At 67.4% G+C, this 57,671-nt stretch carries 48 protein-coding genes and 2 pseudogenes (2 of these 50 only partly in view); 16 read left to right on the top strand and 34 right to left on the bottom strand.

What is annotated here, in order from left to right:
- A protein-coding gene (locus tag HWX31_RS24970) for a LysR family transcriptional regulator (RefSeq protein WP_174960860.1) crosses the window boundary here: on the top strand, positions 1-225 show its end. Its footprint begins 639 nt before the window's first position; the window shows 225 of its 864 coding nt (coding positions 640-864); its start codon lies beyond the left edge, outside the window; it ends in the stop codon at positions 223-225.
- 33 nt (positions 226-258) lie between these two features.
- Here the strand turns inward: HWX31_RS24970 and HWX31_RS24965 are convergent, their stop codons facing one another.
- Together HWX31_RS24965 and HWX31_RS24960 are read right to left on the bottom strand one after the other, a co-directional pair.
- On the bottom strand, positions 259-1,443 hold the full coding sequence (locus HWX31_RS24965) for an amidohydrolase family protein (protein ID WP_174960858.1): 1,185 nt from the start codon (positions 1,441-1,443) through the stop codon (positions 259-261).
- Positions 1,444-1,489: 46 nt separating this feature from the next.
- Positions 1,490-2,689 (bottom strand): amidohydrolase family protein, encoded by a 1,200-nt coding sequence (locus tag HWX31_RS24960; RefSeq protein ID WP_174960856.1) that lies wholly within the window; start codon positions 2,687-2,689, stop codon positions 1,490-1,492.
- Positions 2,690-3,018: 329 nt separating this feature from the next.
- On the opposite strand from HWX31_RS24960, the gene HWX31_RS24955 reads away from it, so the two are divergent.
- The 3 genes from HWX31_RS24955 to HWX31_RS24945 all read left to right on the top strand — a co-directional run bounded on the left by HWX31_RS24955 (position 3,019) and on the right by HWX31_RS24945 (position 6,199).
- Positions 3,019-3,636, top strand: coding sequence for an outer membrane lipoprotein (locus HWX31_RS24955; protein ID WP_042584767.1), 618 nt, complete (start codon positions 3,019-3,021; stop codon positions 3,634-3,636).
- A 415-nt stretch (positions 3,637-4,051) separates the two neighbouring features.
- The gene (locus tag HWX31_RS24950) at positions 4,052-4,558 is read left to right on the top strand and encodes a GNAT family N-acetyltransferase (RefSeq protein WP_174960854.1); all 507 of its coding nucleotides are present in this window, start codon (positions 4,052-4,054) and stop codon (positions 4,556-4,558) included.
- Between the two features lie 282 nt (positions 4,559-4,840).
- Positions 4,841-6,199: an aspartate aminotransferase family protein gene (locus HWX31_RS24945; protein WP_174960851.1), complete on the top strand. Its 1,359-nt coding sequence runs from the start codon at positions 4,841-4,843 to the stop codon at positions 6,197-6,199.
- Between the two features lie 61 nt (positions 6,200-6,260).
- Here HWX31_RS24945 and HWX31_RS24940 read toward each other — a convergent pair whose 3' ends face one another.
- Complete coding sequence (locus HWX31_RS24940; protein ID WP_174960886.1) at positions 6,261-7,424, bottom strand: M20 aminoacylase family protein; 1,164 nt, start codon at positions 7,422-7,424, stop codon at positions 6,261-6,263.
- A 41-nt stretch (positions 7,425-7,465) separates the two neighbouring features.
- Complete coding sequence (locus tag HWX31_RS24935) at positions 7,466-8,707, bottom strand: diaminopropionate ammonia-lyase (protein WP_174960849.1); 1,242 nt, start codon at positions 8,705-8,707, stop codon at positions 7,466-7,468.
- Positions 8,708-8,889: 182 nt separating this feature from the next.
- Between HWX31_RS24935 and HWX31_RS24930 the strand changes: the two genes are divergently transcribed.
- Complete coding sequence (locus tag HWX31_RS24930; protein WP_174960848.1) at positions 8,890-9,366, top strand: Lrp/AsnC family transcriptional regulator; 477 nt, start codon at positions 8,890-8,892, stop codon at positions 9,364-9,366.
- Positions 9,367-9,526: 160 nt separating this feature from the next.
- On the opposite strand, the gene HWX31_RS24925 is transcribed toward HWX31_RS24930, so the two are convergent.
- From HWX31_RS24925 to HWX31_RS24845, 17 genes are all read right to left on the bottom strand, one after another.
- Complete coding sequence (locus tag HWX31_RS24925; RefSeq protein WP_174960846.1) at positions 9,527-9,883, bottom strand: hypothetical protein; 357 nt, start codon at positions 9,881-9,883, stop codon at positions 9,527-9,529.
- A 182-nt stretch (positions 9,884-10,065) separates the two neighbouring features.
- Positions 10,066-10,488, bottom strand: a complete 423-nt coding sequence (locus HWX31_RS24920) for a hypothetical protein (protein ID WP_174960844.1) — start codon at positions 10,486-10,488, stop codon at positions 10,066-10,068.
- Positions 10,489-10,493: 5 nt separating this feature from the next.
- The gene (locus HWX31_RS24915; protein WP_174960842.1) at positions 10,494-10,904 is read right to left on the bottom strand and encodes a hypothetical protein; all 411 of its coding nucleotides are present in this window, start codon (positions 10,902-10,904) and stop codon (positions 10,494-10,496) included.
- A complete protein-coding gene (locus HWX31_RS24910; RefSeq protein WP_174960840.1) occupies positions 10,901-13,060 on the bottom strand; it encodes a type VI secretion system Vgr family protein in 2,160 nt (719 codons plus the stop codon). The genes HWX31_RS24915 and HWX31_RS24910 overlap by 4 nt, the downstream gene beginning before the upstream one ends.
- 557 nt (positions 13,061-13,617) lie before the next feature.
- On the bottom strand, positions 13,618-15,336 hold the full coding sequence (locus HWX31_RS24905) for a tannase/feruloyl esterase family alpha/beta hydrolase (protein WP_174960838.1): 1,719 nt from the start codon (positions 15,334-15,336) through the stop codon (positions 13,618-13,620).
- 28 nt (positions 15,337-15,364) lie between these two features.
- Positions 15,365-16,504: a porin gene (locus tag HWX31_RS24900; protein ID WP_174960837.1), complete on the bottom strand. Its 1,140-nt coding sequence runs from the start codon at positions 16,502-16,504 to the stop codon at positions 15,365-15,367.
- Between the two features lie 62 nt (positions 16,505-16,566).
- Positions 16,567-17,766, bottom strand: coding sequence for a 3-(3-hydroxy-phenyl)propionate transporter MhpT (mhpT, locus tag HWX31_RS24895; protein WP_174960835.1), 1,200 nt, complete (start codon positions 17,764-17,766; stop codon positions 16,567-16,569).
- A 156-nt stretch (positions 17,767-17,922) separates the two neighbouring features.
- Positions 17,923-19,839: a feruloyl-CoA synthase gene (locus HWX31_RS24890; RefSeq protein ID WP_174960833.1), complete on the bottom strand. Its 1,917-nt coding sequence runs from the start codon at positions 19,837-19,839 to the stop codon at positions 17,923-17,925.
- A 10-nt stretch (positions 19,840-19,849) separates the two neighbouring features.
- Entirely contained in the window at positions 19,850-21,298 is a 1,449-nt protein-coding gene (locus tag HWX31_RS24885) for an aldehyde dehydrogenase (protein WP_174960831.1), read from the bottom strand.
- A 37-nt stretch (positions 21,299-21,335) separates the two neighbouring features.
- Positions 21,336-22,166, bottom strand: coding sequence for a p-hydroxycinnamoyl CoA hydratase/lyase (locus HWX31_RS24880; protein WP_174960829.1), 831 nt, complete (start codon positions 22,164-22,166; stop codon positions 21,336-21,338).
- Between the two features lie 185 nt (positions 22,167-22,351).
- The gene (locus HWX31_RS24875; RefSeq protein WP_174960827.1) at positions 22,352-22,852 is read right to left on the bottom strand and encodes a MarR family winged helix-turn-helix transcriptional regulator; all 501 of its coding nucleotides are present in this window, start codon (positions 22,850-22,852) and stop codon (positions 22,352-22,354) included.
- 59 nt (positions 22,853-22,911) lie between these two features.
- Entirely contained in the window at positions 22,912-23,823 is a 912-nt protein-coding gene (locus HWX31_RS24870; protein ID WP_174960825.1) for an SMP-30/gluconolactonase/LRE family protein, read from the bottom strand.
- Between the two features lie 63 nt (positions 23,824-23,886).
- Positions 23,887-24,906 (bottom strand): L-arabinose ABC transporter permease AraH, encoded by a 1,020-nt coding sequence (gene araH, locus HWX31_RS24865; protein WP_174960823.1) that lies wholly within the window; start codon positions 24,904-24,906, stop codon positions 23,887-23,889.
- A 35-nt stretch (positions 24,907-24,941) separates the two neighbouring features.
- Entirely contained in the window at positions 24,942-26,471 is a 1,530-nt protein-coding gene (gene araG, locus HWX31_RS24860; protein ID WP_174960822.1) for an L-arabinose ABC transporter ATP-binding protein AraG, read from the bottom strand.
- A gap of 20 nt (positions 26,472-26,491) precedes the next feature.
- Positions 26,492-27,496: an arabinose ABC transporter substrate-binding protein gene (locus HWX31_RS24855; protein ID WP_059610621.1), complete on the bottom strand. Its 1,005-nt coding sequence runs from the start codon at positions 27,494-27,496 to the stop codon at positions 26,492-26,494.
- Between the two features lie 139 nt (positions 27,497-27,635).
- Positions 27,636-28,565 (bottom strand): dihydrodipicolinate synthase family protein, encoded by a 930-nt coding sequence (locus HWX31_RS24850; protein WP_174960819.1) that lies wholly within the window; start codon positions 28,563-28,565, stop codon positions 27,636-27,638.
- Positions 28,566-28,593: 28 nt separating this feature from the next.
- Positions 28,594-30,345 (bottom strand): IlvD/Edd family dehydratase, encoded by a 1,752-nt coding sequence (locus HWX31_RS24845; RefSeq protein WP_174960817.1) that lies wholly within the window; start codon positions 30,343-30,345, stop codon positions 28,594-28,596.
- A 116-nt stretch (positions 30,346-30,461) separates the two neighbouring features.
- Between HWX31_RS24845 and HWX31_RS24840 the strand changes: the two genes are divergently transcribed.
- The gene (locus tag HWX31_RS24840) at positions 30,462-31,412 is read left to right on the top strand and encodes a LysR substrate-binding domain-containing protein (RefSeq protein WP_059618577.1); all 951 of its coding nucleotides are present in this window, start codon (positions 30,462-30,464) and stop codon (positions 31,410-31,412) included.
- On the opposite strand, the pseudogene HWX31_RS24835 reads toward HWX31_RS24840, so the two are convergent.
- A pseudogene (locus HWX31_RS24835) lies at positions 31,394-31,828 on the bottom strand (DUF6306 domain-containing protein); the annotation flags it as partial. The gene HWX31_RS24840 and the pseudogene HWX31_RS24835 overlap by 19 nt on opposite strands.
- 323 nt (positions 31,829-32,151) lie before the next feature.
- On the opposite strand from HWX31_RS24835, the gene HWX31_RS24830 reads away from it, so the two are divergent.
- The 5 genes from HWX31_RS24830 to HWX31_RS24810 all read left to right on the top strand — a co-directional run bounded on the left by HWX31_RS24830 (position 32,152) and on the right by HWX31_RS24810 (position 39,031).
- Positions 32,152-32,556 carry a GlcG/HbpS family heme-binding protein gene (locus HWX31_RS24830; protein ID WP_059610626.1) on the top strand — a complete coding sequence of 135 codons (405 nt, stop codon included), beginning with the start codon at positions 32,152-32,154 and terminating at the stop codon, positions 32,554-32,556.
- Between the two features lie 37 nt (positions 32,557-32,593).
- Positions 32,594-34,768 (top strand): malate synthase G, encoded by a 2,175-nt coding sequence (locus HWX31_RS24825; protein ID WP_174960815.1) that lies wholly within the window; start codon positions 32,594-32,596, stop codon positions 34,766-34,768.
- Between the two features lie 502 nt (positions 34,769-35,270).
- Positions 35,271-36,827: a sensor domain-containing diguanylate cyclase gene (locus tag HWX31_RS24820; protein ID WP_174960813.1), complete on the top strand. Its 1,557-nt coding sequence runs from the start codon at positions 35,271-35,273 to the stop codon at positions 36,825-36,827.
- A gap of 97 nt (positions 36,828-36,924) precedes the next feature.
- Entirely contained in the window at positions 36,925-38,307 is a 1,383-nt protein-coding gene (locus HWX31_RS24815) for a cache domain-containing protein (protein ID WP_174960812.1), read from the top strand.
- Between the two features lie 40 nt (positions 38,308-38,347).
- Positions 38,348-39,031 (top strand): response regulator, encoded by a 684-nt coding sequence (locus HWX31_RS24810; protein WP_059610629.1) that lies wholly within the window; start codon positions 38,348-38,350, stop codon positions 39,029-39,031.
- Positions 39,032-39,700: 669 nt separating this feature from the next.
- On the opposite strand, the gene HWX31_RS24805 is transcribed toward HWX31_RS24810, so the two are convergent.
- The 3 genes and pseudogenes from HWX31_RS24805 to HWX31_RS24795 form a co-directional block, all read right to left on the bottom strand.
- On the bottom strand, positions 39,701-40,213 hold the full coding sequence (locus HWX31_RS24805) for a peptidoglycan recognition protein family protein (protein ID WP_244143841.1): 513 nt from the start codon (positions 40,211-40,213) through the stop codon (positions 39,701-39,703).
- 96 nt (positions 40,214-40,309) lie between these two features.
- The gene (locus HWX31_RS24800; RefSeq protein ID WP_174960807.1) at positions 40,310-40,792 is read right to left on the bottom strand and encodes an Hcp family type VI secretion system effector; all 483 of its coding nucleotides are present in this window, start codon (positions 40,790-40,792) and stop codon (positions 40,310-40,312) included.
- Positions 40,793-40,922: 130 nt separating this feature from the next.
- Positions 40,923-41,291 (bottom strand): annotated as a pseudogene (locus tag HWX31_RS24795) (ISAs1 family transposase); the annotation flags it as partial.
- Between the two features lie 323 nt (positions 41,292-41,614).
- On the opposite strand from HWX31_RS24795, the gene HWX31_RS24790 reads away from it, so the two are divergent.
- A complete protein-coding gene (locus tag HWX31_RS24790; protein ID WP_174960805.1) occupies positions 41,615-41,833 on the top strand; it encodes a hypothetical protein in 219 nt (72 codons plus the stop codon).
- A gap of 301 nt (positions 41,834-42,134) precedes the next feature.
- Here HWX31_RS24790 and HWX31_RS24785 read toward each other — a convergent pair whose 3' ends face one another.
- On the bottom strand, positions 42,135-42,731 hold the full coding sequence (locus HWX31_RS24785) for an MlaC/ttg2D family ABC transporter substrate-binding protein (RefSeq protein WP_010090215.1): 597 nt from the start codon (positions 42,729-42,731) through the stop codon (positions 42,135-42,137).
- Between the two features lie 320 nt (positions 42,732-43,051).
- On the opposite strand from HWX31_RS24785, the gene hpnN reads away from it, so the two are divergent.
- Positions 43,052-45,685: a hopanoid transporter HpnN gene (hpnN, locus tag HWX31_RS24780; RefSeq protein WP_174960803.1), complete on the top strand. Its 2,634-nt coding sequence runs from the start codon at positions 43,052-43,054 to the stop codon at positions 45,683-45,685.
- Positions 45,678-46,616, top strand: coding sequence for an MlaA family lipoprotein (locus HWX31_RS24775; RefSeq protein ID WP_174960801.1), 939 nt, complete (start codon positions 45,678-45,680; stop codon positions 46,614-46,616). Before hpnN ends, HWX31_RS24775 begins: the two co-directional genes overlap by 8 nt.
- Positions 46,617-47,347: 731 nt before the next feature.
- On the opposite strand, the gene HWX31_RS24770 is transcribed toward HWX31_RS24775, so the two are convergent.
- The 5 genes from HWX31_RS24770 to HWX31_RS24750 form a co-directional block, all read right to left on the bottom strand.
- A complete protein-coding gene (locus tag HWX31_RS24770; RefSeq protein WP_059610691.1) occupies positions 47,348-48,004 on the bottom strand; it encodes a phosphorylase in 657 nt (218 codons plus the stop codon).
- A 54-nt stretch (positions 48,005-48,058) separates the two neighbouring features.
- On the bottom strand, positions 48,059-50,032 hold the full coding sequence (shc, locus tag HWX31_RS24765; RefSeq protein WP_174960799.1) for a squalene--hopene cyclase: 1,974 nt from the start codon (positions 50,030-50,032) through the stop codon (positions 48,059-48,061).
- An 11-nt stretch (positions 50,033-50,043) separates the two neighbouring features.
- Complete coding sequence (hpnE, locus tag HWX31_RS24760) at positions 50,044-51,303, bottom strand: hydroxysqualene dehydroxylase HpnE (RefSeq protein WP_174960796.1); 1,260 nt, start codon at positions 51,301-51,303, stop codon at positions 50,044-50,046.
- A gap of 4 nt (positions 51,304-51,307) precedes the next feature.
- On the bottom strand, positions 51,308-52,156 hold the full coding sequence (gene hpnD / locus HWX31_RS24755; protein WP_174960794.1) for a presqualene diphosphate synthase HpnD: 849 nt from the start codon (positions 52,154-52,156) through the stop codon (positions 51,308-51,310).
- 289 nt (positions 52,157-52,445) lie between these two features.
- Positions 52,446-52,778: a hypothetical protein gene (locus HWX31_RS24750; protein WP_059618556.1), complete on the bottom strand. Its 333-nt coding sequence runs from the start codon at positions 52,776-52,778 to the stop codon at positions 52,446-52,448.
- A 196-nt stretch (positions 52,779-52,974) separates the two neighbouring features.
- On the opposite strand from HWX31_RS24750, the gene HWX31_RS24745 reads away from it, so the two are divergent.
- Positions 52,975-53,871 carry an alpha/beta fold hydrolase gene (locus HWX31_RS24745; RefSeq protein ID WP_174960792.1) on the top strand — a complete coding sequence of 299 codons (897 nt, stop codon included), beginning with the start codon at positions 52,975-52,977 and terminating at the stop codon, positions 53,869-53,871.
- A 13-nt stretch (positions 53,872-53,884) separates the two neighbouring features.
- Here HWX31_RS24745 and HWX31_RS24740 read toward each other — a convergent pair whose 3' ends face one another.
- The 3 genes from HWX31_RS24740 to HWX31_RS24730 are packed head-to-tail and all read right to left on the bottom strand — an operon-like array spanning position 53,885 to position 55,900.
- Positions 53,885-54,850, bottom strand: a complete 966-nt coding sequence (locus tag HWX31_RS24740; RefSeq protein ID WP_174960790.1) for a sensor domain-containing diguanylate cyclase — start codon at positions 54,848-54,850, stop codon at positions 53,885-53,887.
- Positions 54,847-55,539 (bottom strand): chemotaxis protein CheC, encoded by a 693-nt coding sequence (locus HWX31_RS24735; protein ID WP_174960788.1) that lies wholly within the window; start codon positions 55,537-55,539, stop codon positions 54,847-54,849. Before HWX31_RS24735 ends, HWX31_RS24740 begins: the two co-directional genes overlap by 4 nt.
- On the bottom strand, positions 55,532-55,900 hold the full coding sequence (locus HWX31_RS24730; RefSeq protein ID WP_010088926.1) for a response regulator: 369 nt from the start codon (positions 55,898-55,900) through the stop codon (positions 55,532-55,534). The genes HWX31_RS24735 and HWX31_RS24730 overlap by 8 nt, the downstream gene beginning before the upstream one ends.
- A 478-nt stretch (positions 55,901-56,378) precedes the next feature.
- Between HWX31_RS24730 and HWX31_RS24725 the strand changes: the two genes are divergently transcribed.
- A protein-coding gene (locus HWX31_RS24725; RefSeq protein WP_174960786.1) for a hybrid sensor histidine kinase/response regulator crosses the window boundary here: on the top strand, positions 56,379-57,671 show its 5' portion. Its footprint extends 960 nt past the window's final position; the window shows 1,293 of its 2,253 coding nt (coding positions 1-1,293); it begins with the start codon at positions 56,379-56,381; its stop codon lies beyond the right edge, outside the window.

The raw sequence follows: 57,671 nt of genomic DNA, 5'->3' as shown, positions 1-57,671 counted from the left end.
ACGTCGAGCCTGAGCGGCATCCAGGCCGCCGTCGCCGACGGGCTCGGCATCAGCGTGCTGCCCGCGCGCGCGGTCACGGCGGAGCACGTCGCGCTGAGCGCGAAGCAGGGTTTCGCGCCGATCGAGCACATGGACATCGCGATCCTGCACCGCCCCACCGCCGATCCGATGGTCAAGGAACTGACGAAGGCGCTCGCCGCGATGCTGGAGCGCGAGCGGCGCTGAGGCCGCGGCCCGGCAGCCTCGGCGCTTGTAGCTTCAGACCAGCACGCCGTCGCGCGCGACGATCTTCCCCGACGACACCACCAGCCGGCGCACGGGCCGCGCGACGACCGCCTCGGCGGGCGTCAGCGCGTCGACGAGCACGAGGTCCGCGCGGCGGCCGGCCTGCAGCCCGTAATCCGCGAAACCGCAGCCGCGCGCGCCGCCGTCGGTCACGCAATCGAGCGCGGTCTCGAGCGCGTCGTCGCGGCGGTAATCGTTGCGCATGGCGATCAGCATCGCGCGCTCGAGCATGTCGGGCGATCCGTACGGCGACCACGTATCGCGTATCCCGTCGTTGCCGCCGATGACGGTCACGCCCGCCGCGCGGCAGGCGGCCAGCGGCGGCAACGCGACCGACGCCGGCGCGGTCGTAACCAGCGCGACGCCGAGCGCGGCCATCCGCGCGAGCAGCGCGTCGCGCGCGCGTTCGTCGATCTCGCCGAGGCAGAACCCGTGGCTGATCGTCACCTTCCCCTGCATTCCGAGCGCGGCCGTGCGCTGCAGGATCAGGTCGAGCGAGAACGCGCCCATCGTCGACGGCTCGTGCAGATGGATGTCGAGCCCGCGCCCGAAACGCTCGGCGATCCCGAACAGCACGTCGACGGCCTCGGCCGGATCGCCTTCGATCGCGCACGGGTCGAGCCCGCCGAGCAGGTCGGCGCCCGCGCGCAGCGCGTCGGCGAGCAACGCGTCGGTGCCGGGGCGCTTCAGCACGCCCGATTGCGGGAACGCGACGATCTGGATGTCCATCTGCCCGCGCAGCGTATCGCGCGTCGCGAGCACGCCGTGCAGATGGCGCAGCCCGGCGTCGGTATCGATGTCGACGTGCGTGCGCAGCCGCGTCGTGCCGGCGGCGAGAAACGCGCGCGCGAGCGCCAGCGACTGCGCGCCGGCGTCGTGGCCGCTCGTCGCGCGCCAGCGCCGCTCGTTCTCGATGCGGTCGACGAGGCGCGGGCCGACTTCGTTGCGGTACCACCGCATGCCCCAGTGCGTCTTGTCGAGGTGCGTGTGGCCTTCGACGAGGCCGGGCAATACGAGCGCGCCCGCGCCGTCCTCGACCGCGCAGCCGTCCGGCGCGTCGAGCGATGGCCCGAGCCGCGCGATGCGGCCGCCGTCGATCAGGAGGTCGAGCGCGTCGCCGGCGCCCGTGCGGAGACTGCGGATCAGCAGGCTGGTCATCGGCATATCCATTCGTCTGAACGATTCGAAGCGATGCGCGACCGTCTCATCGCGCAAACCGCAGCGCCGGCGTGAGCGGCGCGCCCGCGTCGCTTTCGCCGCGCCGCACGACCCAGCGCTCCGCCGGCACGCCCGCGACGGCCGCCGCCGCATTCGGCGCACGGACCGCGACGAAGGTCGCGTCGCAGCCGGCCGCGAGCCCGTAGTCCGGCAGGCCGATCACGCGCGCACCCGCACGCGTCGCCATGTCGAGCGCGATGCCGAGCTCGTCGTCGGCGTAGAAGCCCGAGCGATAGCCGACCAGCATCGCGCGCTGCAGCATGTCGCCGTTGCCGTACGGCCACCAGGCGTCGCGGATGTTGTCGTTGCCCGCGAACACGTTCACGCCCGCCGCGCGCAGTTGCCGCACCGGCGGAAACGCGCAGTCGCCCGGCGCATTCGTCAGGATCGCGACGCCCGCGTCGGCCAGCGCCGCGGCCGTGCGCGCGACGTCGTCGGCCGGCACCTGGCCGAGCGCATACGCGTGGCTCACCGCAACGCGCCCGCCGAGCCCCGCCGCGCGCGTGCGGGCCGCGATCCGCAGCAGTTGCGCGATGCCGGTCTGCACCGGCTCGTGCAGGTGGATGTCGAGCTTTGCGCCGCGCTTCTCCGCAATCCCGAACAGGATGTCGAGCTGCCCGTCCGCGTCGCCGTCGAGCGTCGTCGGGTCGATGCCGCCGACCACGTCCGCGCCTTCGCGCACGGCCGCGTCGAGGAGGTCGGCGGTGCCGGGGCACGACACGACGCCCGCCTGCGGGAACGCGACCAGCTCGATGTCGACGATGCCGCGCCATTGCTCGCGCGCGGCCATCACCGCATGCAGGTTCGCAAGGCCGGTGGTTGCATCGACGTCGACGTGGCTGCGCATCGCGACGGTGCCGAACGCCGCCGCCTGCGCGATCAGCGCATTCGCGCGCTCGATGATCGGCGGCGCGGCCGCGAGCAGCCGCTTCTCCACGGTGAGGCGCTCGCGCAGCGTCGCAGCGGGTTCGTGCGGCACCCAGCGATCGCCGACGAAGCTCTTGTCGAGATGGATGTGGCCGTCGACGAAACCGGGCAGCACGAGCCGTCCGTCGAGATCGACGATGTCCGCGCCGGGCGGCGGCGCGCAATCGGGGCCGATCGCGACGAAACGGCCGTCGCGGACGACGAGGTTCACGGGCTGGCCGTCCGGAGCGACGGCGTTGATGAAGATGCGGTCAGTCATGACACGGTGGCGATGAGGCGATCGCGCCGCAGCGGACAGGGGAGGAATTGCAGCCGGCGCCGCGCGACCGTGAGTAGGGAATGCGGTCACCATATCGGACGCCCGTACGCAGCGCCAATTAAATGTCGCGATGCCGCGCATTTGATTTCGCGATGCGCGGCGCTCAGGCGGGCCGGCCATACAGACCGCGGGATTTACGCGGCAACAGACTTTACACGTTGTTACCCGGCCGCTCCGGACGCGCCTGCGGCCATTCCTTATACTCACGCCGAGTTCGCCACCCGTCCCTCGATCCCCTCGGCGAACACGTTGCCGATGCAGGAAACATCATGAAGCGCATGCCCTCCACGAAGACCGTTCTGTTCGCCTCGCTCGTCGCCGTGGCGGCGCTCCCGCTGACTGCCTGCGTCGCGCCGGGCTATGGCCCGTACGGCGCGCAGGGCTATCCGCAGCAGCAATACGCGACGCCCGGCTATGCGCAACCCGCGTACTCGCAGCCCGGCTACGTGCAGCAACAGCCCGCCTATCCGAACCAGGCGCCGTCTCCGTACGATTCGCAATACGGCAACCAGCAGTATGGAAACCAGTATGGCAACCAATACGGCACGCAGTACGGCACGATCACGAACATCCGCCCGGTCAGCAGCGCCGTGGCGCCGGCGGGTGTCGCCGGCACCGTGGTCGGCGCGCTGCTCGGCGGCGTGATCGGCAACCAGTTCGGCCGCGGCCACGGCCGCGATGCGGCGACCGTGATCGGCGCGCTCGGCGGCGCGGTGGCCGGCAACCAGATCGGCCAGCAGATGGGCGCGCAGCAGGCGCCGAGCAGCTACCGGGTCGACGTGCAGGTCAGCGACGGCTCGACGCGCGCGTTCGACGTACCGACGCCGGGCGACCTGCGCCCGGGCGACCGCGTGCGGATCGACGGCAGCCAGCTGTCGCGGTACTGATTTCGGCGACACGACGTCGTCGGTCGACGTCGTGCCCTTGACCGGCGCGACGTCGCTCGCCGCGCCGCCCGCTTTGCTTCGTACGCGCCGCCAATACGGCGCGGCGCAACGCTCCTCCCCCATCCTCAAGCTCACGCTCCGGAAGCACGCGACACGCGATTCCGGGCAGCCCGCTTTCCCGCCTTGCCGCACGGCCCCAGCGAATGACCGCCGCGAGATCGGCCAGCCGAACCCGCGGCGTGGATCATGTCGTTCAGGCGCACGCCAGCCGACAAGCACGACACGGTTGCGCTCATCCGCACCTCATCGCGACGGCTTCAATCAGCAAGACAGGCATTGCCGAATCCGATTAGCATGGACGCGCCCCGCGGCGTGACGCGCCGCGGATTCCGACGATCGACCAGACCAACGACACATGATCACGATTCGCCTGCTCGACGCCGCCGACGCGGCGCTGTTCCAGTCCCTGCGCCTCCGGGCGGTCGAGACTTCACCGACCTCGTTCCTGCCGACCCGCGATGAAGAAGCCGGCGTGTCGGTTGCCGAATTCGCGACGCGCATCACGCCGACGCCCGCGCGGGCCGTGTTCGGCGCATTCGAAGGCGACACGCTCGTCGGCATCACCGGCGTGCGCCGCGATGCGCGGGCGAAGGTCGCGCACAAGGCGACGATCTGGGGCGTGTTCGTCGATCCCGCGTATCGCGGGCGCGGGATCGCACAATCGTTGCTCGAAGGTGCGACCGCGCATGCGGCACAGGCATGGCAATGCCGCCAACTGCTGCTGTGCGTGAACGAGATCAACGGCGCCGCGGAACGGCTGTATGCATCGCAAGGGTTCGTCCGATTCGGAACGGAGCCCCGGTCGCTGTTCGTGGACGGCCGCTTCTACGACGAACACCACATGGTCAAGGCGCTGGCATGACGCAGCGAAGCGGCCGGCAAACGCCGCGCGATTGCGGTGCCGCCTGCATCGGCCCCGGGCGACACTTGCGAAACCGTCCGGGCGGTTGAACGCCGCGCGCCTGCAAATATGTGAGCGCACACTCACTTCAGGAACGCACCTCAAGAACATCTGTTGTCGTACGTTTATGCGCAAAAACTTCAGATCAGACAGATACGCGGTCGAGCCCTGATCGACCCCGCGCGCGGAATATGACAAGCTCGCTCAGGCATCACCCGCTCAACCTTGCCAGAGGAGCCCAACTTGCGTTCCCGCCACGGAGTCGACCTCACCCGCGCCCGCGCGCTGTTCGACCGCGAGCGCCGCGCGTTCGCCGAAGCGATGCCGAGATCCCGCGCACTGTCCGCGGAAGCCGCCGAGCACCTGCTGTTCGGCGTCCCGCTGCACTGGATGCAGGATTGGTCGACCCCGTTCTCGCTGTACGTGAAGGAAGCGCGCGGCGCGACGTTCACCGACGTCGACGGCCATCGCTATGCCGATTTCTGTCTCGGCGACACGGGCGCGATGTTCGGCCATGCGCCGGAAGCCGTCGCCCGTGCGCTCGCCGAGCAGGCGACGCGCGGCTACACGACGATGCTGCCGAGCGAGGACGCCGCATGGGTGTCGCGCGAACTTGCGCGCCGCTTCGGGCTGCCGGTCTGGCAGTTCGCGCTGAGCGCGAGCGATGCAAACCGTTTCGTGCTGCGCTGGGCGCGCGCGGCCACCGGCCGCAGCACGATCGTCGTGTTCAACGGCTGCTACCACGGCACGGTCGACGACGTGTTCGTCGATCTCGTCGATGGCCGCCCCGTGCAGCGCGACAGCCTGCTCGGGCAGGCGTACGACCTGCTCGCGAACACGCGCGTCGTCGAATTCAACGATCCGGAGGCGCTCGAAGCGGCGCTGAAGGACGGCGACGTCGCGTGCGTGCTCGCCGAGCCCGCGATGACGAACATCGGGATGGTGCTGCCCGACCCCGGCTTCTGGGATGAAGCCCGCGCGCTGACGCGCCGCTACGGCACGCTGCTCGTGATCGACGAGACGCACACGATCAGCAGCGGGCCCGGCGGCTATGCAGTGGCGCACGGGCTCGATCCCGACGTGCTGGTGGTCGGCAAGCCGATCGCCGGCGGCGTGCCGTGCGCGGTCTACGGGTTCAGTGCGGCGTTCGCGGAGCGCGCGAAACAGGCGAAGCTGAGCGCGCCGCCCGGGCATTCGGGCATCGGCACGACGCTCACCGCGAACATGCTCGCGATGCATGCGATGCGCGCGACGCTGAGCGAAGTGGCGACGGACGCGGCCTACGCACACATGTTCGACCTGGCCGCGCGGCTCGCGTCAGGGCTCGAACAGGCGATCGCGAAACACGGGATGCCGTGGTGCGTGACGCGCATCGGCGCGCGCACCGAGTTCCAGTTCGCACCGACGCCGCCGCGCAACGGCACGATCGCCGGCCGGCAGCTCGACAGCGAGCTCGAGCACATCGTGCACCTGTACCTGCTGAACCGTGGCGTGCTGATCACGCCGTTCCACAACATGATGCTCGTGTGCCCCGAGACGACCGCGCAGGATGTCGACCTGCTGGTCGCGCAGTTCGACGCTTGTCTCGGCGAGCTGGTTTGATGGTGTGATGCGGGAGGCCGGCGGCGAACGCACGCGTCGGCCCGGACGCGGCGGCCGGCTCTCACACGACCGGCAACGCAAGCCGCGCAAGCTCCGCGAAATATCGCGCGCCGATCGACAGGATCTCGTCGTTGAAGTCGTAGCTCGCGTTGTGCAGCGGCACGCCGCCGTTGCCCGGCGCGTCCCCGTTGCCGATGAAGATGAAGTTGCCGGGCACCGCATGAAGAAACGCGCCGAAGTCTTCCGAGATCATCATCGGCTGGACGTTCGCGTCCACGCCCTCCGCCCCGGCGACGTTCGTGGCGGCCCGCACCGCGACGTCGACGTATTCCGGCGAATTCACCGTCGGCGCGAACTCGTGCGTGTATTCGAACGCGCAGTCCGCGCCATGCGTGCGGCAAATGCCTTCGCAGATCTCCCGCATCCGCGTTTCAAGCAGCGCCTGCACGTCGCGCGAATAGCTGCGCGTGTCGCCCTTGATCGTGACGGTCGACGGGATCACGTTCCGCAATCCGTCGGTGATGAATTCGGTGCACGAGATCACCGCCTGCCGGCCCGGGTCGAGATTGCGCGACACGATCGTCTGCAGCGCGAGCACGACCTGCGACGCGATGACGATCGGATCGACGCCCATATGCGGCCGCGCCGCATGCGTGCCGCGTCCATTGATACGGATGACGAAATTGTCCTCGCTCGCCATGATGCCGCCCGCGCGCGTCGCGAACGTGCCGGCGCGCATGCCCGGCATGTTGTGCGCGCCGAAGATCGCGTCGACCGGAAAGCGCTCGAACAGCCCGTCGGCCATCATCGCCTTCGCGCCCCGGCCGTGCTCCTCGGCCGGCTGGAAGATGAAGCGCACGGTGCCGTCGAAGTCCTTGCGCTCGGCGAGCAGCCGCGCCGCGCCGAGGATCATCGACATGTGTCCGTCGTGACCGCACGCGTGCATCTTGCCGGGCGTCAGCGACGCGTGCGCGCGGCCGGGCGCACTTTCCGCGATGTTCAGCGCATCCATGTCGGCGCGCAGGCCGATCGCGCGCTTGCCGTTTCCCGCCGTCAGGCTCGCGACGAGCCCCGTCCCGCCGATCCCGCGATGCACGTCGAGCCCGAGCGTCGTCAGGATCGTCGCGACGAAGTCGGACGTCTTCACTTCATCGAAACCGGTCTCCGGATAGCGATGCAGGTGCTGTCGCCAGGCCTTCAGTTGTCCTTGCAGCGTGCTTTCCATGCCGAACTCCTCGTCGATGTCGATGCCCATGCCGATGCCCGTTACACGGCGACGGCGGCTGCCGTGCGATCCAGCCAGTCGCGCTGGCGCGCCAGCACGGCTTCGGCCGATTCGCCGACGCATTGCCGGTAGACCGACGGCGCCGTCGCCCCTTCGGTACTGATCGCGAGCACGCGCGACGTGTCGTCGAGCCCCGCCGCGCGCGCATGTTCGCGGTCGCGCATCAGCGCGGCGAGCCCCGCGAGACCGGCCGCGCCCGATTCGCCGATCACGAGCGGCGCGTCGCGGCCGGTGCCCGTCGCGAAGCGGCGCATCGTGCGCACCGCATCGTCGTCGTCGATCAGCAGGAAGTGATCGATGCACGGCTCGAGGAAATCCCACGCGAGCGGCGACGCTTCGCCGCACGCAAGGCCGGCCATCACCGAATCGACGGCGCCGGTCGCCTTCGTCGCGCGGCCCGCGAGCGCGCTTTGGTACAGGCAATCGGCCTGCCGCGGTTCGACGACGATGAAGTGCGGCCGCCGCGCGCCGTGACGCTCCCACAGATAGCTTGCGACCCCGGCGGCCAGTCCGCCCACGCCGCCTTGCAGGAACACGTGCGTGAACGCGGGCGCGCCGGGCGTGTCCGCCGCCTGGCCGACGAGTTCGGCCGCGATCACGCCGTAGCCCTGCATCACGTCGCGCGGAATCGCCTCGTAACCATCGTATGACGTATCCGACACCACATGCCAGCCGTTTGCATGCGCGAGCTGCGCGGCGCGCACGACCGATTCGTCGTAGTTGCCGTCGATCCGCACGATCTCCGCGCCGTGCGCGGCGATCGCGCGCTCGCGTTCGACGCCGACCTTCGCATGCAGGACGATCACGCAGCGGCAGCCGATCGAGCGCGCCGCCGCGGCCAGCGCGTTGCCGTGATTGCCGTCCGTCGCGCTGATCACGGTCAGGCCGGCGAGCAGCGACGCGTGGCGGCCTGCGATCAGGTCCTTCGGGTCGAGGTCGTGCGTGCGCCACAGGCGCTTTACCAGACGCAGCAGCGCGACCGGCGCGCCCAGCGCCTTGAAGCTGCCGAGCGGCGAGCGGAACGACTCGTCCTTGACCGCGAGCCGCGCGACGCCGAGTTGCGCGGCGGCGTCGGGCAGGTCCCACAACGGCGTCGGCGTGGCGCCGAGGAGCGGCCAGTTCGACAGCCACGCGCCGCTTTCGTCGGCGGTCGCAATGTTCAGCACGCGCCGCAGCGCGTCGGGATAAGGGGCGCGTGACGACCGGGGATTGGCGATCAGCATGGCAGGCTTGCTCCGGAGTGGCGGCCTCGGCAGAGGTCCGTCGGTTGAGTCGCAGCGGGAAAGCGCCGGTTGCGCCTGCCCTCGATGAGCAAAATAATATTGCGCAGGCTGGTTAATAAAATCCCCAACTGAGCCAGCTTTGCGCAACAATTTCTCACTTTGGCGAGGCTTCACGCGAAATCATGACCACCTCTCTCGATGCGTTCGATCGCAAGCTGCTGATGGAAGTCCAGCGGGATGCGCAGACGCCCCAGAACGAACTGGGCGCGCGCGTGAACCTGTCGACGGCCGCGGTGAACCGGCGGCTGCGCCGCCTCGCGGAAGACGGCGTGATCGAGCGCTACACGGCCGTCGTCGCGCCGGAGAAGGTCGGATATGCGCTGACGATCGTCGTCAACGTCGAGATGGAGAGCGAGCAGATCGACCAGATCGATGCGATGAAGCGGACTTTCGAGCGGTGTCCGCAGGTGCAGCAGTGCTACTACGTGACGGGTGAGTGGGATTTCGTGCTGATCCTCACCGTGCGGGATATGGATCAGTACAACGCGCTCACGCGGCAGCTGTTCTTTTCGAACAACAACGTGAAGCGGTTCAAGACGCTGGTGAGCATGGGGCGGGTGAAGGTGGGGTTGGGGGTGCCCGTTGATCTGGAGGCGTGATTCTCGATCCAGTCTCGTGCAGCTGAAGCATCTATCGCTCTGATTGCACGGCGACCTGCCCAGATTCTGGCTAGTCGGCAATGTCACCAGACTGCTGACGCCAATCTGTTGGCCGATTTTGACGATCCGAAGATACGTGCGGGGAAACGCGAATCTTGCGTCATCGTTGCGTCTCCTGGGTGCGGTCGATATCTTCGATGCACAGCGTCGCGATCTGCCATCGGTTTTCGACCATCAGCCACAATTCAAAAAAATCACATTGACTGACGATCTCTCCGTTTCTCTTGATCCATGCCGAACCTGATACGGTGACCCAGTGATCGTGTTTTTTCATCTCGGCGACTGTTTCCCCGAACTCGACAACATTTGCCCTCTTGCTCGGAAACTTTGCCCGACTTCTCTCAATGAATTCTATCTGCTCTGATTTGGATATCAGCTCGCCATTTCTCTTTACAAAGAATAGGGGAGCCTCCAGATACGCGAGCCAATCCGTCTCCCCATTGAAATAGGCGTTCAACCATACTTCCCTTATCTGCTCCAGCGTATATTTTTCATTCATACCGCAACAAGATATTCAGTAGACGTTGCATTTGCGAGGAAAATCCGATCCGATTGAGCCAGAAGGTTGCCACTCCACGACAGCATATGCCTATGAGACAGATCCGAATTTATGCAGAGCAAAACAGGCGACGTAAATATTTACCTTCCATGATTTTTAACTGCGTGTAACCGGCGCTTCATCGCACGGTCATACGCCTCAAAGCGCCGCCATGTATCGGCCCACCGAACACGGGGCCGCTTACGACGCGGGTTCAGCCACCACGGCGAACCACTTTTCACATACCAGCGCCAGATGGCTTCGTCATTGATGGTGTATTCGTGATCGGGACACACCCCATCCAAGACATCCTCAAAATGCAACATCCTCGCAACGTGCCATTGCCGCATGCAACATAGCTCGCCCGTAATCAATCCGATTGCCGCACCCAGGAAAATCAGTGATAGTTGCAGCAGCAACGGCGACCCAATCTCCTTCGAGGAAAACCATGTTATGGCGTTCATGACGCCAACATCGGCAATCAAAAATAGCCAGATCAATAATAAGCGTGCAGAAATGAACATGGCAATCACCCGAAGTCACGCCAGAATCGATCGATATGCAATTTGTGCGTTACCAGCCGCATAACAATAGAAAGCACGAAAAACAAGGCGATCATGCAAGAAAAGAGGGTATGCCCTGTCGACCATCCGCCATCGCCAGGCAAAAAAAGCAAGATCGCACCTAACAACATGCTCAACGCCGCGAATTCGTAGAACGGAAACAGGCTGTAGTTGTAACTCGCTTTCCACGGCACCTTCACGGGTGTCGATTCCTTCGCGGCCAGATTGAGCGCGATGCCATCGCCGTGAGGCAGGGCCAGCAGTTGCGCCCCCTGTCCGTAATGCGCCATCTTCGCCGCCAGCGCCTGTAGCAACCAGCGCGCCACCGGAGACTGCTGCCCTGCCGCCTTGTCCAGTGCGTGCTCAACTGTCTTCAACCCGCTCTCCTTGATCGCACCCATCGTCGCGTGTTGCGCCAAGCCTTTGAGGCGGCTGTGCCAGAAATGCTGGATGCGTTCACGCGGAACCTGCTCGGCATTGAGCAGCAGTGAGAGGGAATGATCGACGCGATCAGGCTCATACCCTTCCGCGCAAACAGTGACAACAGACCGCCCGCAGCCGCAGTGATCTGTTTGAGCCCGCTTAAGTGGATGCCTTTCTTCGCGGTCCCGATGATCGAACCATCGGCGGCGAGTTGCACGCCGTCGCCCGAGACCACGCCAACGGATCCCGGCGCGGTGATGACCGCATCGGGCCTTTTCAATCCGTCCAGCCCGTCGTTGATCGCCTTTTGCTCCTGGGTATCCGCAGGCGATGCCTTCGACGCCTCGGCCGACTTCGCCAGCGATTCGGCAAGCGCCAACATTTCCTTGAGTTGCGCGATCGTCTCGGCCATATCAAGCTGCTTGCCCTCGCCGCCCGGCCGGTCGTAGGCCGTCACCATCACACCCGCGCCGCCTCGCGCGACCGCATGCCCTGAAGTCCGCAGTTCGGCACCCGCGCCTCGCTGGTTCAGTGCGCGGTCCACCATATGGCCGAGATGGAGTTGCGAGCGACCGGAGTGCTCCGTACCGAGTTCGATGCCTTCCTGATTGTCCCAATCGTCCATCCAGAACTTGTTGCCGGATTGCGTTCGGATTTCGTTACGCGACATGCGCCGTCGCGATGAATTAATCAGGTCGGGACGCTCACTATTGTGGATAAAGGCCACAATAAAGGGCTTATTCGGATTGCCTTCGCGAAAGCCGATCAGGGCTTCGTCGCCGTCCAACGCGGGCATGTGCATGCCCGTATGGTTCTTGCCTGCGAACGGCTTGGCGAGCCTTAACGGAACGCTTTCCCCGCCCTTGGGCCAGTTGCCGAAGTCGCAGTGAAACCGCACAACGTACTCGCCTTTGTCGGTCAGGTAGGCGAATTTGTACTTGTCCGGTGACGTAACAGTCGCGCCTAGCGTGCCGGGGATTTTCGGCCACCGACGCTCGTCAATTTCCCGCCGGTATGGGCGATCAGCCGGAATCGCGGTGAAGCTGTTCACGTAGCTCGCGTTCCGCGCGCCGCGGTGCACGACCGTTGTCACAAACATGGCCGCGTCCGCATCCTCAAGCGCCCGATCAGACTGCACGATACTGCCGGGCCGGATCGCCAGCACGGTCGACTCCACCGAGTAATGAATCTGACTGGCGCGTGCCGCTTCGTGGCGCAACTGCGCCTCACGCTTGGCCCCGTTGGCATCGTCGTGATGCGTGCCCCAGACGTAGGGCTTGCCGATCACGGTCTCGTCGTCCGATACGACGCGGTCCTCGTCACGGAAGCGCTCCCACGCCTGCTCGGGGTTGTAGTCAGCAACCACATAGGATTCCGGCACGACGCGCGAGCGGACCTTGAAGGAAAAGATCGATTCCTCGAAGGTCGCCAGCCCGGCAGTGGGACGATCCAGTACGGGTATTGCGGGGCGCAGATAGCCGTCAACGTCGTCCGCGATCACCAGCACGTCGCCATGCTCACCGGCCTTTGTGTAGCAGTACAGGCCCGCTTGCTCCATCTCGAGCTTGATGTAGTCCCAGTCGCCCATGTTGTACTGGAAACGGAACGGGTGCTTGGGATGCTCACGGCGCAGATTGAATTCGATCTGCATCCAGAAGCGGAGGTCGTAACGCGCCAAAATCTCCTTGATGATTTCCCACGAGGCCATTCCCTGGTACGTGGCGCAATTGCTCGGGCCGTCCATGACGGCCAGATGCTGGCGCATCACAATACGGTACGTGTAACCATCACGGGATTCCGATACGGAGTCGAACTGCGTCACAAAGCCGGCAAATTCGCGCTTGGTGCGTCCGTCCTCGGGCTGAACCGAAAATTTCGCGAGTTGCCCGAGCACCGTCTTTCTCGGAATCGCAATCGGCGTGGTAACTACCGCCTTAACACTGTACGGCTCGCAGATCGCCTCGCGCACGACCCACGATACGACCGACACTGTGGGCACGGGAGGCAGCTCGCCCGTCGCCGGATCGCGCTTCGGCTTGCGCCGCATCAGCTTCAGATGCGCGGATTGCCGCCCCGTCAGATTTCTTGTCACACGGTCGAATTCCACCATGCTGATCCTCTCGATCTCCCGCCGTTTTCATATTGCGTACGCACTGGCCTATGCGCATCCGGTCATAGTGCATTGACCGGCTTCCACCCGGCATCCGATGCCCCCGAATCCAGACAAATGGAACTTTCCGGTGCGGATAAATTGCCCAGATTCAATCATCCCTTTATCACACGACACATTCGCATGACGAATCATCGGAAAATAACACAGGCACCCGCCATTCGCGATCGAATATTACATTTATAGTTATCGATTGTTAAATTCGATTGGCAGTCAAACGATGCAGGAATTCAGACTTGTTCTAAAAACGGAAAGCGAAAATGAGACTAAAACTCACCTCGCGATACACATCTTTTCATTATTTTTTGGGCGGGCCACCCGGAGTCCCTTGCCACGAGGCGATCCGGGTTGCGGCGTGATTTCCTGAGCGTCACGTCGCACCTTGATGTGGCCCGCGTAATTCCTTGATTTTTAAGATGGCGAAAAGTTGTCCATAAGGATATGACTCAAACCACGGATTTTTCATGAATGATTCGGCGCACTCGCCCCGCCTCACGTCACCGACAACTAAAACTCCCCGCCGAATTCACATCCCCCGCCCCGTTATATCGCGCCACTTTCGGATAAGGACACAGCGGCCGCGTCCGCCCCGCGCCCCACGCCGTCGGCACTTCCGCGTTCGGAATCGCATTCGCCGCATCGCGCGCCGTGGCGACGACCGCCTCCGGCACCTGCCCCTGCTCGACCCACGCAACCAGCGGTGTCAGCATGTCGAACTGATCCGCCGCCGGCCCGCCCGAGCAATGGTTCATCCCCGGCACCGGATAGAACCGCGCGAAATCCGACGCATCCCCGCCGTTCGCCTGCGCGAGCCGCGCATACCAGCCGCTCGTGTCGTTGAACGAAAACACCGGATCGCCGGTGCCGTGATAGACAAGCAGCTTCGCGCCGCGCGCCTTCAGCGCCGACAGATTCGTCTCGTCGGGCGGCGTCATGAACGACCAAGCGGATTCCGCATACACACCGCTCGTCGCGAAGATCGCCGGCGCGTCGTTATCCATGTCGAAGCCGAGCGCAAAACCGGGCAGGTTCGCGAGCGTCGCCGCGGGCTTCGGCGGCGTCATGAACGTGAACGCCATCGCGGCCGGGTCGAGCGTGACCGAATTCGACTGCTTCCACGCGGCCCAGCCGCCGCCGGCGATGCCCGGATCGTACGGAAAGCTCGCATACAGCGCCGCGCCCGCGCTGTTGCGCGCGCCCGCGAACACGTTGGCGAGCGCCGTCTTCTGCGCGCCCGTCAGGCACGCGCCGGTGCGCGCGCCGTTCGTGCAGATCGGGATGTCGGCGTCGACGCTGAAATGCGCCTGGCACGCGGCGACGTCCTGCACCATGCCGTCCGCGACGCCGTCGAGCGCGTCGCATTTCTCGACGATCTTCGCGCCGACGAACTGCCGCTCCGCGTCGGTGAAGCCGCTGCGAAGGTCCGGCAGCCCGTTCGCGCCGGTCGCCGACGCGATCTTCGCGAACTGCTGCGCGCCATACATCTCGCCGATCGCCGCCTTCGGCAGATGGAAGCCCGGATCGCCGGCGACGATCCCGTCGTAGTCGGCCGCGTTGCGCACCGCCGTCACCATCGCATGACGCCCGCCGTTCGAGCAGCCGCCGAAATAGCTGCGGTCCGGCCCCTTCCCGTACGCGACGCGGATCACCTGCTTCGCCATCGGCGTCAGCGCATCGACGGCCGCGTAGCCGTAGTCGCGGCGCGCCTGCGGGTCGAGCCCGAACAGCGGATTCTGCGCGGCGCTGTGCCCCGAATCCGAGCTGATCACCGCGAAGCCCAAGTTCAGCGCATTCGTCAGCGGCCCGCCGCCGCCGACCTCGCCGGTCGCCGTCAGCACGTTGCCGTCGAGGCCGCCGTTCGCCTGGTAGAAGAAGCGGCCGTTCCACGCCTTCGGCAGGCGCATCTCGAAGCCGATCGCGTAGGTCTTGCCGTCCACGGGGCTCACGCGCTCGTTCATCTTCCCGGCGATCACGCAGTGTTCGGCGATCGGCTTGCCGGCCACCGTCAGCGCGCCCGCGGCGGCGGTCGTCACCGACGTGAACGACGTGTTCGCATAAGCGAGCCGCGCGGCGAGCGCGTCGCAGGTCTGCGTCATCGCGGCCGGCGTCGCGGCGCTCAAATGCGGGGAAGCCGGCGAGATCGAATCGTCGCCGCCGCAGCCGGCGAGGATCGCGGCGGACAGCGGCGCAACGCAAAGGAGTACAGATTTATTCATGGTGTCTCCGTTTCGTCAGGAACGTGACTCAGAACAGATGCTTGACGCCGACCATCGCGCCGAGCTGGTTCATCCCGGCGCCAGGCGTCGTGCCGGGGCCGCCGCCGCTGACCGCATAGCGCGCGTGCGCGCTGTTCCACAGATACGAGGTCTGCGCGTAGACCGACGTGCGCTTCGACAGCGAGTAGGTCGCGCGCAGCGTCGCCATCGTCGCGCGGGTGTCGTGCGCGGTGTTGACGATCCGGTAGCCCTGGCCGTCGACGGTGAACAGCGGCGTGAACGCATACGACGCACCGACGAAGAACAGGTCCGAACGTGCGCCTGGAGCTGCAGGCGCCTCGGTCGTCACGCGCCGCCCGAGCCAGCCCGCGCCGATGCGCGCACGGCCGACGTTCACGTAGCCGCTGACGTGCGTGCGCGCATCCTTGTCCGCGCTGGTCGTGAAGGCGGCGGGCGCCGCGCCGTCGAAGAAGTTCGCCGCCGCGTTCGCGCCGCCGCGCTGCTCCTCGTACGACGCGGCGACGCCGAACAGCGCGCTGTCGTACTTGAGCATCACCGACCAGTCGCGGCAATCGACCGCGTGGCCCGGCACCTGCCCCGCGCACGTGCCCTGCCCCGGCGAATTGCCGGTGCCCGCGCCGTCGCGGCCGAACGAATAGCCGGCGCCGAACGTGAAGCCCCGGTAGTTCGCCGTGTACGTGACCGCGTTGTCCGCGCGGCCGTTCGGCACGTAGGCGTCGAGCGAACCGAGGCCGTAGATGTCCGGGCCGACGATGTCGGCGCCCTGCAGCGCGAGGTAGGTCATCATGTACTGGCGGCCGAACGCGAGCGTGCCGAAGCCGCTCTTCAGCCCGACGAACGCCTGCCGGCCGAACAGCCGGCCGCCCTGGCCGAGATCGCCGCCGCGCACGTTGAAGCCGCTCTCGAGCACGAACACCGCCTGGTAGCCGCCGCCGAGATCCTCGGTGCCGCGCAGGCCCCAGCGCGACGGCAGCTCGCCCGTCACGGCGGGCATGCGCACCACGTGGTCGCCGGCCGCGTTCGCGTGCGACACGTATTCGATGCCGGTGTCGATGATCCCGTACAGCGTCACGCTCGACTGCGCATGCGCGCTCGCCGCGGCCAGCGCGCATGCGCCGGCCGCCAGCAGGGCCTGGGTGTTCTTCATGATGGTGTCTCCGAACCTGTGTCGATGTCGCGCTCTGATGGCGCTCGTGGATGAAACGAAATTCAGTCGCGCGCCTGCGGCCGCCCGATCAGCAGCCATGCGGCGACAGCGGCAATGAGCGTGACGGGGATGCTCGCGCCGATCACGACCGGCGCGCTGCGGCCCATCGCGAGCAGTTGCGCGGCGGCGAGCGGCCCGACGACGGAGCCGAGCCGGCCGACCGCGACCGCGGTGCCGACACCGGTGCCGCGCATCGCGGTCGGGTAGTAGATCGCGGCGAGCGCATACAGCACCGACTGGCCGCCGATCACGAACATGCCGGCCGCGAACGCGGCCGCCGCGAGCGACGCGAAACCCGGCGCGGCCGCGAGCGCGGCGAGCGACAGCACGATGCCCGCATACATGCCGCCGACGACGCGCGTCGCGCGCATCCGGTCCATCGCCGCGCCGATGCCGAGCGCGCCGAGCCCGCCGCCGACGTTGAACGCGATCTGCACGAGGCCGACGTGCGCGCGGTCCAGCCCGCGCGCCGCCATCAGCGACGGCAGCCAGTTCAGCAGGAAGTACAGGACGATCAGCGTGCAGAAGTAGCTGACCCACAGCGCAAGCGTGGACAGCGTGCGCCCGCCGCCGAACAGCGTGTGCGCGACGCTCGTGCGCTCGGCGCCGGCGACGCCGAGATACGCGCGCGATTCGGGCAGCAGGCCGATCAGGAGCGGCACGAGCAGCAGCGGCCCCACGCCGCCGACGTAGAAGATGTGGCGCCACTCGGCGTCCCCCGCCAGCAGCACGCCGATCAGCGACGCGATCACGCCGCCGAACGGAATGCCGCAATACATCGCGGCGACCGCGCTGCTGCGCGCGCGCGGCTCGACCGCTTCGGACGACAGCGCGATCAGGTTCGGCATCGCGCCGCCGAGCCCGATTCCGGTCAGCACGCGCACGGCCACGAGCATCGCGAAGCTCGACGCCTGCGCGGTGGCGATCGACAGCAGCCCGAACAGCGCGACCGACGCAATCAGCACGCGCTTGCGGCCGAACCGGTCCGCGAGCCGGCCGCCGAGCATCGCGCCGGGCAGCAGGCCGAACGTGCCCGCGCTGAACGCGACGCCCATCTGCGACACCGTGAGCCCGAATTCGTGCGCCATGCGCGGCGCGGCGACGCCGACCGACTGCAGGTCGAGCCCTTCGAGCAATGCGATCGCGAAGCACAGCGCGAGGGTCGTCGCGATCGCCGGCTTCTCTGCAACATAGGTGTTCATTTTGTCTCCAGTCCTATGCAAATCCCATCTGCGCGTCCGCCGCCGGCCAGAGGCTGACGAACGCGCCGTCTCCTGATCGTGCGGCAGCCTTTATCAGGCTGCCTGATTCCATGGCCGAAAAAAAACCGGTCGGCAACGCACCCGACCGGCCGATGCTCAAGCGTGGATCACATCCGGGTCGCCGGCCGCCGGATCGCCGGCCGCAGGATCGCCTGCCGTCGCGTCGTAAAGCGCCTCGATCACCGCCGCGCGATGCTGCTGCACGGCCGCCTGGTTCAGCGAGCCCTTGTCGGTGACTTCGCCGAGATCGAGCGACGGCGGCGACTCCATCACGCGGATGCGCGCGACGAACGTCGAGCTGCCGGTCGCGCCGCGATTGAGCCGTTCGAGCCACGCAGCGAACGCCGCGCGCACGGCGGGCGCACGCAGCACGTCGGCCACCGCCGCATCGGCGCCGAGCCCGGCCAGCGCCCGGCACGCGTCGACGCGCGGAAACACCAGCAGGCCGATGTCGTCGCGATTGAGCCCCGTCACGACCACGTCCTGCACGTATGGCGCGCCGGTGGACACCGCCTGCGCACGCAGCGGCCCGACGCTGACGAAGGTGCCCGTGCTCAGCTTGAAATCCTCGGTCAGCCGGCCGTCGAACTGCAGGCCGAGCTCGGGTCGCGCCGGATCGGCGAACGTCGCCGCGTCGCCGCTGCGGTAATAGCCTTCGTCGTCGAACACGTCGCGCGGATCGACGTCCGCGTGCCAGTAGCCGCGCATCACGTTCGGCCCCTTGAAGCGCAGTTCGAGCTTGCCGCCGCACGGCGCAAGCTTCACGTCGCAGCCGGGCGCGGGCAGGCCGATGTAGCCCGAGCGCATCAGCGGGCCGGTCGTGAACAGGCACGACGGCGACGTCTCCGTCATCCCGAGCCCCGCCATGATCCGGATGCGTTCGCCGCAATGCGCTTCGGTCACGCGGTCGAGGCGGTCCCACACCGCTTGCGACAGCCCCGCGCCGCCGAAGAAGAACAGCTTCACGCGCGAGAAAAACGTGTCGCGCAGCACGGCGTCGCGTTCGAGCGCGGCGGTCAGCTCCTCCCAGCCCTTCGGCACGTTGAAGTAGATCGTCGGCGCGATCTCGCGCAGGTTGCGCACGGTCTCGTCGAAGCGGCCCGGCACCGGGCGGCCGTCGTCCAGGTACAGCGTGCCGCCGTTGTACAGCGCGATGCCGAGGTTGTGGCTGCCGCCGAACGTGTGGTTCCACGGCAGCCAGTCGACCAGCACCGGCGGCTCGCGCGTCAGCTCCGGCATCGTCTGGCGCAGCATCTGCTGGTTGCTGCACAGCATCCGGTGCGTGGTCGGCACGGCCTTCGGCTGCTTCGTCGAGCCGGACGTGAACAGGATCTTCGCGATGTGATCGGGGCTGACCGTCTCGTGGATCAGGTCGATCGTGCGCGGCACGGTGTCGAGCAGGCGCGCGAACGGCACGGCGTCGCGCCCGGCGTCGGCACTGCCGCCCTGCGCGACGATCAGCGTCGCGTCGGCCGGCAGCGCCGCATCGAGCGCGCGCGCGAACGCGCCGCCGTCGGCGACGAACACCGCGCCCGGCCGCAGCACGCCGAGCGTATGGCGCAGCTTGCCGTAGTCGGTCGACACGAGCGAATACGCGGGCGAGATAGGTGCATACGGCACGCCGGCCAGCATCGCCGCGAACATCAGCTGCAGGTGTTCGAGATCGTTGCCGGACAGCACCGCGAGCGGCCGCTCGGGCGACAGCCCGAGATCGGCGAGGCCCTGCCCGAGCGCACGGGCGCGCTCGAACATCTGCGCGTACGTGATCTCGATCCAGCGGCCGTCTTCGCCGCGGCGCGCGGCGAGCACGCGGTCCGGATGCGCTTGTGCGCCGTTCGCGAGGCAATCGGTCAGGCGTTCCGGATACGCGCCGAGCGGTTCGAGCGCGTGCAGCCGCCAGGTGCCGTCGCCGTCACAATGGATGTCGGCGTCGCCCTGCGCGACCGCCACCGCGCGATAGCGTGCGCCGCCGGCGTTGCGATCCGTGGCGTGCGAGGTAATCGATACGTTCATCGTTTCCCTCTCAGATCGGATAGTGGCGCGGCGCGGTCTGCACGGTGATCCAGCGCAGCTCGGTAAACTCGGCGATCGACGCGCGGCTGCCGAAGCGGCCGTGGCCGCTCGCCTTCACGCCGCCGAACGGCATCTGCGCTTCGTCGTGCACGGTCGGGCCGTTGATGTGGCAGATCCCCGATTCGATCCGCCGCGCGACCGCCAGCGCCCGCGCGACGTCGCGGCTGAACACGCTCGCCGCGAGCCCGAACTCGCTGTCGTTCGCGAGCGCGACCGCGTCGTCGTCACTGTCCGCGCGCAGGATCGCGACGACCGGCGCGAACGATTCCTCGCGATACAGGCGCATGTGCTGCGTCACGCCGTCGACGATCGCGGGCTGCATCACCGCGCCGTCGATCCGGCAGCCGAGCGGCAGGCGCGCGCCGTGCGAGCGGGCATCCTCGATGAGCGCCGCCGCGCGGGCGGCCGCGCGCGCATCGACCATCGTGCCGAGCGCATGGCCCGCGTGCGGATCGCCGGCGACGAGCGTACGCGCCTTCGCGGCGAGCCGTTCGACGAGCGCGTCCGCGATCGGCCGCGCGGCGATCACGCGCTCGGTCGACATGCAGATCTGCCCCTGGTTGAAGAATGCGCCGAACGCGATCGCGTCGACGGCGGCGTCGAGATCCGCGTCGTCGAGCACGAGCACCGGCGCCTTGCCGCCGAGTTCGAGCAGCACCGGCTTCAGGTGCGCCGCCGCGTGGCGCGCGATGATGCGCCCGACGTGCGTCGAGCCGGTGAAGTTGACGCGCTTCACGTGCGGATGCGCGATCAGCCGTTCGACGAGCTCGGGCGCGTCGTCCGCCGCGTGCGTGACCACGTTGACGACGCCCGCGCCGAGCCCCGCGTCGTGCAGCACCGCTCCGATCAGCGCGTGCACGCCGGGGCACGCCTCGGACGCCTTCAGCACGACCGTGTTGCCGCATGCGAGCGGCATCGCGAGCGCGCGGGTGCCCAGGATCACCGGCGCATTCCACGGCGCGATGCCGAGCACGACGCCGCACGGCACGCGCATCGCGAGCGCGAGATTGCCGGGCACGTCGGACGGGATGACGTCGCCGTCGATCTGCGTCGTCATCGCGGCCGCCTCGCGCAGCATGTTCGCCGCGAGCGTCACGTTGAAGCCGTACCAGCCCGGCGTCGCGCCGGTTTCCGCGACGCCGGTCGCGATGAAGGCGTCGATGCGCGCGTCCATCAGGTCCGCCGCCTTCAGCAGCCGGCGGCGGCGCTCGGTCGGCGCGAGCGCGGCCCAGGCGGGAAACGCGCGGTGCGCAGATTCAACCGCCGCGTCGACGTCGGCGGCGCCCGCGGCCGGTGCGCGCGACGCGAGCGCGCCGGTCGCCGGGTTGAAACGGTCGAAGGTGCGCCCGTCGCGTGCCGCGCACCATTCGCCGCCGATCAGCATCTGTCTGTCGGTCATTGGTGTCTCCAGTCCCATGCCTGCATGGCAGTATCGATCAGCGCTTGTACGCCTGCAGCCCGGGCTTGATCGCCTTGTCGTCGAGGAACTGCTTGAGCCCCTGCTCGCGGCCCCGCTCCGGATCGCGCAGCTGCGCCTGATCGAGCTTCGCGTACAGGTAATCCTCGCACTGCTCCCACGTCAGTTCCCGCGACCGCTTGAAGCCGTGCTTCGCCGCGCGCAGCACGACCGGGTTCTTGTCGAGCAGGCGCGCGGCGAGCGCGATCGTCGCGTCGCGCAGCTCGGCGAGCGGCACGCTGCGGTTCACGAGGCCCATGTCCGCCGCCTCGACGCCGGTGAACGTGTCGCCCGTCATGATGTAGTGCAGCGCGCGGCGATGCCCGACGGTATCCGCCATCGCCTTGCTGACGAGGTTGCCCGGCGGAATGCCCCAGTTGATCTCCGACAGGCCGAACACCGCTTCGTCGGCCGCGATCGCGAGATCGCACGCGACGAGCGGCGAGAAACCGCCGCCGAAGCACCAGCCGTTCACCATCGCGATCGTCGGCTTGCCGTACATCCGCAGGCGCCGCCACTGCCATTCCGACGCGTCGCGCCGCACCTTCTCCTGCAGCGCGTCCGGGCCGCCGTCGATTTCGCGGAAGTATTCCTTCAGATCCATGCCGGCCGTCCACGCGGCGCCCGCGCCGGTCAGTACGAGCACCTTCGCGTCGTCGTCGAACTCGATCGCGTCGAGCACCTGCAGCATCTCCCGGTTGAGCGTCGGGCTCATCGCGTTGCGCTTGTCCGGGCGGTTCAGCGTCACCCACGCGATGCCCGCCTCCACTTTTACCTCGACGGTCTGCCAGCGGTTGTCGTACTTGCTCATGTCTGTTCCTGTGATGTGTTCCAGTGCCGATTCGGTGCGCAGCGCCTCTGCTGCGAACGGCTTCATTTAATATCAGGCTACCTGATATTGCAAGCGACAAAAACGCCGGTGTAAACCCGGATCGGGTGTCCTGTCGGGGATATCCGGGACAGCGAACTACCGGCGGTTTCGTGGGGTCGGGAACGTCAGCCTCGCAGGTTGCGGACGAACACTTCGAGCGCGCGCTGCACGTGCGCGGCGTCGTCGGCGGGGAATTCGCCGAGCATCCGGCTTTCGAGCGGACGCAGCACGGCCTCGCATTCGCGCAGCATCGCCGCGCCTTCGTCGGTCAGCTTCAGCAGGATCACGCGGCCGTGCGACGGATCGGCTTCGCGCGTGACGAAGCCGCGAGCCGCCATCACGCTCATCACCTCGTTCGCCGATTGCGGCGTGATGAACGAGCGCTCGGCGAGCTGCGCGTTCGACGATGCGCCGCGCGCCTCGAGCACCGACAGCGCCGTGTATTGCGCGAGCGTGATGCCGAGCGGCGCGAGCGCGTCGGTCATATGTCGGCGCAGCAGCCGGTCGAGGCTGCCGATCACGTAGGTCAGGCGCTGCGGCGCGCGCGCCTTCGGCTTGTCGCCCGCGGCGCGGACGGCGTTCTTCGCGTTTTTGGAACTCGCGGACTTGGTCGGTGCAGTGCTCATGACGCGGGCCGGATGAAATTGCGGGCCATCTTACCAGCACGCGCGCGCGGCTCACGCGGTCAGCCGCGCACCGCTTGCTTGAACGGGAACCGCGCGGCCTGCAAGCCCGCATACCGCGTCTTCGTAACGAACACGCCGCCCGCATTCGCATCGCTCGCGAGCGCGGCATCGCTCAGCCCGACACGCGCACTCGTCACGTACAGGCGCCCTGCGTCGTCGAGCGCCACGCAGCTCGGCTGCGCGGTCGGCACGGCGATGCGATCGGTCTCGACGCCGTCCGGACCGTAGCGGACGACGCGCCCCGCGCCCCATTGCGCATTCCACAAGCCGCCGTCGCGATCGACCGTCGAACCGTCCGGCTCGCCGTCGGCGTCGGTCAGTCGCGCGAACGGCCGCACGTTCGCGACGTCGCCGTCCGCGCGATAGTCGCAAACAAAAATCTCGCGCGCCGGTGAATCACAGAAATACATCCGCGCTCCGTCCGGCGAAAACGCAATGCTGTTCGCGATCGCGGCAGGCGGCAACGCGAGCCGCTCGAGCGTCAGATCCGGACCGAGCCGATAGAACCCGCCGATCGCACGCGGCGCCGCACCGCCGCCTTCGTCCTTCATCCCGAACACGAGCGCGCCGTGCGGATCGCAGCGGCCGTCGTTGAGCCGCGTCGGCAGCTCGGGCTCGACGTCGACGATCCGCGTGAACGTCTGCCTGCTCAGGTCGAAGAACGCGAGATGCGTCGCGAGCCCGACGAGCAGCACGTCCGGGGCGTCCGTCAGCGCGAAGCACGCGAGCCGCTCGGGCATCGGCCAGTGCGTCGCGCCCGTGCCGTCCGCGCGGCACCGCCACAGCCGCGCGCCTTCGATGTCGACCCAGTACAGCGTGCCGGTCGCATCGCACCACGTCGCGCCCTCGCCGAGCGTGTTGCGGCTGTCCACCAGCAGCGTCGCCCGCGCCGCCTGAATCTGCTGTTGCATGCTGTCTCCGGAATGTCTGCCTGTATTCGCGCGCAGCCGCCCCGACAGCATCCCGCCCCGCCGTCAGATCCGCATCGCACGCCGCTGATTGCGACGATACTGGTCGAACAGCACCGCAAGCAACAGAATGCCGCCCCGTATCAGATATTGGTAAAACGTCGGCACGTTCAGCAGGCTCATCGCGTCCTGCACGGACCCCATGATCAGCACGCCGACGAGCACGCCGGAGATCGTCGCGACGCCGCCCGTCAGCGACACGCCGCCGAGCACGCACGCGGAGATCACGCCGAGCTCGAGCCCGACCGACGTCTTCGGATCGCCGAGGCTCATCCGCGACGCGAGCATCACGCCCGCGAAACCGGTGACGAGCCCCTGCAGCACGAACACCGTGACCTTGATGCGCGTCACCGGCAGCCCCGCGAGCAGCGCCGCCTCGCCGTTGCCGCCGACGGCCAGCACGTTCTTGCCGAACACCGTCTTGCGCAGCAGGAAGCCGAACACGACGAAGCCGACGATGTTGCTCCAGATCGGATACGAGACGCCGAGGAACGCGCCCGAGCCGAGCTCGAAGAAGCGCTCCTCGGAGATCATCACCGCGTCGCCGTTCGACGTGATGAACGCGAGGCCGCGCACGACTTCCATCATCGCGAGCGTGACGATCAGCGAGTTGATCCGCCAGCGCGCGATCAGCACGCCGTTGACGAGCCCGACCGCGCCGCCCGCGAGCACGCCGGCGACGATGCCGAGCAGCACGCTGTGCGTCGCGGTGATCAGCGTCGACGCGACGACGCCCGAGAACGCGACGATCGACGCGACCGACAGGTCGACTTCGCCGAGCGCGAGCACGAACATCATCGTCACGGCGATCGAGCCGATCAGCGTGACCGACAGCAGCAGGCCCTGGATGTTGCGGGGCGTGAGGAAGTCCGGCACGGTCAGCGACAGCGTCGCGAACAGCACGACGAACACCATCACGATGCCGGAGCGGTTGATCAGATTCCACGCGCCGCCGCGCGCGCGTGCCGCCGGCGCAGGCGTGTCGGGGGAAGGGGAAGTGCCTTGAGGTTGCATGGCTTGGCTCATGTCGTGTGCAGGTTTCCGTTCGGGTCTTACATCGGCTAGCGCGGCAGCGCGAGCCTGATCAGCGCATCGGGGCTCGCCTGCGCCTTCGACACGCAGCCGGCGATCCGTCCTTCCTTCATCACGACGATGCGGTCCGACACGCCGATCACCTCGGCGAGATCGCTCGACACGAGGATCACCGTGCGCCCCGCTTCCGCGAGTTCGTAGAACAGGTTGTAGATTTCCGCGCGCGCGCCGACGTCGATGCCGCGCGTCGGCTCGTCCATCAGGAACACGTCGATGCGCTCCGCGAGCCAGCGCGCGAGCACCACCTTCTGCTGGTTGCCGCCCGACAGCGCGCCGATCGGCGTGTCGCCGTCGCGGGTCTTGATCGCGAGGCGCTCGATGTAGCGCCGCGCGAGCTCGCGCTCCTTGCGCGGCGCGAGCAGCACGCGCGCGGGGCTGAAATGCCGGCGCGCGCTGATGTTCAGGTTGTCGGCCACCGACGCGATCGCGACGATGCCGTCCTGCTTGCGGTCCTCCGGGCACAGCGCGACGCCGGCGCGCACCGCGTCGCGCGGGCTCGCGAACGCGACGCGCCGCCCGTGCAGCGCGACGTGGCCCGCGCTCGGGCGCGCCGCGCCGACCAGCAGCTTCATCAGCTCCGAGCGCCCCGCGCCGACGAGCCCGAAGAACCCGACGATCTCGCCGCGGCACGCGCTGAACGACACGGGCTCGGACAGCCCGGGTCCCATCAGCCCGTTCGCCTCGATCAGCACGTCGCCCGCCGCGCGCGGCCGGTAGCCGTACACGTCCGCGATCGACCGGCCGACCATGCTGCCGATCAGCCGGTCGCGGTCGAGCCCGGCGACCGATTCGAAGGTCTCGATGCGCCGGCCGTCGCGAAACACCGTCACGCGGTCGCACAGTTCATACACCTCCTCCATCCGGTGCGTGACGTAGATGATCGCGCGGCCGTCCTCGCGCAGCGCGCGGATGATCCGGAACAGCTGCGCGGTCTCGCGCGCGGACAGCGAGCTGGTCGGCTCGTCGAACGCGATCACGCGCGCGTCGCGCATCAGCGCCTTGCCGATTTCGATCATCTGTCGTTGCCCGATCGACAGGTGCTTGACCGGCGTGTTCGGGTCGATGCGCTCGCCGAGCCGTTCGAGCTCGCGCGTCGCCCGCGCGACCAGCGTGCGCGCGTCGACCACGCCGAGCCGGCTCGGCAGTTGCCCGAGCATCAGGTTTTCCGCGACCGTCAGCTCGGGCACCAGATGCAGCTCCTGATAGATGATCGCGATGCCGGCCTCCAGCGCCGCGCGCGTCGACGCGAAACGCTGCGCGAGCCCGTTCAGCGCCAGCGTGCCGGCCTGCGGCTGGTTCACGCCCGACAGCACCTTCAGCAGCGTCGACTTTCCCGCGCCGTTCTCGCCCATCAGCCCGTGCACCTCGCCCGCACGCACCGACAGCGACACCGCGTCGAGCGCGCGCACGCCGGGAAAGCTCACGGTGATGCCGTCGAGCGCCAGCAGCGCATCGCTGGTGGTCACGGCGTCGGCCCGCGTAATCGTGTCCGTCGTCATCGCGTCCTCGCCGGCCGTCGTCAGATGCCCAGCTCGGCGCGCACGGCCTGCCAGTTGCCGCGCGTCATCAGCTTGCCGCTCGTCTGCGTGTCGGCGGGCGGCGTCTTGCCGTTGCGGATCCAGTCGACGAGGTTCTGCGTGCTGTCCTTGCCGTGGTTCGTCGAGCTGACGGCGATCGTGCCGTAGAAGCCGGTCGGCTCCTTCTTCTGGAATTCGGCGAACGCCTCGCCCGCGCCGTTGATGCCGACGCCGATCACGTCCGCGGCCGGGATGTGCAATTGCTCGGTCGCGCGCACCGCGCCGAGCACGGTCTCCTCGTTCAGCGCATAGACCACCCACTTCTTCACGTTCGGATGCCGCGCGAGCACCGGCGCGGCGGCGCTGAAGCCGCCTTCGTCGTCGGTCGTCTTCTGCGGCGCGTCGAAGATGTTCTCCTTGCGAAAGCCGTTCGCGAGCAGCGCCTGCGTCGCGCCGTCGGTGCGCAGCTTCGCGGTCGGCAGCTCGTAGTTGGTCACGCGCAGCGCACCGACCTCTTCCGGCTTCCAGCCGCGCCGCTTCATCTCGTCGGCGATCGCCTGGCCGACCTGGTTGCCGATCTTGATCGCCGACATCCCGAGATGCGGAACGTTCGCGAGCGGCTTGCCGGACGAATCGACGAGCTGGTCGTCGACGGTCACGAACTTCATGTTGTAGCGCTTCGCGCGCGCCGCGATCGCCGGCCCGAGCCGCACGTCGGGCGCGCAGATCACGAAGCCCTGCGCGCCTTGCGAGCCGAGGTTGTCGATCGCCGCGAGCGTCTTCTCGCCGTCGGGCGTGCCGATCTTCACGACCGTGAAGCCCTCCTTCTGGCCGAGCGCGGACGCCGCGCCCTGCTCGTTGATGAACCACGCCTGCTCGGGCATCTTCACCAGAAAGCCGATCTTGAGCGGCGCGTCGGCGCGGGCGGCGCCCGGCATGCCGAGCGGCGCGAGGCACAGCGCCGCGAGCGCGGCGCGCAGGGTCAGTCGGCGAATCGTGCGGGTCATGTCGTGTCTCCTCTGAGTACGGGTCGTTGTCGACCGTGGTGTAGGTGTAGGTATCGGTGTCGGTATCGTTGTCGTGCGCGACGGCGATGCGGCGGCGGCAGCGTTTTCGCCATGCGCGGCAGCCGCTTGCCGGTCCGCTTCAGCGCGCCCAGCGCAGCACCAGCGGGTCGAGCCGGCGCGCGATTGCGACCAGTTCGGCGCGGGTGTCCGGATGCAGCTCCGGCAGCGGATGGCGCGCGCGCTCGCACGCGATCACGCCGCCTTCGCGCATCAGCGCCTTCGCGGTGAGGATCCCGGACTGGCGGTTCTCGTGATTGATCAGCGGCAGCCACTGCGCGTAGCGCGCATAGGCGTCGTCGATGCGCCCTTCGCGATGCGCGACGAGGATCGGCCGCAGTCCGTCCGGATACGCGCCGCCCGTCATCGCGCCGGTCGCGCCCGCGTTCAGGTCGGCGAGCAGCGTGATCGCCTCCTCGCCGTCCCACGGCCCCTCGACCGCGTCGCCGCCGAGCCGGATCAGCTCGCGCAGCTTGTTCGCCGCGCCCGGCGTCTCGATCTTGAAGTACGCGACCTGCTCGATCTCGCGCGCCATCCGCGCGAGGAACGGCGCGGGCAGCGCGGTGCCGCTCGCCGGCGCGTCCTGGATCATGATCGGGATGTCGAGCGCGTCCGACACGCGCGCGAAGAACTCGAAGATCTGCGGCTCGGGCACGCGGAACGTCGCGCCGTGATACGGCGGCATCGCCATCACCATCGATGCGCCGAGCGCCTGCGCATGCCGGCTGCGCGCGGCGCACACGTCCGAGCTGTAGTGCGACGTCGTCACGATCACCGGCACGCGGCCGGCGACGTGCTCGACGATCGTGCGCGCGAGCACGTCGCGCTCGTCGTCGGCCAGCGCGAACTGCTCGGAGAAGTTCGCGAGGATGCACAGCCCGTCGGCGCCGGCGTCGATCATGAAATCGACCGCGCGCTTCTGGCTCGCGAGATCGAGCGCACCGGTCTCGGTGAACGTCGTCGGCACGACGGGGAAGATGCCGCGGTAACGCGGGGAACGGCTGGAGGTCATGGTTCGGGTTCCGGTCAGGCAGGCACGGTCAATGCGAATGGCTCGGCACCGCCGCGCCGCGCTGGCCGACCAGGAAGTCGAGGTCGCACCCTTCGTCGGCCTGCAGCACGTGGTCGATATAGAGCCGCGCATAGCCGCCCTTGCCGAGCTGCCCGGCGACGCCCGGCGCGGTGGCCGGGTCGACGTCCGACAGCCGGCGCGCCAGCTCCTCGTCGCTGATGTCGAGATGCAGCGTGCCCGCGTCGCAGTCGAGTTCGATCCAGTCGCCGTTGCGCACCGCCGCGAGCGGACCGCCCGCCGCCGCCTCCGGCGCGACGTGCAGCACGACCGTGCCGTACGCGGTGCCGCTCATCCGCGCGTCGGAGATCCGCACCATGTCCTTCACGCCCTGCCGCAGCAGCTTCGGCGGCAGGCCCATGTTGCCGACCTCGGCCATCCCCGGATAGCCGCGCGGCCCGCAGTTCTTCAGCACCAGCACCGAGCTCGCGTCGACGTCGAGCGCTTCGTCGTTGATCGCGGCCTTGTAGTGGTCGAAGTTCTCGAACACGACCGCGCGGCCGCGATGCTTCAGCAGTTCGGGGCTCGCCGCCGACGGCTTGAGCACCGCGCCGCGCGGCGCGAGATTGCCGCGCAGCACGCGGATGCCGCCATCCGCGATCAGCGGCCGGTCGAGCGGGCGGATCACCTCGTCGTCGTAGTTCGGCGCTTCGCGCACGTTGTCCCACAGCGTCCGGCCGTTGACCGTCAGCGCATCGGGATGCGGCAGCAGCCCGCCTTCGCCGAGGCGGCGCAGCACCGCCGGCAGGCCGCCCGCGTAATAGAACTCTTCCATCAGGAAACGGCCCGACGGCATCAGGTCGACGATCGTCGGCGTATCGCGGCCGATGCGCATCCAGTCCTCGAGCTCGAGCGGCACGCCGAGCCGCCCCGCGATCGCCTTCAGGTGGATCACCGCGTTGGTCGAGCCGCCGATCGCCGCGTTCGCGCGGATCGCGTTCTCGAACGCGGCGCGCGTCAGCACCTTCGACAGCACGAGCCCTTCGAGCGCCATCTCGACGATGCGGATGCCCGACATGTGCGCGAGCACGTAGCGGCGCGCATCGACGGCCGGAATCGCCGCGTTGTGCGGCAGCGTGACGCCGAGCGCTTCGGCCAGGCACGCCATCGTCGACGCGGTGCCCATCGTGTTGCAGGTGCCGGCCGAGCGCGACATGCCGGCCTCCGCCGACAGGAAGCGATGCAGGTCGATCTCGCCCGCCTTCAGCGCTTCGTGCAGCTGCCAAACGGCGGTGCCGGAGCCGATGTCCTTGCCGTCGAGCTTGCCGTTCAGCATCGGGCCGCCGGACACGACGATCGCCGGCACGTCGCAGCTCGCGGCGCCCATCAGCAGCGCGGGCGTGGTCTTGTCGCAGCCCGCGAGCAGCACGACCGCGTCGATCGGGTTGCCGCGGATCGCCTCCTCGACGTCCATCGACGCGAGGTTGCGCGTGAGCATCGCGGACGGCCGCAGGTTCGATTCGCCGTTCGAGAACACCGGAAACTCGACCGGAAAGCCGCCCGCCTCGTGGACGCCGCGCTTCACGTGCTCCGCGAGCTTGCGGAAGTGCGCGTTGCACGGCGTCAGTTCGGACCACGTATTGCAGATGCCGACGATCGGCCGGCCGTCGAATTCGTGATCGGGGATGCCCTGGTTCTTCATCCAGCTTCGGTACATGAAGCCGTTCTTGTCCGTCGTGCCGAACCATTGGGCGGAGCGCAGCTTGGGCTTGGTTGCCGACATCGTCTGTCCTGTGTGAGACGGGGATATCGGCGCAGTCTAGGAAGAATTCTGATAACTTGCTAATGACGTTTTCAACGTCTGCCATATCACTTTCGACATAGATATAAACCCGTACGATGCCCGAATCCAGCCCGTGGGAACCCCGCACCCGCCTGAAGACGCGCCAGTTGCTGCTGGTCGTCGCGCTCGCCGACGAAGGCGGCATCCATCGCGCGGCGGCCGCGTTGAACATGACGCAGCCGGCCGCGTCGAAGCTGCTGCGCGAGCTCGAGGAGACCATCGGCGCGGTGCTGTTCGAGCGCCTGCCGCGCGGGATGCGGCCCACGCTGTACGGCGACGCGCTGATCCGCCACGCGCGCGCGGCGCTCGGCAGCCTCGACCAGGCCCGCGAGGAGCTCGCCGCGCTGAAGGCCGGGCGCCTCGGGCACGTCGCGGTCGGCGCGATCACGTCGCCGGGCCTGCGCGTCGTGCCGCCGGCCGTCGCCGCCGTGAAGGAAACGCATGCGGGCATCCACGTGTCCGTCGAGATCGACACGAGCAACGTGCTGCTCGAACGCCTCGCGCAGGACAAGCTCGACGTCGTGCTCGGCCGGCTGTCCGCGGAACACGACAAGCTGCACCTGCGCTACGAGCCGCTGACCGGCGAGCCGGTCGCCGCGGTCGTGCGGCCCGGGCACCCGCTGCTCGCGCGCGCGCCGCTCGCGCTCGCCGACGTGCAGCGCGCCGCGTGGGTCGTGCCGCCGGCCGGCAGCGTGCTGCGGCATCGCTTCGAGCTGATGTTCCAGCGCGCGAGCCTCGCGCCGCCGGCGAACGTGGTGGAAACGGCCGCGCTGCTGTTCATCACGCGCGTGCTGGAGCAGAGCGACATGATCGCGGTGCTCGCGGACGAAGTCGCGCGCTACTACGCGGCGCACGGCATCGTCGCGATGCTGCCGCTGGAGATGGATTGCCGGATGGACGATTTCGGGCTCATCACGCGCACGGACCGACTGTATTCGCCGGCGGCGACGGTGATGGTCGACGCGCTGCGCGCGGTGGCGCGGGAGGTTTACGGCGCGGGGTCCTGATGCCCTTCGCGCAAGCGCGCGTCGACATGCCCGATGTTCTTCTCGTGCGACACGAGCATCAACGTCAGCGCGTGATGGATCTCGGGATTGTCCAGCGTCGGCAGCAGCGCCTGCAGCTTGCGCACGACCCAGCGCTGGCCGCGGTTCAGGAACGCCATCCGCTCGGCCAGGTCGTCGATCGCCATCGCCTTTTCGTAGAACGCGCCGGTCTTGCGGGTCGGTGTCGCGTTCAGCGACCTGATCGCGTCGACGAGCACGCTGCACCAGTGCGCCTCGTCCAGGCGGATGCCCGCGACCAGCCGGTGGAGCTCGGGATCGTGGATCTCGGCTGCCGTCTCGGACGCGACGCGCGCGCCCGCGCGCTCCGCTTCCAGCAGTTCGTCCAGCACCGCGAGCAGCGCGTCGCGCTGCGCGTCGACCGGCGCCGGGCCGGCTTCGCCACGGGTCTGATGTGACATGCGACGTTCTCCATGCAGAAACGGTGACGCATCGGATGCTTCTCGCGACAGGTCACGCGAAAATAGCTCACATTGTGACATATTCGCATGCGCGACGACGGGGCGCGATCGATGGTCCGTGACGCGCGTCAAGGAACGCGCAACCGGCCCGCGCAGCCAGACCCGATTGTCACCGCCCGCATCGGCTGCCAGACTGATCGGCATGGCACGGGCCGCCCGCCCGCGCGCACTGGAGCGAACTGTTCGACACCCCCACGTCAACTGATTCCGGAGCATACGCCATGCAAACCAGACCCGTACTCGAACGCGCCGACGCGGACCGCATGCTGGCCGCCGCCCGCGCTGAAGCCGAACGCCACGGCTGGGCCGTGACGATCGCCGTCGTCGACGACGGCGGCCACCCGCTCGCGCTCATGCGGCTCGACGGCGCGTCGCCCGCGAGCGCGTATGTCGCGCAGGAAAAGGCGCGCGCCGCCGCGCTCGGCCGGCGCGAAACCAAAGCGTATGAGGATATGATCAACGGCGGCCGCACCGCCTTTCTGAGCGTGCCGATTGCGGGCTTGCTCGAAGGCGGCTTGCCCGTGACGGTCGACGGCCAGGTCGCGGGCGCAATCGGCGTGTCTGGCGTAAAGTCCGAACAGGACGCGCAGATCGCCCGCGCCGGCCTACAAAGCGTCGCGGCCTGAGCCGCGCGCGCCCCATCTTTCCCCGGGAGGACTCACGATGATCGACCATGACGGACTGCAAGTCGCGGATGCGCTGAGCCAGTTCATCGAAAACGAAGCGCTGCCGGGCACCGGCATCGACAAGGCGGCATTCTGGCGCGGCTTCTCCGCGCTGGTGCACGACCTCGCGCCGCGCAACCGCGAACTGCTCGCGGAACGCGACCGCCTGCAGCAGGAACTCGATACGTGGCACCGCGCGCACCCCGGCCCGGTGCGCGACCACGCCGCGTATCGCGCGTTCCTCGAGCAGATCGGCTACCTGGTGCCCGCGCCCGCGAGCGTCGCGGCCGCCACCGAGAACGTCGACAGCGAAATCGCGCAGCAAGCCGGCCCGCAGCTCGTCGTGCCGCTGTCGATTCCGCGCTATGCGCTGAACGCCGCGAACGCGCGCTGGGGCAGCCTGTATGACGCGCTGTACGGCACCGATGCGCTGCCCGAGGACAACGGCGCGGAACGCACCGCGGCCTACAACCCGACGCGCGGGCAGCACGTGATCGACTATGCGCGCGGCGTGCTCGACAACGCGGCGCCGCTCGCGCGCGGCTCGCACCGCGACGCGCTGCGCTACCACGTGCAGGACGGCCAGCTCGCCGTCGACACCCGCGACGGCGTCACGCATCTCGCGCAACCCGACCGGTTCGCGGGCTACCAGGGCGCAGCCGATGCGCCGTCGGCGATCCTGCTGAAGCACAACGGCCTGCACATCGAGATCCAGATCGACGCGTCGACGCCGATCGGCCGCACCGACGTCGCGAACGTGAAGGACGTCGTGCTCGAAGCGGCGGTCAGCACGATCATCGACTGCGAGGATTCGGTCGCCGCGGTCGACGCGGACGACAAGGTGCAGCTCTACCGCAACTGGCTCGGCCTGATGCAGGGCACGCTCGCCGAGGAAGTGTCGAAGGGCGGCAAGACCTTCACGCGCCGCCTGAACGCCGACCGCGACTACACGACGCCCGCCGGCGGCACGCTGACGCTGCACGGCCGCTCGCTGCTGTTCATCCGCAACGTCGGCCACCTGATGACCAACGGCGCGGTGCTCGACCGCGACGGCCACGAGATTCCGGAAGGCATCCTCGACGGCGTCGTCACGACGCTGTGCGCGCTGCACGACCTGAAGTCGAAGCGCAACTCGCGCACGGGCTCGATCTACATCGTGAAGCCGAAGATGCACGGCCCCGTGGAAGTCGCGTTCTCCGACACGCTGTTCGCGCGCATCGAAGACCTGTACGGCCTGCCGCGCAACACGCTGAAGATGGGCATCATGGACGAGGAGCGCCGCACCAGCGTGAACCTCGCCGCGTGCATCGCGGCCACCGCCGCGCGCGTCGCGTTCATCAACACGGGCTTCCTCGACCGCACCGGCGACGAGATGCACTCGTCGATGGAAGCGGGCCCGATGATCCGCAAGGGCGACATGAAGACGTCGGCGTGGATCACCGCGTACGAGCGCAACAACGTGCTCGCCGGCCTCGCCGCCGGGCTGCGCGGCCGCGCGCAGATCGGCAAGGGCATGTGGGCGATGCCGGACCTGATGCACGCGATGCTCGAGCAGAAGATCGGCCATCCGCGCGCGGGCGCGAACACCGCGTGGGTGCCGTCGCCGACCGCCGCGACGCTGCATGCGCTGCACTACCACCTGGTCGACGTGCAGGCCGTCCAGCAGGAACTCGAGAAGATCCCGTACGCGAGCGAGCGCGACGCGCTGCTCGAAGGATTACTGACGATCCCGGTCGTCGAGCGTGCCGAATGGAGCGAAGCCGAGATCCTGCGCGAGGTCGAGAACAACGCGCAGGGCATCCTCGGCTACGTCGTGCGCTGGGTCGAGCAGGGCGTCGGCTGCTCGAAGGTGCCCGACATCAACAACGTCGCCCTGATGGAAGACCGCGCGACGCTGCGCATCTCGAGCCAGCACATCGCGAACTGGCTGCGCCACGGCGTGATCACCGAGGACTTCGTGCTCGGCGTGTTCAAGCGGATGGCGCGCGTCGTCGACGGGCAGAATGCCGGCGACGCGAACTACCGGCCGATGGCGCCCGATTTCGATGCGTCGCATGCGTTCAAGGCCGCGTGCGCGCTCGCGCTGCAGGGCACTGCGCAGCCGAGCGGCTATACCGAGCCGCTGCTGCACCAGTTCCGGCTCGCGTTCAAGCAGCATCAGCGCGCCGGCTGATCGCCGCACGCGGGTCTCCCCGCGTGCCTGCGCGCCGAAACGGGCGGCCATCGCGGCCGCCCGTTTTCATGGCCGGTCACGAACGGCCGTTCGATTTGACCGTCCGGCGCCTGAAAACCGTTGCCGGACAAGGCGCGAACCGCCGTTCGCGTCCGTTGAAACCCGACGTAATTCAATTCGTCACATCGATTCTCAACATTTATCGCGCCCGCAAAAGCGCGCAGTTATACTGCGTCCGATGCGCGCCGTGCAATGTGCCTTGCATCGGACGCCGACGGCAATTGCGCGAGGGTCAGCCGCCTGCCGCCGATATCGCAGCCTGGTCGTTTCTCCATCAAACAGGAGACAGACATCCGGATGGTTTCGGTGCCCGCCCGGGGCCCGCCCGCCATCCGGCGTGAACAGAGCCGTACCGGATCGCCGCCAGCAACACCATACGAACAACAGCATCGGCCCGGCACGCCCGTCGCGCGTACCGGCGATGCCCACCGATATTCGGACCATGGCAGATACCGACTACGCAGCGCCCAGCGAACCCGGCCTGACGAGCCGCGCCGCCACACGCCTGCGCCGGTTGTTGCTTCCGCACCTGATTTTCTACTCGGGCCTGCTGATCGCGCTGCTCCTGCTGCTGCTGTGCGGCATCGTGCTCTACGAGGGCCGGATCGATGCGCGCGAGCGCGCGCGCACCACGATGCAGAACCTCGCGCTGATGGCCGTGTGGGACATCGAGCGCAACATCGAGATCTATTCGCTGTCGCTGCAGGCGGTCGTCGACGGGCAGGGCCAGCCCGACGTCGTGCGCCTGCCGATGTCGCTGCGTCGCCAGGTGCTGTTCGACCGCGCGACGGCGGCCCGCTATCTCGGCGGCATCTATGCGATGGACGCGCAGGGCAACATTGTGGTCGACGGCGCGAGCGACGTGCCGCGCAAAGCCAATTTCGCCGACGAACCCTACTTCACCGTGCATCGCGACCGGCCGGACGTCGGCCTGTACATCAGTGATCCGTATCGGTCGCGGCTGCGCAACGGCTCGCCGAGCATCGCGCTCAGCCGCCGCATCTCGCAGCCCGACGGCTCGTTCGGCGGCATCGCCGTGATGTCGATCCGGCTCGAATATTTCCAGGACCTGTTCGCGCGCCTCACGCTCGGCAAGCGCGGCTCGATGTCGCTGATCGCGACCAACGGCCGGATGCTGATGCGCAAGCCGTTCGATCCGAAGATCATCGGCCGCGACATCAGCCGGGCCAGCACGTTCAAGCATTTCATGACCGCCCACGACGGCAGCTTCGCCGACACCGCGTCGATCGACGGCGTGCGGCGCCTGTACGTGTTCCGGCACCTCGACAACCTGCCGCTGATCATCATGGTCGCCGAGGCCGAATCGGACATCTACGCCGCGTGGTACGACCGCGCGATTCCGATCGGGTCCGCGATGGTGCTGCTTGCGCTCGGCTTCGTCGGCCTGTCGCTGCTGCTCGACGTGCAGCTGCGCAGGCGCCATCGCGCGGAAGCCGAGCTGCGGGCGCTCGCGCGCACCGACGGCCTCACCGGCCTCGACAACCGCCGCATGCTCGACCTCACGCTCGAGCGCGAATGGCGCCGCGCCGCGCGCTCGCAGCATGCACTGTCGCTGCTGTTCGTCGACGTCGACTACTTCAAGCGCTACAACGACACCCAAGGCCATCAGGCCGGCGACGACGCGCTCGCCGCGGTCGGACGCTGCCTCGCCGGCTGCCTGCGCCGCCCGGCCGACTACGCGGCGCGCTACGGCGGCGAGGAATTCGTCGTGATCCTGCCGGACGTCGACGCGGGCGGCGCGGCGGCGGTCGCCGAGACGATCCGCGCGAGCATCCACGAGCTCGGCATCCGGCACGACGCCAGCGAGTTCGGCCGGCTGACCGCCAGCATCGGCGTGACGACCTGCTTCCCCGAATGGGACGGCAGCGTGCACGCGGCGCTGAAGCGCGCCGACGACGCGCTGTATTGCGCGAAGGAGCGCGGCCGCAACCAGGTATTCGTGCAAGCCCCCACGCGCTTCCAGCGCCGGCAGGCGTGACGCGACGGCGTGCGGCGCCCCGCCACGCGCACGCAAAATCGCCGACAATACCGGGTCGATGCGCCGGCACAGGCCCGCATGGCCGGCCCACATCATCATGAGACTCAAGGCAAAGATCTTCCTTCTGGCCATCGTGCCGTTTCTCGTCGCGATCGCCGGCATCGGCTTCGGGGTGCGCCACCAGGCGACGTCGCTCGCGCGCACCCAGCATGCGACGATCCAGTCCGCGTACCTGTCGAGCAAGGAAGTCGAGCTCAAGCATTACGTCGACCTGGCGACGAGCGCGATCATGCCACTCTACGAAGCGAGCGGCAGCAACGCGCGCGACGACGCGCTGCTGCGCACGCAGGCGCTCGCGATGCTGCAGAAAATGGATTTCGGCCCCGACGGCTATTTCTTCGTATACGACCTGCACGGCAATTCGCTGATGCATCCGCGCGAGCCCGAGCGGGTCGGCCACAATTTCTGGACGATGCGCGACCCGCAGGGCAGCCTGACGATCCAGCAGCTGATCAACGCCGCGTCGCACGGCGGCGGCTACGTCCGCTACATCTGGCAGCGCCCGTCGACCGGGCGGGCCGCGCCGAAGCTCGGCTACGTCGTCGCGCTCGAACGCTGGGGCTGGATGGTCGGCACGGGCATCTACCTCGACGACGTCGACAACGCGCTGCAGCGGATCGATGCGCGCGCGTCCGCGAACATCGAGCGCACGATGAGCTGGCTGACCGTGATCGCGCTGGCCGGCGCGGCGGCGATCGCCGTCTGCGCGCTGGTGCTGAACGTCAGCGAATCGCGCAGCGCGGATGCGAAGCTCAAGCAGCTTGCGCAGCGCGTCGTCGAATCGCAGGAACAGGAGCGCGCGCGGCTGTCGCGCGAGTTGCACGATGGCATCAGCCAAATGATGGTGTCGGCGAAGCTGATGCTCGAATCGGCGCTCGCGCGCTTCGAGCGCGGCGCGGCGCGCGTGCCCGAGGCCGAGCAGGCGCTCGCGTCCGGCGTCGTCCGGCTCGGCGACACGCTGCGCGAAGTGCGGCGCATCTCGCACGCGCTGCGGCCCGCGATGCTCGACGATCTCGGGCTCGCGGCCGCGCTCGACCAGCTCGTGCGCGAGCTCGGCGCGGAAAGCGGCGTCGACATCGGCTACACACAGGTCGCCCACAGCGGCGCGCGGCCGCTGCCCGCCGCGGTCAACACCGCGCTGTTCCGGATCGCGCAGGAAGCGCTCAGCAACATCGTGCATCATGCGCAGGCGTCGCGCGCCGCGGTGACGCTCGACGTCGCGACGCACGCGGTCACGCTGAGCATCGCCGACAACGGCTGCGGGTTCGACGCCGAGCGCTCGCAGGCCGACGCGCGCGGCGGCATCGGCCTGCGCAACATGCGCGAACGTCTCGACGCGCTCGGCGGCGCGCTGACGATCACGTCGCAGGTCGGCCATACCGTGGTGGCCGCGCGCGTGCCGCTGACTTCACCGGCCTGACCGCGCGCGCCGCCACTCGATTCAAGGAGACCCATTGCCCATGAGCGCCCCGGACACCCCCGCAAGGCTCCCCGCCGACTCCGTCGCCCAGCCGGTCGCCCAGCCGGTCGCCCGCCTTCTGCTCGTCGACGACCATCCGCTCGTGCGCGACGGCCTGCGGATGCGGCTCGAGGCGGCCGACCTGTCGGTCGTCGGCGAGGCCGGCAATGCCGACGAGGCGCTGGCGCTTGCCGAATCGCTCGAACCCGATCTCGCGCTGATGGACGTCGGCATGAACGGCATGAACGGCATCGCGCTCGCAGGCGTGTTCCACGAGCGCTTTCCCGGCATCCGCGTGCTGATGCTGTCGATGCACGACAACGTCGAATACGTGACGCAGGCCGTGCGCGCCGGCGCGAGCGGCTACCTGCTGAAGGATTCGCCGGCGAGCGAGATCGTCCGCGCGATCGGCGCGGTGCTTGCGGGCCACACGTTCTTCAGCGAAGGGCTCGCCGCGCGGATGATCCACGCCAGCGCGGCGGCGTCGCCGCTCGATCGCCTGACGCCGCGCGAGCGCGACATCCTCGATGCGCTCGCCGAAGGCCTGTCGAGCAAGCAGATCGCGCAGCAGACCGGGCTGTCGGTGCGCACCGTCGAGACGCACCGGCTCAACCTGAAACGCAAGCTCGACATCGAAGGACAGGCCGAGCTGATCAAGTTCGCGGTCGAGCATCGGCGGCGGTAGGGGCGAAACCCGGGTAGCTCACGCCACGCGCCAGGGCAATCGCACGAACGGCCACAAAAGGAGAACGTCGGCGCGATAACCGTCGCTGGCACCCGCTTTGAGCCGTCGATTCTTGATGCCGGCGTTCGTAGCCGTATCTGCTTTGTGCAGGTTCAGACAGACTCGGTGCGGGACCGCAAAGTTCTGGGTGGCGTTGTCGACGCGAACCCTGCATGGGTCTTCACCGGAGGCCATGTCCAACTCACAGCTCACACGGCCCGGCAATCTAGCATTCCCCAACGTCGCCAAGCCCATAAGTGCAAGCAAATGGGTCGTACCATTTATTATTTTTATAATAAAGCGTCACTACATCCCCTCTTGTGAAGATAAATGTCGCAACGCCGCTCGAAGATAGCTCCCACGTCCCCGAACTACCATCATCAAACCTCAACGTCCCCTTTGCATAACACGATGAATAGCGCTCATGAGAAAACATATACCCCTCGACAGGATAAGCCTTTAAGAAAAAGTTTCTGACCTGCCTGACAGTAGGTTGAAATTTTTTACAGGCATTCACCGCATCACCCTCCCTACTCTTCCCATATTCGCGAATCTCAATAGCCTTCACCCCTCTTGCCTGGGAGGCACAGCAAAACAAAAAAATGTACGCGAACAAGAGCGATTTATATATCAATCCCATTTTGCAGTACCCGCTTCAGTTTCCCTCTTGTACGACACATCGGGATGCCTGTATATCTCGGAAAAAGATACTCCTAATGTGTCGCAAAGCTCCTTCACAAGCCACCTCAAAGATTCATTTTGTTCATCATTTACAACCTCGTAAATGTTTGTTTTTCTATCCATGCGACCAACGATCTCTATACCAATAGAATCCGCATTCCCAGGATACCTATCCGGAAAATCTCTCTTGTATTCCATCCCTGATAATTTTTTAAATCTTCCAACCATAGAAGACACCTTCTCGAATTCGGATGGGCTACATTTCTTTTCCACAAGACATCGAGATTTTAGCAATCCAACATGATTGGTTCGTTTATACACCGAGGCGGTTTGATAAATGGCTCCATTCTTGTCTATCAAGAAGTGCGCTCCGTTCGCCCCGCTTTCCGCATAGCTATTAAACGTGCTACTGGCTGCAGTTCCATCTGTTTGGTGAACGACGATTCCATTCACCTTGGACATCTGACCTCGCTCAATTGTTGAAAAAATCTTAACCTTGATGCGCTCGGCGTCGACATGACCTTGTTTTGAAATAAACAACATTGCACATCCCTATCGTTAAATTGCCTTATTGGCCTTGATGTCGTAGCCCATGCTCACAGCCCCGGCATTACCACCCCGGGAATTCTGAACCACATATTCCTGCCTCATACGAGCAAAGGACAATCGAACTTCTTCGCGCGGAACCCGCATGTTAGTGTTGCTAACAGGCTTGACCTGGGTAATGAGCACGTCCTCCATCGTGATAGTGAGATATTCGAGCGGCGCGCCACCAGCCTTGCGCATTATCAGTACGGCGCGTTCAATATGCTTTCCCGTCAGGCAATACTGAACCAGATTCGGCGTAGCACGGTCGATGTAGTGCTCAAAGGTCAGATCATCAACAGTGCATCTGCCTGCGCCTCCACCACTCCCCATATGCATATTAGATTGCTGGCTCACTGACCAATCCCACGTCAGCACCTCGATTTCGTTCGAATGATCGGCATCCATCGATTCGCCCGCTATACCCGTTAGCTTTAAGAAAATATCCTGCGCCATTCTCCCCTCCCAATTAGAAAACGAAAGATCAAACCAACCAAACAATGAAAGATGAAGCTTGAAGCGTCAATCAGACAAAACCGAAAAGCAGAATCCAATGTATTGCAACGCAGGGCAATCGCACGAAATGTCACAAACGGAGAACAGCGGTGCAGCGGGCGTCACTGGCACCCGCTTTGAGCAGGTTCAGGCAGATGCGGCGCAGGATCGCAAAGTTCCGGGTGGCGTTGTTGATGCGAACCCTGCCTTGGTCTTCACCGAAGGCCATGTCCGACTCCCAGCGCATGCTGATCTCGATACGCCTATGCGCCCGCACGACCCATGGAATCCGTACGACGTCGGCAGACAGCCTCGACACGTAGTAACGCCGCTCGGTCGTCTTGGCATCGCCGATTTCCCGAGCGACCTCGACCATCACGATCGAACGCACACCGGGCCATAAGTCCGAATCAGGCTCCCGGCACACAAGGACATCGCAGGCGATACACTGGCGTGTTTCCTTCGCTCCGGGCTCATCGCCCGCTGGAGACGCGCGGCAACAGGCTCATTTGCCGTTGGACAGTGCTCACGCGCAATTCGCCTTCCAATTTCATACTTGTCCAATCGACCTCCACCAAGGTCGATGGAATTCTTTCGCTTTCCACAACAAGCGACGCGATCGTGATTCGCATGACGCGTGCACGAACTCGTCATGCGGCAATCGGCATCACAAGCAGGTATCGGTAATCTGAATCGAGGAGTGAAATCGCGATGTTCCGTATCGCGGATGTCGGTGATGGAAGGGCAGCGTCCGCTCGCCGCAGATACAGCTGAGGTGGCGACGTGAAACAGGCTTCACGTGCGTGGTGGAAGGACCGGTTACTGTTGTTGCTGGTTGCGCTTTTGTGTGCCGGGTTGGCGAGCGTGTTCGCTCGTATTTCGGGGAAAGAGGCGCCGGCGATTATCCTGGCGATTACGATCGTCGCATTGCTCATCGAGAACCGCAGGCTTCGCAAGGCGCTACGGCAAGCCATCGAGGAAAATCAACGACGCGAGCCATAAGCAGTGCTTCGCGTACGGCCAACCTCCATGCCATTGCAAACGCAACGTGCTGGCCGAAAGCAAAATGCCGTTCAGCGCTTTGCCGAACAGATTTTCGTAGCAGATCCGCCGCGTCCCGCCCGACATTGATTCCTCGCGTCGAGGTCGCCGGACACCGCGCAATGTGAAACGCCCCGGCCGCATTCGCGACCGGGGCGTCATGGTGTCAGCGTTCACGTTCCGCTGGTTGGCGTCTCGACAGAAAGGCTAAACGAGCCGGCCGCCGACGGGCCGCATTCCAGTCGCAAATCGCGTCCGACCGTCAGTTCGTCCGCGCGTTGTGCTTCTGCAGGAACGCGATCAGCCCGTCGATGCCGCCCTGCGCGAGCTGGCTCTTGAACTGCCCCTGATAGACCTGGATCAGCCACGCGCCCGACATGTCGATGTCGTAGATCTTCCAGTCGTTGCCGATCTTGCCGAGCCGGTAGCCGACCGACTGGCTGTCGCCCGGCGTCGTCACCGTCGACTGCACGAGCGCGTCGGCGCCCGACGCGCCGCCCGCCTTGAACGAGAACTTCGCATCCTGGTTGCCGAGCTGCGCGAGCGACGCGGCATAAGTGCGCGTCATCAGCAGCTTGAATTGCTTGTACAGCTCCTGCTGCTGTTGCGGCGTCGCCTGCTTCCATGCGTCGCCGACCGCGATGCGGGTCGTGCGCTCGAAATTCGTCGCGGGCAGGAAGCGCGCCTCGACCACCTGCGTGACCTTCGCCATGTCGCCGCCGCGCGCGACCGGATCGGCCTTCATCGCATTGACGGTGCCCTCGACCGCATTGCGAACCACGTCGACCGGCGCACTCTGCGCGAAAGCGGAAATCGACACGGTGGCCGCGGCGAGAAAAGCAAACAAATGACGTTTCATACGGATATCGCACTCGCTAAGGAAAAACGGACGGCGCGGCGCGCCGTCCGGTCGACGCAAGTATACCGGGCCTGACACACGCCTGCCGCGCCGTGACCGACTGTTACCTTTCAAGCCGGATTGTCACAGGCACGACCAGAAACGGCGGCTCGAGGAAAGTAAACAAATGCTTACCTATGCCGGGAACCCGGCCCCGCGCCGATTCCCCCTCCGACAGGAAAAGATACTTCCGGCCGCACAACCCCCAACGTCACGACCGCCGCCGCGCTGCGCCGGTATACTTGGACACTTTGCCTTTTCGAGCCCCACCCCACCACCTCATGGTGACCAATCTCATCATTCGACTCGTCGCGTGGTCGGTCCGACGCCCGGTCTGGGTCGTCGTGCTGTCGCTGATCATCGCCGCCATGAGCGGCGTCTACGTCGCGCGTCACTTCAAGATCAATACGGACATCAGCAAGCTCGTCGACGCCGAGCCTCAATGGGCGGCGCTCGGCAAGGGCATCGACCGCGCGTTTCCGCAACGCGACGGCACGATCCTCGCGGTCGTCGAAGCCCCCGCGCCCGAATTCGCGACGGCCGCCGCGCATACGCTGACGGCCGCGCTGCAGAAGCAGGCCGAGGCCGGCCGCATCGGCCAGGTCGCCGAGCCCGGCGGCGGCCCGTTCTTCGAGCACAACGGGCTGCTGTTCCTGCCGCCGCAGGAAGTCGCGGACACCACGTCGGAACTCGCGCGCGCGCGTCCGCTCGTCAACGAGCTCGCGAAGAACCCGAGCCTGACCGGGCTCGCGACCACGCTGTCGACGACGCTCGGCCAGCCGCTCCTGACCGGCCAGGTGAAGCTGCCGGCAATGGCCAAGCTGCTGTCGCGCAGCGCCGCGACGGTCGACGACGTGCTGGCCGGCAAGCCCGCCGCGTTCTCGTGGCGCGCGCTCGTCGACAACGACGCCGCGAAGCAGCCCGCGCGCGCGTTCGTCACCGTGCAGCCGGTGGTGAACTACGGCGCGCTGAAGGCCGGCGAGGAAGCGAGCCGGACGATCCGCGACACCGCGCGCGCGCTCGACCTCGAGAAGCGCTTCGGCGCGGTCGTGCGGCTGACCGGCGAGCAGCCGCTCGCCGACGACGAATTCGCGTCGGTGCAGGACGGCGCGGCGCTCAACGGCGCCCTCACGCTGCTCGCCGTGCTCGTCATCCTGTGGCTCGCGCTGCGCTCGAAGCGGATGATCGGCTCGGTGATCGTCACGCTGTTCGTCGGCCTCGCCGTCACCGCCGCGCTCGGCCTGATGATGGTCGGTTCGCTGAACATGATCTCGGTCGCGTTCATGGTGCTGTTCGTCGGCCTCGGCGTCGATTTCTCGATCCAGTACGGCGTGAAGTACCGCGAGGAGCGCTTCCGCGACCCGCGCATCGACCACGCGCTGATCGGCGCCGCGCACTCGATGGGCATGCCGCTCGCGCTCGCGACTACGGCGGTTGCGGCCAGCTTCTTCTCGTTCATCCCGACCGCGTATCGCGGCGTGTCCGAGCTCGGCCTGATCGCAGGCGTCGGCATGTTCGTCGCGCTGGCCACCACCGTCACGCTGCTGCCCGCGCTGCTGCGCCTGTTCGCGCCGCCGGGCGAATCGAAGGCGCCGGGCTTTCCGATGCTCGCACCGGTCGACGAGTTCCTCGACGCGCACCGCAAGCCGATCCTGATCGGCACGCTCGCGGTCGTGATCGGCGCGCTGCCGCTGCTCAAGTTCCTGCACTTCGATTTCAACCCGCTGCACCTGAAGGACCCATCCAGCGAATCGATGGCGACACTGCTCGCGCTGAAGGATTCGCCGGAGGCGTCGGTCAACGACGTCACGCTGCTCGCGCCGTCGCTCGCCGAAGCCGACGCGGCCGCGAAGCGTCTCGGCGCGCTGCCCGAAGTCGGTCGCACGACGACGCTGTCGACCTTCATCCCGGCCGACCAGCCGGCCAAGCGCGCGTCGATCGCCGCCGCCGCGAGCGAGCTGCTGCCCGCGCTGACCCAGCCCGCCGCGCCGCCCGCGACCGACGCGCAGCGCGTCGCCGCGCTCAAGCGCGTGTCGGACCTGCTGGGCTACGCGGCCGAGGATCATCCGGGCCCGGGCGCGGCGGCCGCGCAGCACCTGTCGGCGTCGCTCGCGAAGCTCGCGGCCGCCGACGCCGCGACGCGCGACCGCGCCGAACGCGCGTTCTCCGATACGCTGCGCACCGCGCTCAGCCAGCTCGCAACGTTGCTCCAGCCGCAGGAGATCACGCGCGGCTCGCTGCCGCCGCAGCTCGTGCGCGACTGGGTCGCGCCGGACGGCCATGCGCTCGTGCAGATCTCGCCGCAGGTGCCGAAGGGCGTCGATCCGGGCGACGACACGATGCTGCGCCGCTTCGCGACGGCCGTGAAGGCCGCCGAGCCGGGCGCGATCGGCGGGCCGATCTCGATCCTGCATTCGGCCGACACCATCATCAACGCGTTCCTGCATGCGGCGCTGTGGTCGATCGTATCGATCACGATCCTGCTGTGGATCACGCTGCGCCGTTTCGGCGACGTGCTGCGCACGCTGGTGCCGCTGCTCGTGTCGGGCATCGTGACGCTCGAGCTGTGCGTCGTGTTCGGCATGTCGCTCAACTTCGCCAACATCATCGCGCTGCCGCTGATGCTCGGCGTCGGCGTCGCGTTCAAGGTGTATTTCGTGATGGCGTGGCGCGCCGGGCAGACCGGCCTGCTGCATTCGAGCCTCACGCATGCGGTGCTGTTCAGCGCCGCGACCACGGCCACCGCATTCGGCAGCCTGTGGCTGTCGCATCACCCCGGCACGTCCAGCATGGGCAAGCTGCTCGCACTCGCGCTGACGTGCACGCTGATCGGCGCCGTGGTGTTCCAGCCGGTACTCATGGGCAAACCGCGCGTGAAGCGCGCGCAGAACCAATCGCAAGGAATCAATGAATAAAAGAACCATTGCGGCCACCGTCGCCGCTGGCGCGCTGCTGAGCGGCTGCGCGACCGGCCCCAACCGCAATCCGTCCGATCCGCTCGAGCCGATGAACCGCGCGGTGTACACGTTCAACGACACCGTCGACCGGAACATCGCGGTGCCGATCGCAAAGGGCTACCAGAAGGTCACGCCGACGCCGGTGCGCACGGCGATCAGCAACTTCTTCTCGAACCTCGGCGACCTCGGCAACATCGCGAACAACCTGCTGCAGCTGCGGATCACCGATGCGACGCAGGACCTGATGCGCGTCGCGATGAACTCGCTGTTCGGCGTCGGCGGCCTGATCGACATCGCGACGCCCGCGGGGCTGCCGAAACATCACCAGGATTTCGGCCTGACGCTCGCGCGCTGGGGTGTGCCGTCCGGCCCGTATCTGGTGCTGCCGGTGTTCGGGCCGAGCACGATCCGCGACGGCGTCGGCCGCGCGGTCGACGTGCGCTTCAATCTGCTCAACTACATCGAGCCGGCCGCGCGCAATCCGATGTACGTGATGCAGTTCGTGAGCGCGCGTTCGGACCTGCTCGGCGCGACCGACCTGCTGAAGCAGGCGGCGCTCGATCCGTACTCGTTCGTCCGCGACGCATACCTGCAGCAGCGCAAGTCGCTGACCTACAAGAGCGAGTCCGCGCCGAGCGCGCTGCCGCAATACAACGAGCCGGATGAGTCGGGGAGTGAAGCGACGCCGGGCGGCAAGCCCGCCGGCACGCCGGCGGCGCCCGGGCTGCCGAGCTACGAGGATCCGGGCGAGTCGGGCGGGGCGCCGGCCAGCGCGCCGGCCGCGCCGGGTCTGCCGCAATATGACGATCCGGGGGCGGGCAGTGCGATGCCGGCGAGTGCGCCGGCTGCGACGCCGGCGGTGCCTGCGAGCGGTCCCGCGGCAAAGTAGCAGGGCATCGGCCCGATGACCATCAGGAGCGCTGCTTGAGGCAGCGCTCTTTTTTTGGTTGGCTGCCCAACTGCACGAGCGAAATCAATTCGACCTATTCGGACAAGACACCGTTGTTTTTCTTCGAATCAGGCGAGTATGAGACAAACAAGTTGTCGCTCGCTGTCTCGACGTGCAATCGACCACATTCAGTGCACTCGTAGGCAGTGCGCATCAAGCCAAGAAACTCGGTGTGAAGGTGGTCGTGAAGCACGTTTCCGTGATCGAGTTGAAGGGACAGGTAGTCTTCCGTATAACCGCGACTCAACAGCCACGAACGAACACTTCCTTGCTCCACGGCAACGACATAGCTCTGTAGCTCGCTTACAAGCCAATCCGTGAATCGCTCGCAAAACGAATCCTTCAATATGGCCGCCTTGTAGGGCAAGGAATGCGTGTTATCTCGGATAACGTTTCCGCACTGACAACCCAGCTTGCTCATTGGTAATCCCCCGTACTGTCGACGATAACGTCGCAAATCGGGCTGATCGACGCGCGAGCCCTACATTTCGGCGTCACGCAACTCACAGCCGAGCGCAAGACTCAGTTTCGCGCAAATGACCGTCATCCGATCCGTCCGTAACCGCAACGCGACCTGGCCAGAGAAAAGGAGCCCGCCAGGCTCCGACAATACCGCGTCGAGCACCGTTCCTGCGAAGAGAAAGCGAGGGGGGACAAGCGGATACTTCCGCTCACCCGATCCGCAGCGCCCCCGCGCGCCCGAACGCATGCCGCGCCTGGATCAGCGTCGTGCGCGCCGCGCGCGCATCGCCCGCGACCTGCAGCAGCGGGCCGAGCTGGGAAGGTTGCTTGATGAGCTCGCGCAGGATCGGCAGGATCGCGGTGCTGCCGTCGTCGCGCAGCCCGGCCGTCGCGGCGCTCGGCAACGTGCGCCACGCCGGATCGACGATCGCACGGCACACCGCGAACGGCACGCCGCGCGCCGCCGCGAAGGCCGCGGCGATGTGCGATTCCATGTCGACGGCCAGCGCGCCTTTCGCGCGATACAGCGACGCCTTGTCTTCTTCGCTCACGACCGGCGCGCCGACGGCCGCCATCACACCGCGCGTGACGCGCGGCCAGACCGGCGTGTCATGCAGCGCGCCGACGAGCCGCGCGCTCCAGCCGACGTCCGTCTGCACGCGGCCGAACGGCCCGTCGATCGCGTCGGCGATCACGAGCGCGCCCGGCGCGAGGTCGGGCGCAAGCCCGCCCGCGGTGCCGAAGCTGACGATGCCCGCGCAGCCGCGCGCGGTCGCTTCGGTCAGCGCACGTTCGAGCCGATCGGCGCGCGCGGCGTACACCGCCTCGACGCCGTCGCCGCCCGCGATGCGCGCCTCGAACGCCATCCCCGTCACCGCGATGACGGGCAGCGTGCCGTTGTGCTTCGACGCCGTCACGCGTTACATCCCGACCGTCACGCGCGTCGCGTTGGCGCGCTTCAGGTTGCGGTAGCGCGCAAGCGCCCACAGCGGGAAGAACTTGCGATAGCCGTGGTAGCGCAGGTAGAACACGCGCGGGAAGCCGGTCGCCGTGAAGCGCGTCTCGTCCCACAGCCCATGTTCCTTCTGCTCGGCGATCAGGTAGTCGATCCCGCGCGCGACCGCCGGATGGTTCACCTCGCCGGCCGCCATCAGGCCGAGCAGCGCCCAGGCCGTCTGCGACGACGTGCTCGGCGCCTGCTCGTAGCCGCGATAGTCGAGCTTGTAGCTGTCGCCGTCCTCGCCCCAGCCGCCGTCCTTGTTCTGGACCGACAGCAGCCACTGCGCGCCGCGCTTCACGCGCGGATCGTCCGGGCCGAGGCCGGCCGCGTTCAGCGAGCACAGCGCGGTCCACGTGCCGTACACGTAGTTCATCCCCCAGCGGCCGTACCAGCTGCCGTCCGGCTCCTGCTCCTTCAGCATGTAGTCGAGCGAGCGACGCGCCGCTTCGCTGTTTGCGACGGTCTCGCCGAGCTGCGACAGCATCGACAGGCAGCGGCCCGACACGTCCGCGGTCGGCGGATCGAGCAGCGCGCCGTGATCGGAGAACGGAATGTTGTTCAGGTAGTACTGCGTGTTTTCCGGCTCGAACGCGCCCCAGCCGCCGTCGCTGCTCTGCATGCCGACGACCCACTCGCGCGCGCGCGAGATCGACTCGCGATACGCGTCCGAATGCCGGAGCTTCTCGACGCGGTCCATCGCCATCACGACGACCGCCGTATCGTCGACGTCCGGGTAATGCGGGTTCGCATACTGGAACGCCCAGCCGCCGGGCCGCACGTTCGGGCGGCGCGAGATCCAGTCGCCGCGCACGTCGAGGATCTGCAGCGGACGCAGCCATTCGAGGCCGCGCACCACGGCGTCTTCCGCGCGCGGGTCGCCCGTCTCGAGCAGCGCGTGCGCCGCGAGCGACGTGTCCCACACCGGCGACAGGCACGGCTGGCAATACGCCTCGTCGTCGTGCACGACGAGCAGCTTCTCGACCGACTGGCGTGCGATCGCGCGGTTCGGGTGGTCTTCCGGATAGCCGAGCGCGTCGTACATCATCACCGCGTTGGCCATCGCCGGATAGATCGCGCCGAGACCGTCCTCGCCGTTCAGGCGCTCGTCGACGAATGCAACCGCCTGCCGGATCGCGCGTTCGCGCGTGTAGCTCGGGAACAGGCCGTCGACCGCGCGCAGTGAGTGATCGACGACGCGGAAGAACGCGAACCAGCCGGCGCTCTGGTGGCCCTGGCGCGGCAGCAGCCCCGCGTTGACGGGCGGATCGATGAACAGCTCGTCGATGCGCACGCCGCGCGGGTTCTTCGCGATCGGCCGCTTCGCGTTCAGCACGAGCAGCGGCACGATCACCGTGCGCGCCCAGTACGACACCTTCGACAGGTGGAACGGGAACCACTGCGGCAGCAGCATGATCTCGACCGGCATCATCGGCACCGCGCGCCACGGAATCGCACCGTACAGCGCGAGCTGGATGCGCGTGAACACGTTCGACATCTCGGCGCCGCCCATCGCGTGGATCGCCTTGCGCGCACGCTGCATGTGCTCGGCGTTCTCGTCGTCGCCGATCACCTTCAGCGCGAAGTACGCCTTCACGCTCGCGCTGATGTTCGGCGCGCCGTCGGTGAACAGCGGCCAGCCGCCGTCCTGCTGCTGGATGCGGCGCAGATAGCGGCCGATCTTCTGTTCGAGCTCGAGGTTCGGCGTTTCGCCGAGATAGTGGACGAGCAGGATGTACTCGGCCGGAATCGTCGAATCCGCTTCGAGTTCGTAGACCCAGTGCCCGTCGGCTTGCTGGGCGGCCAGCAGCGCATCGGTCGCGCGTGCGACGGCGGCGTCGAGGTCGGCTGCCGCGGAGTCGGCGGCCAGGGTTGGCATATCGGTGAGATCGTTCATCGGTCCCTCTCTTATTGTTGCTGGAGCACGTCCGCGGCCGTCTGGCCGGAGCGAATCGCGCCCTCGATCGTGGCGGGCAGGCCGGTGGCAATCCAGTCGCCCGCCAGCACGAGATTGGTCCAGCGCGTACGCGCAGCCGGACGTTTCATTTCCTGCGACGGCACCGCCGCAAACCCCGCGCGCGGCTCGATGACGAGCTGCCACGCGGGCATGGCATCCACGGACGCGCCCGTCACGCGCGCGACGTCCTGCCAGATGGTTCGCGCGAGCGTCTCGCGCGGCGTGTCGAGCCAGCGGCCCGCGTCGCGGATCGTCGCCGCGAGCTGGCCTTCGGCGGCCCGCACCGCGTCGACGGCGGCGCCGTTGACGACGGTCGTGTACACCGCGCAGCCCGGCGGCGGTTCGGCCGCGAAGTACGCGGTGACGACCGCGCTATACGTATCCGGCGCGGTCAGGTCGGGCACGAGCGGCTGCGCGACGTCGGGCGGCACCGCCAGCACGACCGCGTCGCCCGGTGCGAGATCGACCCGGGCGCCGTCGATCATCAGCGCGTCGACCGCCGCATGGCCGTTCGCGCCGAATTCGAGCGTGTCGAGCCGCGAGCGCAGCCGGATCGACGCGCCGCCGTGCTGCAGCATCCGCAGCGCGGGATCGACGAACGCGCTGCCGAGCCCGTGGCGCGCGACGAGCGGGCGGCAAGCCGGCCCGCCGGCCGCGAGCGTGCCGAACACGACCGCCCGCGCGAGTTCCGCCGTCGCATGGCGCGGCTCGACGTTCAGCGCGCCGAGGAAATACGGCCGCAGCCAGCGATCCCACAGCACGCCGTCGCAACGCATCGTCTGCGCGAGCGAGCGGCCCGTGCGCGCGAACGCGAGCGGCACGAGCGACAGGTAATCCAGCGGCGTCGTGCCCGGCGCCCGCGACGCGGCGTCGAACAGCCACGACGGCCAGCGGCTGCTGCCGAAGCGCAGCGTCCAGCGCTGCTGCGCGCCGACGTCGACGACCGGGAATTCCGGCAGCGCCGGCCCGTCCACCTGATCGGCCGCGCCGATCGTCCGCAGGTAGCGTTGCGTCGCGGGCTGTCCCGCGAACACCAGATGCAGTCCGGTGTCGAGCGTCGCGTTCAGCCTGGCGTCGAACCACGAACGGCAACGCCCGCCCGCCTGCGTGTGCGCATCGTGCAGCACGATGCGGCGCCCACGACGTTGCAGCTCGACGGCGGCCGACAGCCCCGCGAGTCCTGCCCCGATCACGTGGACGGTTCTGGGCATCGCCTCAGAACAGCGCGTAGCGCGCGGCGATCATCAGCATGCGCGCCTTCGGCTTGCGGACCGGCAGGCGAGGGGCATCGAAGCCGCGCGCGACCGCCGCATCGAGGATGCAGCGGTATGCGCCCGACATGATGCGCGGCGCCTTCACCTGGGCTCGCGCACACTTGTCCATCACCGCATCCGCCTGCCGGAAATGCTCGATCGCGCGCTCGACGAGCGTCGCGCAGACGCGCGGCAAGGCCGGCGCGCGCGCGATCGTCGCCGGATCGGTGATCGCGATCCCTTCGCGCGCGAGCAGCTCGCGCGGCAGGTAGCAGCGGTTGATCGCCGCGTCGTCGTCGATGTCGCGCAGGATGTTGGTCAGCTGCAGCGCGCGGCCGAGATGGTGCGACAGCGCGATGCCTTCCGCTTCGGGCATCCCGAATATCCTCACCGACAGGCGGCCGGCCGCGCTCGCGACGCGATCGCAATACAGGTCGAGCGTCGGCTCGTCGGGCGCGCAGATGTCTTCGGCGGCGTCCATCGCCATGCCGTCGATCATTGCGTGGAAATCGTCGCGCTGCAGGTTGAACGCGTGAATCTCGCGCGTGAGCGCCGCGAGATGGCGCGGCGGCCGGCCGGCGAAGCACGCGTCGATGTCCGCGCGCCAGCGCTCGAGGCCGGCGGCGCGCTCGGCGCGCGGCAGGTCGCTGTCGGCGATGTCGTCGACCGCTCGGCAGAACGCATACACCTGGAACATCGCATCGCGCTGCGTCGCCGGCAGGATGCGCATCGCAAGATAAAAAGAACTGCTCGATGTGACGGCAGCGGCGTCGATTTCTTGTTCGTCCACGACGAGATTGGAAGCGGCCAAGACGAGCTCCACGGAGACGCCCACGCGGGGCGATTGAAGAAGCCATGCCCGGCTGGGATGGTAAGGGCGTCAAATGCGTGCGAGATGTGCGAACGATCGACGCAGACAAGCATGAATTGCCGGTCGGAAGCCGGAATTGGGCGAAAGTATAGCAATCTTTGAACATCGATGGCGGTGCGGCCGGCGGCGCCCGGACGCGCGCCGCCGCACGCCGCGGCCCGCCGTCCTCGGCCGGACGGCCCTGCGGGCCGGGGATGTCTGGTCGAGGGCCTCTACAGGCGCTTCAGGCCTAGCCGTAGACGATGTCGCGCTGCAGATCGAGCGCGATGAGCCCCATTTCACGCGTCAGTTGAAGCATCGCTCGCCGCTCGAGCCGCGAGCCCATGAAGCTCGTCACGCGGCCGTCCGGATCGGCGGTGAACTGGAACACCGGGCCGCCCGTGCCGAACCACGCGCCCGGCACGTCGGCCGATTCGCGCCAGTCGACCTGCTCGAAGACGCGCGCGATTCCCGCGCGCACCGCGTCGCCCGGGCCGATCGGCGGCGCGATGTCGCCCAGGTCGTCGAGGGAATAGGGGCCGGGCTTGTCCGGCTTCCGGTAAAAGAGATAGTCGACGTTCATGGGGCGCGATCAGGGTAAAGCATCAAATTAGCGCGATCTGCTGCGAATTTAAATCAGATATGAACGAAATGTCGTCTCCGCGACACATTCGGGGACACATGGCCGGCGGCCGATCCGGTGCGGCCGGCCGCCGCCGCTTGGGTCCGCGTTGGTTCGTCTAAGATGACGCTTTATCCGAACAACGCATTCCGAACTCATGGAGACGAACGTGACAGCCGTGCCATCCGCATCCCCGCAGTCCGCCCACCCGGTTTTCGTGTTCGTGCACGGCGCATGGCACGGCGCGTGGTGCTTCGCGCACGTGATGGCCGCGCTGGCCGCACGCGGCCATCTGTCGATCGCGCGCGACCTGCCCGCGCACGGAATCAACGCCCGCTTTCCCGCATCGTACCTCCAGCGGCCGCTCGACCGCGAAGCGTTCGGCGCCGAGCCGTCGCCGGTCGCGAACACGACGCTCGACGACTACGCGTCGCAGGTGATGCAGGCGGTCGACGACGCATATGCGCTCGGCCACGGCGAGATCGTCCTCGTCGGGCACAGCATGGGCGGCATCGCGATCACGGCGGCCGCCGAACGGATGCCCGAGAAGATCGCGAAGATCGTCTACCTTGCTGCGTTCATGCCCGCGTCGGGCGTGCCCGGCCTCGACTACGTGCGCGCGCCGGAGAACCAGGGCGAACTGCTCGGCCAGTTGATGCTCGCGAGCCCGCGCGCGACCGGCGCGCTGCGCATCGATCCGCGCAGCGACGACGCCGCGTATCGCGCGACGGCCAGGCGCGCGCTGTGCGACGACGTCCCGCAGGCCGAATACGAGGCGGTCGCGAACCTGATGAGCTGCGACGTGCCGGCCGCGCCGTTCGCGACGGCGATCCCGACGACCGCCGCGCGCTGGGGTGCGCTCGACCGCCACTACATCAAATGCCTGCAGGACCACGTGATCCTGCCCGCGCTGCAGCAGCGCTTCATCGACGAAGCCGATGCGTTCACGCCGGACAACCCGACGCACGTGCATCAGCTCGACAGCAGCCATTCGCCGTTCGTGTCGCAGCCGGCGGTGCTGGCCGGCGTGCTGGCGGACATCGCGAAGAGCTGAACGTGAACGAGGCCTACGCGTAGGCGACGGAACGGTCGCGGCCGCGCCGCTTCGCGCGATACAGCGCGGCGTCGGCCTCGTTGACGAGCACATCGCAGGTCTGCGCGCCCGCATGCGCGCTCGCGCCGCCGACGCTCGCCGTCACCGGCACGCGCACGCCCTCGGCATCGACCGGCGTGGCGCCGATCGCGCATCGCACCTTCTCCGCCACCAGCATCGCTTCGGCGAGATCGGTGCACGGCAGCAGCAGCGCGAATTCCTCGCCGCCGAAGCGGCAGAACGTATCCTGCGCGCGCACGATCGCGGCAACGCGCAGCGCCATCTCGCGCAGCACGGCGTCGCCGACCGCGTGGCCGAACCGGTCGTTGATCGTCTTGAAGTGATCGAGATCGAACAGCAGCACCGACAGGTTGCCGCCATAGCGCTGCCAGCGCGCGAACTCGTCGCGCAGCCGCTCCTCGAAGAAGCGCCGGTTCGCGATGCCCGTCAGCCCGTCGCAGTTCGCGTGCTCGCGCAGCTTCGCCACCGCTTCCTCGCGTTCGCGCTGCATCACGCTCACGTGCGTGACGTCCGATATCGTCACGCACACGGCCTCGACTTCGCGCCCGCGCGTGAGCGGCATGAACGTGCAGTCCTGCTGCATGAAGTCGACGCCGCCCGTGATCGGCCGGTCATGCTCGAAGCGGAACAGGTACGGCCGCTGCTCCCACGAGCTGAACGCGAAGCTGCCGAGCTGGAACACGCTCTCGAGCTTGCGCGCGAGCCACGCGCGCGGCAGGTCCGGAAAGCAGTCGAACAGGTTGCGGCCGATCACGTCGTCGGCGGGCACGCCGCTGTGGTCCTGCATGAAGCGATTCCACATCAGCACGTTCATCGCGCGGTCGAGCACGAACAGGCCGAAGCCGACCCGTTCGATCACGAGGTCGCTCAGCGAAGCGGTAGGGGCGGGGGAGGCAGTGGGGGCAGTCTGGGCGGTCATAGCGCGGAAAGCAACGCGTCGAGCGCATCGCCCATCAGGCGGATCGAATCCTCGGCCATCAGCATCACGAAATGCGCGCGGAAGGCGTCGTCCTCGAGGCCGAGGTTCACTTCGAGCAGCAGCGCGACGCTCCAGGCCAGCACGGTGGGCTGGAACACGTCGTCGAACGACACGTTCGCGCCCAGCAGCCCGGGCGGGAAGAATACCGGCGTGCGGCCGAGCTCGTCGAGGATCGACGACACGCACGCGCCCATCAGCACGTTCGCGACGTCGAACACGAGTTCGTCCTGGGATGACGACTCGCCGAGCGCGGCGGCCGTCTCGTCGCCGGCTTCATTCACTTCGTCGTCATCGTCGCGTATGCGCTCGCCTGCCGCGGCGTCGCCGAACGAGTGGTCGACGAGCGCCGCGAGCCGGCTGACGTTCGCGGTACGGCACAGCACGAGCGCCTCGCCCTTGATGTCCGAGCGGAACCCCTGGCGCACGGCGGTCACGCTGTCGTGAATGCCCGTCATCTCGCGCAGCGCCTTGCCCGCATCGGACGCCTGCACGACGCGCACGCGCGGCACCGACAGCTCGATGAACCGGCCGAGCAGCGACGCGAGCCGTGCGGCGGCGCGGCCCATCGCAAGATTGGCGATTTCCTGCAACGCGTCGCGTTGCTCCGCCGTGAACACCGAGTCAGGCATACAACCCATACTCCTTGAGAATGGGCAGCAACGCCTCCGACGTCACGGGCTTCGCGACGAACGCGATCGCACCCAGCTCGCGCACGCGCTCGCGCGCCTGCGGCTGGATGTCGGCCGATACCACGATCACGAACGTATTCAGATCTTCGTGGCGCAGTGTCTCGAGGACCTGATAGCCGTTCATGTCCGGCATCGTCAGGTCGAGAAACATCACGGAAGCTTTGCCGTCACGATAGAGCGCAAGTGCCTCTCGGCCGTTCGCCGCATACGCGATGTCCACGTCCCAGTCCCCCGGTAGCGCCTTTGTCAGCAACTTGCGAGCGAGTAGCGAATCGTCGGCAATCACAATCGGCAAAGACATAGCGGGCGGAGCGAAATACGGAATGGTCTCTCTCGCGTTAACGACCGCGCGCCGCGTTTCTTTAGGCGCCGTGTGAGCGAACGCGTGCAGCCGCCGGGCACCCCTGCGCCGGACGCCGCGGCAACTGTCGTCCGCGGCGGGCTGCGCGCTGGCATCAGCAGGCGCGTATCTATCTGTCATGGAAAGCAAGGCGCGATTCTCTGGGTAAAACCCGGGCGGTGCAACTCGCCATTTTTGCTGATTCAGACAGAATCGATCCAATCGCGCCGTATTCCGAAAACAGTTGCGACCATTTTTACGCCAAGGACGCAAAATTTTTCTTTGTGTACGTTTGCGCTGCCGGATTCGTCGCGTTTTCAATCTGACAAATTCTCCCTGTCGGAAACGTCAGGACGGCGCGCGCCGCGTGGCGCGAGCCTCGGGCGCAACTCGTTTATGATGGCAGGCACCTCCGCCTGAGCTTCACCCGTTCCCATCCATGACGTCCGACCGGTCCGCCGATTCCCGCCACCACGCTTCCGCCGATGACTGGCAGGACGACGGGGCCTATCCGTCCGGCGCGCCCGAACACGATTTCGCGGTCCGCCGCGTGACGCTGATCGTGCTGCTGATCGCCGCGATCGTGTTGCCGTGCATCTATGTCGCGGTGATGGCGTACAACGACCTGAAGTCGCGCGAAGCCGCTGCGAGCGACGTGACGATGCGCACCGTGCGCGTCGCCGAGGAGCACGCGCTCAAGGTGTTCGACCTGAGCGAGACGCTCGACGCGCGCATCGCCGATCTCGTGCAGGACATGGACGACGCGGCGGTGCGCAAGGACGAGTCCGACATCCACGACGCGCTCAACGAGATCGGCGGCGGCTACCCGCAGGTCGCGGCGGTGTCGATCTTCGGCGCGAGCGGCAAGCTGCTCGCGAACAGCCTCTACTATCCGGCACCGCACACGTCGATCGCGAATCGCGACGACTTCCTCGGCATCCGCGACGGCAAGGTCATCGAGCACGTCTCGCGCGTGATGCAGGGGCCGAGGCGGCTCGCGGACACGCCCGTGTTCAACACCGGCGTCGCGCGGCGGCACAGCGACGGCTCGTTCGCCGGGATGGTGTCGATCGCGCTGAAGTCGTCGTATTTCAATGCGTTCTACCGCGAGCTGATCGGCGGCGCGAAGACGCCGATGACGATGGCGCTCGCGCGCGCCGACGGCGCGGTGCTCGCGTCGTATCCGCCGCCGCCCGCCGCAGCCGAAGCCTATCGCGCGCTGTCGTTCGGCGACGAGCACAGCGACCCGCGCGGCGGCGTCGTGCGCGTGCGCCACGATGCCGGCAGCGAGATCGTCGCGTACCGGCAGGTCGGCAGCTATCCGGTATACGTGTCGTGCGCGTATCGCACGTCGGCGATCTGGCGCGAGTGGTACGAGCATCTCACCGTGCTGTTCGTGTCGATGTTCGCGCCGTCGTTCGCGCTGTGGTGCGTGATCTGGCTGTCGCTCAAGCGGCTCAAGGCGGAAGAGGCCGCGTGGGACCGCTGGCAGGCGGAAGCGTCGATGCGGCGGTCGATCGAATCCGCGTACCGGCAGTCGCGCAAGATGCAGGCGCTCGGCAACCTCGTCGGCAGCGTCGCGCACGACTTCAACAACCTGTTGATGATCATCTCGACCAACGTGCAGATCGCACGGCACCGCGGCGTCCAGCAGCTCGACACGGAACTCGGCGCGATCGAGCGGGCGCTGAAGAACGGGCAGTCGCTGACGCGCCAGCTGCTCGGCGTCGCG

The organism is Burkholderia ubonensis, from assembly GCF_902833085.1.
Lineage (GTDB): Bacteria > Pseudomonadota > Gammaproteobacteria > Burkholderiales > Burkholderiaceae > Burkholderia > Burkholderia ubonensis.
This window is presented reverse-complemented; position numbering and strand designations above follow the sequence as displayed.

Excerpts from the sequence above, each read along its gene's own strand:
- HWX31_RS24965 (WP_174960858.1), bottom strand. The coding sequence starts at position 1,443 with ATGACCAGCCTGCTGATCCGCAGTCTCCGCACGGGCGCCGGCGACGCG.
- HWX31_RS24960 (WP_174960856.1), bottom strand. The coding sequence starts at position 2,689 with ATGACTGACCGCATCTTCATCAACGCCGTCGCTCCGGACGGCCAGCCC.
- HWX31_RS24955 (WP_042584767.1), top strand. The coding sequence starts at position 3,019 with ATGAAGCGCATGCCCTCCACGAAGACCGTTCTGTTCGCCTCGCTCGTC.
- HWX31_RS24950 (WP_174960854.1), top strand. The coding sequence starts at position 4,052 with ATGATCACGATTCGCCTGCTCGACGCCGCCGACGCGGCGCTGTTCCAG.
- HWX31_RS24940 (WP_174960886.1), bottom strand. The coding sequence starts at position 7,424 with ATGGAAAGCACGCTGCAAGGACAACTGAAGGCCTGGCGACAGCACCTG.
- HWX31_RS24935 (WP_174960849.1), bottom strand. The coding sequence starts at position 8,707 with ATGCTGATCGCCAATCCCCGGTCGTCACGCGCCCCTTATCCCGACGCG.
- HWX31_RS24930 (WP_174960848.1), top strand. The coding sequence starts at position 8,890 with ATGACCACCTCTCTCGATGCGTTCGATCGCAAGCTGCTGATGGAAGTC.
- HWX31_RS24920 (WP_174960844.1), bottom strand. The coding sequence starts at position 10,488 with ATGTTCATTTCTGCACGCTTATTATTGATCTGGCTATTTTTGATTGCC.
- HWX31_RS24910 (WP_174960840.1), bottom strand. The coding sequence starts at position 13,060 with ATGGTGGAATTCGACCGTGTGACAAGAAATCTGACGGGGCGGCAATCC.
- HWX31_RS24905 (WP_174960838.1), bottom strand. The coding sequence starts at position 15,336 with ATGAATAAATCTGTACTCCTTTGCGTTGCGCCGCTGTCCGCCGCGATC.
- HWX31_RS24900 (WP_174960837.1), bottom strand. The coding sequence starts at position 16,504 with ATGAAGAACACCCAGGCCCTGCTGGCGGCCGGCGCATGCGCGCTGGCC.
- mhpT (WP_174960835.1), bottom strand. The coding sequence starts at position 17,766 with ATGAACACCTATGTTGCAGAGAAGCCGGCGATCGCGACGACCCTCGCG.
- HWX31_RS24890 (WP_174960833.1), bottom strand. The coding sequence starts at position 19,839 with ATGAACGTATCGATTACCTCGCACGCCACGGATCGCAACGCCGGCGGC.
- HWX31_RS24885 (WP_174960831.1), bottom strand. The coding sequence starts at position 21,298 with ATGACCGACAGACAGATGCTGATCGGCGGCGAATGGTGCGCGGCACGC.
- HWX31_RS24880 (WP_174960829.1), bottom strand. The coding sequence starts at position 22,166 with ATGAGCAAGTACGACAACCGCTGGCAGACCGTCGAGGTAAAAGTGGAG.
- HWX31_RS24875 (WP_174960827.1), bottom strand. The coding sequence starts at position 22,852 with ATGAGCACTGCACCGACCAAGTCCGCGAGTTCCAAAAACGCGAAGAAC.
- HWX31_RS24870 (WP_174960825.1), bottom strand. The coding sequence starts at position 23,823 with ATGCAACAGCAGATTCAGGCGGCGCGGGCGACGCTGCTGGTGGACAGC.
- araH (WP_174960823.1), bottom strand. The coding sequence starts at position 24,906 with ATGAGCCAAGCCATGCAACCTCAAGGCACTTCCCCTTCCCCCGACACG.
- araG (WP_174960822.1), bottom strand. The coding sequence starts at position 26,471 with ATGACGACGGACACGATTACGCGGGCCGACGCCGTGACCACCAGCGAT.
- HWX31_RS24855 (WP_059610621.1), bottom strand. The coding sequence starts at position 27,496 with ATGACCCGCACGATTCGCCGACTGACCCTGCGCGCCGCGCTCGCGGCG.
- HWX31_RS24850 (WP_174960819.1), bottom strand. The coding sequence starts at position 28,565 with ATGACCTCCAGCCGTTCCCCGCGTTACCGCGGCATCTTCCCCGTCGTG.
- HWX31_RS24845 (WP_174960817.1), bottom strand. The coding sequence starts at position 30,345 with ATGTCGGCAACCAAGCCCAAGCTGCGCTCCGCCCAATGGTTCGGCACG.
- HWX31_RS24840 (WP_059618577.1), top strand. The coding sequence starts at position 30,462 with ATGCCCGAATCCAGCCCGTGGGAACCCCGCACCCGCCTGAAGACGCGC.
- HWX31_RS24830 (WP_059610626.1), top strand. The coding sequence starts at position 32,152 with ATGCAAACCAGACCCGTACTCGAACGCGCCGACGCGGACCGCATGCTG.
- HWX31_RS24825 (WP_174960815.1), top strand. The coding sequence starts at position 32,594 with ATGATCGACCATGACGGACTGCAAGTCGCGGATGCGCTGAGCCAGTTC.
- HWX31_RS24820 (WP_174960813.1), top strand. The coding sequence starts at position 35,271 with ATGGCAGATACCGACTACGCAGCGCCCAGCGAACCCGGCCTGACGAGC.
- HWX31_RS24815 (WP_174960812.1), top strand. The coding sequence starts at position 36,925 with ATGAGACTCAAGGCAAAGATCTTCCTTCTGGCCATCGTGCCGTTTCTC.
- HWX31_RS24810 (WP_059610629.1), top strand. The coding sequence starts at position 38,348 with ATGAGCGCCCCGGACACCCCCGCAAGGCTCCCCGCCGACTCCGTCGCC.
- HWX31_RS24805 (WP_244143841.1), bottom strand. The coding sequence starts at position 40,213 with ATGTCCAAGGTGAATGGAATCGTCGTTCACCAAACAGATGGAACTGCA.
- HWX31_RS24800 (WP_174960807.1), bottom strand. The coding sequence starts at position 40,792 with ATGGCGCAGGATATTTTCTTAAAGCTAACGGGTATAGCGGGCGAATCG.
- HWX31_RS24785 (WP_010090215.1), bottom strand. The coding sequence starts at position 42,731 with ATGAAACGTCATTTGTTTGCTTTTCTCGCCGCGGCCACCGTGTCGATT.
- hpnN (WP_174960803.1), top strand. The coding sequence starts at position 43,052 with ATGGTGACCAATCTCATCATTCGACTCGTCGCGTGGTCGGTCCGACGC.
- HWX31_RS24775 (WP_174960801.1), top strand. The coding sequence starts at position 45,678 with ATGAATAAAAGAACCATTGCGGCCACCGTCGCCGCTGGCGCGCTGCTG.
- HWX31_RS24770 (WP_059610691.1), bottom strand. The coding sequence starts at position 48,004 with ATGGCGTTCGAGGCGCGCATCGCGGGCGGCGACGGCGTCGAGGCGGTG.
- shc (WP_174960799.1), bottom strand. The coding sequence starts at position 50,032 with ATGAACGATCTCACCGATATGCCAACCCTGGCCGCCGACTCCGCGGCA.
- hpnE (WP_174960796.1), bottom strand. The coding sequence starts at position 51,303 with ATGCCCAGAACCGTCCACGTGATCGGGGCAGGACTCGCGGGGCTGTCG.
- HWX31_RS24750 (WP_059618556.1), bottom strand. The coding sequence starts at position 52,778 with ATGAACGTCGACTATCTCTTTTACCGGAAGCCGGACAAGCCCGGCCCC.
- HWX31_RS24745 (WP_174960792.1), top strand. The coding sequence starts at position 52,975 with ATGGAGACGAACGTGACAGCCGTGCCATCCGCATCCCCGCAGTCCGCC.
- HWX31_RS24740 (WP_174960790.1), bottom strand. The coding sequence starts at position 54,850 with ATGACCGCCCAGACTGCCCCCACTGCCTCCCCCGCCCCTACCGCTTCG.
- HWX31_RS24735 (WP_174960788.1), bottom strand. The coding sequence starts at position 55,539 with ATGCCTGACTCGGTGTTCACGGCGGAGCAACGCGACGCGTTGCAGGAA.
- HWX31_RS24730 (WP_010088926.1), bottom strand. The coding sequence starts at position 55,900 with ATGTCTTTGCCGATTGTGATTGCCGACGATTCGCTACTCGCTCGCAAG.